Below are 50669 nucleotides of genomic sequence, written 5' to 3' on the forward strand. Positions count from 1 at the left end.
GCGTTTCCGTTAGCGCGAAAGAGGCGTGATTCTATGCACCCGCCCCGGTCTGCGCAACCCCCTTTGTGAAAATATTTTGAAAAAGCCCCCGTGCGCTAACGCGCACGGGGCTTTTGGGGCTCGAGGGACCGAGCGCCGCCCACAATCTCGAGGAAGCCGGCGGTTCTTCGCTCTATATATAAGGCGATGTCACTTGCCGCCGACTGCGGCGTGCAGCCGCTCCATCGGCACTGCATCGGCCATGGCCGTGTAACCCGCGTCACTCGGATGAATGCCGTCGCCACTGTCATACCGGCGCTGCAGCACACTCGGGCGAGCCGGGTCGCGCAGCACCGCGTCGAAGTCCACCACGCCGTCGAAACCGCCGCCGCTCCGGATCCACCGGTTCACCTCGAGTCGGACCGCCTCGCGCCCGGCCGGCAACGCCGCAGGCGTGAGCGTCGCGCCAAAGACCTTCACGCCCTGGTGATGTGCTGCCTCGATCAACCGGCGATAGCCGTCGATCAACGAAGCGGCCGTGACCTGCGTATGCGGGTTGTCGCAATCGAGCCCCGCACGCGGCGGCATCGCCGCAAAGTTGATGTCGTTGATGCCGATCAGCACGATCGCCGCCTTCACCCCTGCACGCGAAAGCGCATCGCGCTCGAACCGTGACGCCAGCGACGTGCCGTAGCATGCCGAATCGCTCAGCAGCCGATTGCCGCTGATCCCGAGATTCACGACGCCGAGCGAATCCGAACCTGCCGCGGCCAGCCGGCGCGCCAGCGCATCCGGCCAACGACGGTTGCGGTTCAGGCTCGAGCGTAGCCCGTCGGTGATCGAGTCCCCGATCGCGGCGACACTCGCCCGCGCGGCGCCCGCCTCGACGGCCAGTTCGGTCACCCACGCATACTGAGTAAAACGCGTGCGGAATGCGCCCGCGCCCGGATCGTTCACATGATCGCCCGGCGCCGATACGTAATTGAGCTGGTTCGACACACGGTGCCACACCGTCATCCGCTGGTTTGCCCCCATCCGCAGACTGATCGCATACGGCTGCCCGGCCGTCACGTCGATCGCCACCGGGTCGCTTTCAAGCTCCTGGCCCGGGGCGAGCGTCACCGACGTCTTGCCACCGAAGCGGACGGAAGCACCCGCCGCGTCGGCAAGCGCCGCGCCGTCACCGGCGCGCGCGAGACTGGCAGCCTCGATCAACAGCGGCGCGCGAGCATAGGCGTTGCTGATACGAATCCGCGCGGCATGCCCTGAAACCGTCGGGTAGACAATCTGCCGAACGGTTCGCCCGGCCACGTCGGGCGCGCGGTAGAGCGGCGGCGGCGCAGTCAGGTCGGGAATCGGCTGCAACGCGGTCGCCCACGCGGCGACCCACCCGGCCGGTGCGGCCGAGACCGCGAGCGGCGACATGAAAACGGACGCGCCCAGCACGGTCGCGACGAAACTGCTTCGAAATGACATCGGCGAAATCCTCATCGGAAAGCAGGCATTGTGCCGCAGAAGCCACCCGTCTCACGCGCCACCGCCCTCCCGACCGGCGATCGCGCCCATCGCCCCACGTTTACCCGAGTCCCGCTGCAAATCCGCAAGAAATTTATTAACCGACCGGTCGGTTGGTTTATACTTCGCACACATTCAACCGGACGAGATCCTCCGCCATGTACACGCAATCCCTCGACATCCCCGGCAACGTCGCACCGCTCGACGCCGCAGCCGAGTCGCCCGAGCAGGCGCGGTTCGACGCGGTCATGGCCGCGGACGGCAAGATCGAACCGCAGGACTGGATGCCCGATGCCTATCGCAAGACGCTGGTCCGCCAGATTTCGCAGCACGCGCACTCGGAAGTCGTCGGCATGCTGCCGGAAGGCAACTGGATCTCGCGCGCACCGAGCCTGAAGCGCAAGGCGATCCTGCTCGCGAAAGTCCAGGACGAAGCCGGTCACGGCCTCTATCTATATAGCGCGGCCGAAACGCTCGGCGTATCGCGCGATTCGCTGATCGACGCGCTGCACGCCGGCAAGGCGAAATACTCGAGCATCTTCAACTACCCGACGCCGACCTGGGCCGACGTCGGCGTGATCGGCTGGCTCGTCGACGGCGCCGCGATCATGAACCAGATCCCGCTGTGCCGCTGCACGTACGGCCCGTATGCGCGCGCGATGATCCGCGTGTGCAAGGAAGAGTCGTTCCACCAGCGCCAGGGCTTCGATGCACTGCTGTCGATGATGAAGGGGACCGACGCGCAGCGCGCGATGGTCCAGCAGGCGGTGAACCGCTGGTGGTGGCCGGTGCTGATGATGTTCGGCCCGAGCGACGCCGATTCGGTCCACAGCAACCAGTCCGCGAAATGGGGCATCAAGCGGATCTCGAACGACGACCTGCGGCAGAAGTTCGTCGACGCGACGGTCGATCAGGCGAAGGTGCTCGGCGTGACGCTGCCCGACCCCGACCTGAAATGGAACGAGGCGCGCGGCCACTACGACTACGGCGCGATCGACTGGGATGAATTCTGGCGCGTCGTCAACGGCGACGGCCCGTGCAACAAGGAACGCCTCGCGACGCGCGTGAAGGCGCACGACGACGGTGCTTGGGTGCGCGAAGCCGCGCTCGCGCACGAAGCAAAGCGCCGCGCCCGCGCCAAGCAGCAAGCCGCCTGAGCGGCAACCATCGAATACAGGATTCAGGAGAGAGTGATGAACAAGGAATGGCCGATCTGGGAAGTGTTCGTACGCAGCAAGCAGGGCCTCGACCACAAGCATTGCGGCAGCCTGCACGCGGCCGACGCGTCGATGGCGCTGCGCATGGCGCGCGACGTCTACACGCGCCGCCAGGAAGGCGTGAGCATCTGGGTGGTGCCGTCGTCGGCGATCACCGCGTCGGATCCGGCCGAGAAGGCCGAGTTGTTCGAACCGGCGGGCGACAAGATCTACCGTCACCCGACGTTCTACACGCTGCCCGACGAAGTCAACCACATGTAACGCCCGCGCCATGACGATCACGCCCGAACACCTCTCCTACGTGCTGCGCCTCGCGGACAACGCGCTGATCCTCGGTCAGCGCAACGCCGAATGGTGCGGCCACGGCCCGATCCTCGAGGAAGACATCGCGCTCACCAACATGAGCCTCGACCTCATCGGCCAGGCCCGCATGCTGTATACGCACGCAGCCGACCTCGACCGCCAACTGAACGGCGCGGCGAAGACGGAAGACGACTACGCGTACTTCCGCACCGAGCGCGAGTTCGCGAACTTCACGCTCGCCGAGCTGCCGCACTACGGCCCGATCGCCGGCACGGCGCACGCCGACAAAGACTATGCGGTGACCATCGTGCGCAATTTCCTCTACGCGACGCTGATGCTGCACGTGTGGACGGCGCTCGAAACGTCGACGGACGCGCAACTCGCCGCGATCGCCGCGAAATCGGTGAAGGAAACCCGCTATCACGTGCAGCATGCCCGCGAATGGCTGCTGCGCCTCGGCGACGGCACCGACGAATCGCATCGCCGCGCGCAGGCCGCGCTCGACTACCTGATTCCGTACACGCGCGAATTCTTCGCCGCCGACGCGGTCGACGACGCGATCGCCGCATCCGGCATCGGCCCGGCAGCGGCCACGCTCGAAGCCGCCTGGCGCGCGGACGTGGACGATGCGCTCGCGGAAGCGACGCTCACCCTGCCCGCGCCCGTGCAGCATGTGACGACCGGCAAGCAGGGCGAGCACTCGGAGCACATGGGCTACCTGCTCGCGGAAATGCAGAGCCTCGCGCGCCAGCACCCCGGCGCGACCTGGTAACCGGCCGACCCAACGGAGCCCGACGATGTCCGTCCAGACTGCCGCCCCCGCCGACGCCGCACCCGCCGCGCACCGCAACGATCCGTTGCTCGCGCGCGCGTGGGACGTGCTCGAAGCCGTGCCCGATCCCGAGATTCCAGTCGTGTCGATCCGTGAGCTCGGCATCCTGCGCGACGTCCGTCGCGCAGACGACGGCCTGCTCGAAGTCGTGATCACGCCGACCTACTCCGGCTGTCCGGCGATGTCGCAGATCGCCGAGGACATCGCCGCGGCGATGCACGCCGCCGACCTGCCGCCGCACCGGATCGAGACGGTGCTCGCGCCCGCATGGACGACCGACTGGATCACGCAGGAAGCGCGCGACAAGCTGCGCGCGTACGGCATCGCGCCGCCCGTCGGCCAGTGCGCCGGCGCCGCGCCGCGGGAAAACGTCGTGCGTTTCGTGCCGCGCCCCGTCGCGGCGCCCGTCTGCCCGCGCTGCGGTTCCGCCCGCACCGAGCGTCTCGCGCAATTCGCGTCCACGGCCTGCAAGGCGTTGTATCGCTGTGTCGACTGCCGCGAACCCTTCGACTACTTCAAACCTTATTGATCATGGCGACCCCGCAATTTCACCCGCTGCGTATCCGCGATGTGCGCCCCGAGACCGCCGACGCCGTTACCGTCTCCTTCGACGTGCCGCCCGAATTGCGCGACGCGTACCGCTTCACGCAGGGCCAGTTCGTCACGCTGAAGACCCACATCGACGGCGAGGAAACGCGCCGCTCGTACTCGATCTGCGTAGGTACGACCGACTACGACCGTGACGGCGAGCTGCGCATCGGCATCAAGCGCGTGCGCGGCGGCCGGTTTTCGAACTTCGCGTTCGATACGCTGAAGCCCGGCCACACCATCGACGTGATGACACCGGACGGCCGCTTCTTCACGCACCTGAACGCCGACCACGGCAAACAGTACGTCGCGTTCTCCGGCGGATCGGGCATCACGCCGGTGCTCGCGATCGTGAAGACGACGCTCGAGCTCGAGCCGCGCAGCACGTTCACGCTGATCTACGGCAACCGCAGCGTCGACGCGATCATGTTCGCCGAGGAACTCGAGGACCTGAAGAACCGCTACATGAACCGCTTCGTCCTGTACCACGTGCTGTCGGACGACCAGCAGGACGTCGAGCTGTTCAACGGCGTGCTCGATCAGGCGAAATGCGCGGAATTCCTTGCCACGCTGACGCCGGCCGACGCGATCGACGAAGCGTTCATCTGCGGCCCGGCGCCGATGATGGACGCGGCCGAAGCCGCGCTGAAGGCAGCCGGCGTGCCGCCGGCGAAGGTACATGTCGAACGCTTCGGCACGCCGCTGCCGCAGGCCGGCGCGCCCGTCGTCGAGATCACCGACCAGACGCCGGCCGCCGATCTCGAAATCGTGCTCGACGGCAAGAAACGCAAGCTGCGCCTGCCGTACGAGGGCGTGAGCCTGCTCGACGTCGGCCTGCGCGCGGGCCTCGCGCTGCCCTATGCGTGCAAGGGCGGCGTGTGCTGTACGTGCCGCGCGAAGGTGGTCGAAGGCGAAGTCCGGATGGAGAAGAACTACACGCTCGAGGAACACGAAGTGAAGGACGGCTTCGTGCTCACGTGCCAGTGCCATCCGATCAGCGACAAGGTCGTCGTGAGCTTCGACGAGCGTTGAGCGGCGTCGCACCGGCGCGGCGCGCCGGTTTCTCGTCGTCACACATCTCGCTTACACTAGGGGCCGCCGGCCGGCTGGACGTCGCAACGTCCGCCCGGCCGGCGGTTTTCTTTTGTTGATGACAGGCCGATGAGTACCATTCACGTGATTCAGGGCGGCACCGCCGCCGCGTCGCTGCGCGAGGCGCTCGCGCAAGCCGGACGCGACGAGCGCGTCGTCGGATTGCTCGACGATCTCGCGGTCGGGCCGCTGAAGGGCGCCGACGAGACGCCCGACACGCGCGCCGCCTTCTGGCAGCGCGTGCTCGGCGACCAGATTCCCGACTGGAATGCGGAGATCGAAGGTGAATTCACCCGCCTCGACCAGCTCGCGATGGATACGGACCAGGTAGTCGTCTGGCACGCACCGAGCGTCGGCGACAAGCTGCTGTTGCGCCGCGTCGCCTATCACCTGCGCAACGCGCCGCAGCGGCTGAACGAGGTGCGGTTGTCGGCCGCGGACCTCGACGCCCCGCAGCGCGCGGCGCTGACCCGCACCGACCAGGCCTGCTCGACCGGGATGTTCTCACCTGCGGCACTCGCTCGCAAACGGCCGGTGGCCGCGCCGATCTCGGTACTGCGCATCGGTCGCCTCGCGCTCGAATGGCAAGAGGCGAAGCACCTGAATGCCGAGCTGCGCTACTGGGTCAGCAACACGATCGAGAGCGGCCATTACGCGGACCTCGACGCGCTGATCGTCGCGCATGCGGAACCCGGCTGGCTGCCCGCGCGACGCGTCGTCGGCGACATCATGGCCAACGCCGACCGCGGCGGGCTGTTCGTCAGCGATTCGATCGCCTGGTGGCGCTGCCGCGAACTCGCGGCTGCCGGCCGGCTCGAGCTGCAGGACGACGCGCCGGCCGCCCTTTCTTCCACGCAGGTGCGCGCGGCAGCCGCGCCTCGCTAACGCTACAACTTTCGCATTCGACCATGGCCCGTACCCGAGCGCCCGACCACGAATCCCAGCGCGAGCAGATCCTCGATCTCGCCGCCGAGAAATTCGCGCAGACGAGCTATCCGAGCACGTCGATGTCCGATCTCGCGACCGCGAGCGGCACGTCGAAGGCACGTCTCTATCACTATTACGAGAGCAAGGAAGCGATCCTGTTCGACCTGCTCGACCGCTACACGAAGCGGTTGATGCTGATCATCGCCGAGGTGGAAGGCGCGAGCCAGCGGCGCGGCCTCAGCGAGCGCGACGCGTTCGCCGAGCTGGTGCGCGCGTTCCTCGCCGAATACGAGACGTCGCACAGCCGCCATGTCGCGCTGCTCAACGACGTGAAGTATCTCGAGGACGCGCAGCGCGAAATCGTGCTCGACCGCCAGCGCGACATCGTCGCGGCATTCGCGCGTCAGCTCGCGCGCGCCTACCCGGACCGGATCTCGAAGGAAAACCAGACGTCGGTCACGATGATGGTGTTCGGGATGATCAACTGGACGTTCACGTGGCTCAAGCCGGGTGGCCGCCTCGGCTACCGCGACTTCGCCGAACAGGTGATCGACCTGATGGAACGCGGGCTGTCGCCCGGCGCGTGATTGCCGCGCAGCAGCATGCGTTGCGCGGCGGGCACACTGCGACAGGCCGCCGCGCATTTCATGTGATGAATTTTAAATCCGTTAAAAATCAAATAGATAGAGAATGAACTAAGCGGATTTAGAATTCCCCCTCAGCACAAATAACGTCAAATACGGGTTTTCCCCAACCCCGCTCAGGTAAAATGCGCTGCATTGCACAAGTTGCTCGTGCAGCTACACACTGAGGAACCCACGATGAACACGCAACTCAACCGCCGTGCCGATGCAGTCGGCCACGCCGGTACTGCGCCGGTTCTCGTCAGGGAACTGGCTTCCAAAGACCGTGAGCAAATGCTCACCCACTTTCTCTCGCTCAACGAAGAGGACCGCCTGCTACGCTTCGGCCAGATGGTGCCCGACCACGTGATCGAGAACTATGTCCGTACGATCGACTTCGGTCGCGACACGGTGTTCGGCGTTTTCGACCATGCGCTCGAGTTGATCGGCGTCGGCCACCTGGCGTATCTGCCCGCCGAAGGCGACAAGCGTACGGCCGAGTTCGGCGTGTCGGTGCTCGAAAGCGCCCGCGGCTGCGGCGTCGGCTCGAAACTGTTCGAGCGCGCTGCGATCCGCAGCCGCAACACCCGCGTGACGATGCTGTACATGCATTGCCTGTCGCGCAACGCGACGATGATGCACATCGCGAAGAAGTCCGGGATGCGCATCGAGTACGCATACGGCGAGGCCGATGCGTACCTGTCGCTGCCACCGGCCGACCACTCGACGATCCTCGCCGAGATGCTGCAGGAGCAGGCCGCGGTATTCGACTACGCGCTCAAGCGCCAGGCGCACCGCACGTCGAAGTTCATCGAATCGCTGATGCCCGCCGCGCTGACGGCATGACATCGGCCGACCGGGCTGCCTTGCGGGGCGCCCGGCTCAGCCTTCTTTCTCCCCTTCTCGCACCGCGCTCTAGCGCACCGACCGGATCGGCAACGCCGTCGTCTCCTTGAAGCACTCGAGCGAGAAGCTCGTCTTCACGTCGATCACCGACGGATGGTGCAGCAAATGCTCCTGCACGAAGCGGGAGAAGTGCGCCATGTCCTCGACCTGCACCCGCAGCAGGTAATCCATGTCGCCCGTCATCGCGTGGCACGCCACCACTTCCGGCCAGGTCTGCACGGCCGCGCGGAACAGTTCCGCGTGGGTCGCGCCCGCGCGCGCCGACGTCTCGTCGGCACGGACCGGCGCCAGGCCGCCGCGCTTCTCGAGCCGCACGCTCACGTATGCGAGCAGGTCGAGCCCCAGCTTCTGCGGATCGAGCAACGCGACGTAGCCGGTGATCACACCGATCTCCTCGAGCCGCCGGATCCGTCGCAGGCACGGGCTCGGCGACAGGTTCACGCGCTCGGCGATCTCCTGGTTCGACAAGCGGCCGTTCTCCTGAAGAATCGCGAGAATCCGCCGGTCGATGGCATCCAATTCGGCTTGCGCCATTTTCTGCCCTCCAATGATGGTTCAGAGACTGGAAATTGCGCCATCGTAGGCATGGACGATTAAGTTCGCAAGTTTACGCTCGCGGCCGCCCGCTACACTTTGTCGCACGTACCGATTCGTTGCGCACGCCGACGCGTGCGCCGCGTTCGACATCGAACCGGGCCGCGCGCGCACGTCGCGCCGGCCGATCGCCCCGCACAGGAGACACGACATGCAGATCCCCCAATGGGACAACCCCGTCGGCACCGACGGCTTCGAATTCATCGAATACACCGCTCCGGATCCGAAAGCGCTCGGACAACTGTTCGAACGGATGGGTTTCACCGCGATCGCGCGCCATCGCCACAAGGACGTGACGGTCTACCGCCAGGGCGACATCAACTTCATCATCAACGCCGAACCCGATTCGTTCGCGCAACGCTTCGCACGCCTGCACGGCCCGTCGATCTGCGCGATCGCGTTCCGCGTGCAGGACGCCGCGAAGGCGTACAAGCACGCGCTCGAACTCGGCGCGTGGGGCTTCGACAACAAGACGGGCCCGATGGAGCTGAACATCCCGGCGATCAAGGGCATCGGCGATTCGCTGATCTACTTCGTCGACCGCTGGCGCGGCAAGAACGGCGCGCAGCCGGGCGCGATCGGTGACATCAGCATCTACGACGTCGACTTCGAGCCGATCGCCGGCGCGAACCCGAACCCGGTCGGCCACGGCCTCACCTACATCGACCACCTGACGCACAACGTGCATCGCGGCCGCATGCAGGAATGGGCCGAGTTCTACGAGCGCCTGTTCAACTTCCGCGAAGTGCGGTATTTCGACATCGAAGGCAAGGTGACCGGCGTGAAGTCGAAGGCGATGACGTCGCCGTGCGGCAAGATCCGGATCCCGATCAACGAGGAAGGCTCGGACACGGCCGGCCAGATTCAGGAATACCTCGACGCGTACCACGGCGAAGGCATCCAGCACATCGCGCTCGGCACGAACGACATCTACGGCGCGGTCGACGGCCTGCGCGGCAAGAGCGTGAAGTTGCTCGACACGATCGACACGTATTACGAGCTGGTCGACCGCCGCGTGCCGAACCACGGCGAATCGCTGGACGAACTGAAGAAGCGCAAGATCCTGATCGACGGTGCCCGCGACGACCTGCTGCTGCAGATCTTCACCGAGAACCAGATCGGCCCGATCTTCTTCGAGATCATCCAGCGCAAGGGCAATCAGGGCTTCGGCGAAGGCAACTTCAAGGCGCTGTTCGAATCGATCGAACTCGACCAGATCCGCCGCGGCGTGGTCCAGGACAAGGCCTGACGCAGCCGGCCGCCCGGCACCCGACAGCCGGGCGCCGCGCGAGCCTCGGCGGCACATGAAAAAAGGGCGGGAATCCTGCGATTCCCGCCCTTTCGTCTTTTGCGTGGTTTCGGCGCGGCCTGGCGCCGCGCGAACAGATCAACGCACGTTCGCCTTCGACACGACGCGCGCGGCTGCCGGCTGCGCGTCGGCAGCCTGCGCCGGCGCGATCTGACGCATCTGCGCGCCGGCTGCCGCCAGTGCGCTCGCGCCTTGCGCGTGCACCGGGCCGGTCATCGCGAAAAACGCGGCGGACACGATCAGGAAACTCTGGATATGACGTGTGTTCATTGCACCTCCTTTAAAACTGCCGGCGCCTCCCCGGTTGCGTCGAAACAGGCCGACGCGGCCGGGCACCTCCGGCAGGCCGACAAGATTAACGGCATTTGTACGAAGATGGGACCGGCTTTACATGCTTTTACATGATGTAACGCATTGCGGCGCGCCGTTTCGTCGATGCGCCGAGGCCAACCGGCCGGTGAGCGACGGGTTTATCCCAGTGCTACCATCGCTTAAAACCGGCCAATATGCCGGCCACTGCCGAGACGTTCACAAGACGTCGACGCAATTGAAGCTTTGGTGATCCCAAACTGGGTGGAGGAGACAGTTCAATGAATGCCCCGCTAGACGCAGGCCAACGCGCGTCGCTTGAAGCCGCGCTGAAGTCCGTCACGCTTGACGACAAATACACGCTCGAACGCGGCCGCGCGTACATGAGCGGCATTCAGGCGCTCGTGCGCCTGCCGATGCTCCAGCAGGAACGCGACCGCGCCGCCGGCCTCAACACGGCCGGCTTCATCTCCGGTTATCGCGGCTCGCCGCTCGGCGGCCTCGATCTCTCGCTCTGGAAGGCCAAGCAGCACCTCGCGGCCCACCAGATCGTCTTTCAGCCCGGTCTCAACGAAGATCTCGCCGCCACCGCCGTGTGGGGCTCGCAGCAGGTGAACCTGTATCCCGGCGCGAAGCACGACGGCGTGTTCGGCATGTGGTACGGCAAGGGCCCGGGCGTCGACCGCACCGGCGACGTCTTCAAGCACGCGAACTCGGCCGGCTCGTCGCAGCACGGCGGCGTGCTCGTGCTGGCCGGCGACGACCACGCGGCGAAATCGTCGACGCTCGCTCACCAGTCCGAACACATCTTCAAGGCCTGCGGGCTGCCGGTGCTGTTTCCGTCCAATGTGCAGGAATATCTCGACTTCGGCCTGCACGGCTGGGCGATGAGCCGCTACTCGGGCCTGTGGGTCGCGCTCAAGTGCGTGACGGACGTGGTCGAATCGTCGGCATCGGTCGACATCGACCCGCATCGCACCGAGATCGTGCTGCCGACCGACTTCATCCTGCCGGAAGGCGGCCTGAACATCCGCTGGCCGGACCCGCCGCTCGTCCAGGAAGCGCGGCTGCTCGACTACAAGTGGTACGCGGCGCTCGCGTACGTGCGCGCGAACAAGCTCGACCGCATCGAGATCGACTCGCCGAATGCGCGCTTCGGGATCATGACGGGCGGCAAGGCGTACCTCGACGTGCGCCAGGCGCTGACGGACCTCGGCCTCGACGACGAAACCTGCGCGCGGATCGGCATCCGCCTGTACAAGGTCGGCTGCGTGTGGCCGCTCGAGGCCCAGGGCGCGCAGGCGTTCGCGCGCGGCCTCGACGAAATCCTCGTCGTCGAGGAAAAGCGCCAGATCCTCGAATACGCGATCAAGGAAGAACTGTACAACTGGCCCGATGCGCAGCGCCCGCGCGTGTTCGGCAAGTTCGACGAGAAGGACGGCGCCGGCGGGGAATGGTCGGTACCGATGGGCAACTGGCTGCTGCCCGCGCACTACGAACTGTCGCCCGCGATCATCGCGAAGGCGATCGCGACGCGCCTCGAGAAGTTCGAGCTGCCGTCCGACGTGCGTGCGCGCATCGCCGCGCGGCTCGCGGTGATCAACGCGAAGGAAATGGCGCTTGCGAAGCCGCACGTGCAGACCGAGCGCAAGCCGTGGTTCTGCTCGGGCTGCCCGCACAACACGTCGACCAACGTGCCGGAAGGCTCGCGCGCGATCGCCGGGATCGGCTGCCACTACATGACGGTCTGGATGGACCGCAACACGAGCACCTTCAGCCAGATGGGCGGCGAAGGCGTGCCGTGGATCGGCCAGGCGCCGTTCACGGACGAGAAGCACGTATTCGCGAACCTCGGCGACGGCACCTATTTCCACTCGGGCCTGCTCGCGGTGCGCGCGGCGATCTCGTCGAAGGCGAACATCACCTACAAGATCCTCTACAACGACGCGGTCGCGATGACGGGCGGCCAGCCGGTCGACGGCGTGCTGACGGTGCCGCAGATCACGCACCAGCTCGCGTCCGAGGGCGCGAAGAAGATCGTGATCGTCACCGATGAACCGGAGAAGTACGACAGCCAGAAGGCGCTCCTAGCACCAGGCGTGACGATCCATCACCGCGACCAGCTCGACGACGTGCAGCGCGAGCTGCGCGAGATCGAAGGCACGACGATCCTGATCTACGACCAGACCTGCGCGACCGAGAAGCGCCGCCGACGCAAGCGCGGCACGTATCCGGATCCGGCGAAGCGCGTCGTGATCAACGACGCTGTGTGCGAAGGCTGCGGCGACTGCTCGGTGCAGTCGAACTGCCTGTCGGTCGAGCCGCTTGAAACCGAATTCGGCACGAAGCGCCAGATCAACCAGTCGAGCTGCAACAAGGACTTCTCGTGCGTGAAGGGCTTCTGCCCGAGCTTCGTCACGGTCGAAGGCGGCCAGCTGAAGAAGCCCAAGGCCGTGTCGGTGGACGGCGGTGCGCTGCCGCCGATTCCGGAGCCGACGCTGCCGGCGATCGACCGTGCCTACGGCGTGCTCGTCACGGGTGTGGGCGGCACGGGCGTCGTCACGATCGGCGCGCTTCTCGGGATGGCCGCGCACCTGGAGAACAAGGGCGTGACCGTGCTCGACATCACGGGCCTCGCGCAGAAGGGCGGCGCCGTGATGAGCCACGTGCAGATCTCGCACGCGCCGACCGACATCCACGCGACGCGGATCGCGATGGGCGAAGCCGACCTCGTGATCGGCTGCGACGCGATCGTCACGGCTGGCGACGAATGCACGTCGCGCATGCGGCACGACACGACGCGCGTGGTCGTCAACAGTGCGCAGACGCCGACCGCCGAGTTCATCAAGAATCCGAACTGGGCGTTCCCGGGCCTGTCCGCGGAAAACGACATCCGCGCGGCGGCGGGTGAAGCCGTCGACTTCATCGACGCGAACCGCTTCGCGGTCGCGCTGCTCGGCGACGCGATCTACACGAACCCGTTCGTGCTCGGCTACGCATGGCAGAAGGGCTGGCTGCCGCTCACGCTTGCGTCGCTCGTCCGTGCGATCGAGCTGAATGCGGTATCGGTCGAGAAGAACCGTGCGGCATTCGACTGGGGCCGCCGCGCCGCCCACGACCTCGCGCGCGTGAAGCAGGCCGCGGCCGGCGACGCACGCCCGGCGCAAGGCGCCACGGTGATCGCGTTGCACACGAAGAAGGCGGTCGACGCCCTGATCGCGAAGCGCGTGGAATTCCTCACCGCGTACCAGAACGCCGCATACGCAGCACGCTATGCAGCCTTCGTCGACAAGGTGCGGGCAGCCGAGCGTGCGCTGGCAGACGGCGACACGATGCAGGAGCAACTGACCGAAGCGGTCGCGCGCAACCTGTTCAAGCTGATGGCGTACAAGGACGAATACGAGGTCGCGCGGCTGCAGTCCGATCCGGCGTTCCTCGCGCGCCTGTCGTCGCAGTTCGAAGGCGACTGGAAACTGAAGTTCCATCTCGCGCCGCCGCTGTTCGCGAAGACGGACGCGCACGGCCATCTCGTGAAGAAGGCGTACGGCCCGTGGATGCTGTCGGCGTTCCGGTTGCTCGCGAAGGCAAAGTTCCTGCGCGGCACGGGCCTCGACCCGTTCGGCCGCACCGAGGAGCGCCGCACCGAGCGCGCACTGATCGGCGAGTACGAAGCGTTGATCGACGAAGTGCTGGCCAGGCTGAACGCGGCCAACCACCCGCTCGCGCTCGAGCTGGCGGCGCTGCCGGACGGCATTCGCGGCTACGGCCACGTGAAGGAGAACAACCTGCGCGCGGTACGCCAGAAGTGGAACACGTTGCTCGCGAAGTGGCGTTCGCCGTCGGGCGGGCAGTCGCGCCAGCAGGTCGCGTAACGGCGCGAGGCGGGCGTTCACGGTAGGGACGTCCGCCTCCGCGCGGTGGGCGGTTCACAAAAAAAACGCCACGGAACGCAGGTTCCGTGGCGTTTTTCATTGCGCCGCGCGCGATGCGCGGCACACGCGGGCGCGAACTTACTTCGTGTTCGCGTTCGCGGCGGCCACTGCCGTCATGTTGATGATCCGGCGCACGGTCGCGGCCGGCGTCAGGATGTGGACCGGCTTCGCCGCGCCGAGCAGGAGCGGGCCGACCGTCACGCCTTCGCCGCCGACCATCTTCAGCAGGTTGTACGCGATGTTCGCCGCTTCGACGTTCGGCATGATCAGCAGGTTCGCTTCGCCCGACAGCGTCGTGCCCGGGAATGCGGCCTTGCGGACCGCTTCCGACAGCGCCGCGTCGCCGTGCATTTCGCCGTCGACCTCGAGGTTCGGCGCACGTTCGCTGATCAACTTGCGGGCTTCGGCCATGCGGCGCGACGACGCCGACGGCGCGCTGCCGAAGTTCGAGTTCGACAGCAGCGCGGCCTTCGGCACGATGCCGAAGCGCTCGATCTCGGCGGCCGCCTGGATCGTCATGTCGGCGAGCTGTTCGGCGCTCGGCAGTTCGTTTACGTACGTGTCGCACAGGAACAGGTTGCGGCCCGGCAGCATCAGCAGGTTCATCGCCGCAAAGTGCTCGGCGCCCTTCGCGCGGCCCAGCACCTGCTCGATGAACTTCAGGTGCGTGTGGTACGTATCGATCATCCCGCAGATCATCCCGTCCGCGTCGCCCAGATGCACGAGCATTGCGCCGATCAGCGTGTTGAACTTGCGCATCGCGGCCTTCGCGACTTCCGGCGTGACGCCGTCGCGCGCGCCGATCTCGTGGTAGGCCTGCCAGTAGCGGTGGTAACGCGTGTCGTCTTCCGGATTCACGATCTCGAAATCGACGCCGGCCTTGAGCTTCGAGCCGATCTTCTGCAAGCGCATCTCGATGACCGACGGACGGCCGACGATGATCGGCTTCGCGATCTTTTCCTGCAGCACGAACTGCGCGGCGCGCAGCACGCGCTCGTCCTCGCCCTCGGCGAACACGATGCGCGCCTGCTTCTTCTTCGCGGTCGCGAACACCGGACGCATCACCATGCCGGTGCGGTAGACGGTCGCGCCGAGCTGCTCGCGGTATGCGTCCATGTCCTGGATCGGACGCGTGGCGACGCCCGAATCCATCGCGGCTTGCGCGACGGCCGGCGCGATCTTGATGATCAGGCGCGGATCGAACGGCTTCGGAATCAGGTATTCCGGCCCGAACTCGAGCGAGTGGCCTTCATACGCCTTCGCGACTTCCTCGCTCTGGTCGGTCTCCTCGGCAAGCTCGGCGATCGCGCGCACGCACGCGAGCTTCATTTCTTCCGTGATCGTCGTCGCGCCGACGTCGAGCGCGCCGCGGAAGATGAACGGGAAGCACAGCACGTTGTTGACCTGGTTCGGATAGTCCGAACGGCCGGTCGCGACGATCGCGTCCGGGCGCACGGCCTTCGCGTCTTCCGGGCGGATTTCCGGTTCCGGGTTCGCAAGCGCCAGGATCAGCGGGCGGTCGCCCATCGTCTTGACCATGTCCTGCTTCAGCACGCCCGCGCTCGAGCAGCCGAGGAACACGTCAGCGCCGACGATCGCGTCGGCGAGCGTGCGCGCGTCGGTCGCCGCCGCATAGCGCTGCTTCGACGGGTCGAGGTTGCCGCGCCCTTCGTAGATCACGCCCTTCGAGTCGGCGACGAGGATGTTCGCCTTCGTGAGACCCAGGTTCACCAGCAGGTCCAGACACGCGATCGCCGCCGCGCCCGCGCCCGAGCACACGAGCTTCACTTCGGACAACTTCTTGCCGACTACCTTCAGGCCGTTCAGGATCGCGGCCGACGCGATGATCGCGGTGCCATGCTGGTCGTCGTGGAAGACGGGAATCTTCATGCGCTCGCGCAGCTTCTGCTCGATGTAGAAGCATTCCGGCGCCTTGATGTCCTCGAGGTTGATGCCGCCGAGCGTCGGCTCGAGCATCGCGATCGCCTCGACGAGCTTGTCGGGGTCGGATTCCGACAGTTCGATGTCGAACACGTCGATGCCCGCGAACTTCTTGAACAGGCAGCCCTTGCCTTCCATCACCGGCTTCGCGGCCAGCGGGCCGATGTTGCCGAGGCCCAGCACGGCCGTGCCGTTCGTGATGACGCCGACGAGGTTGCCGCGCGACGTGTACTTCTGCGCGTCGAGCGGATCGGCGTGGATCGCCTCGCACGCGGCGGCGACGCCCGGCGAATACGCGAGCGACAGATCGAGCTGGTTCGACAGCGGCTTGGTCGGGGTGACCGAAATCTTGCCGGGTTTCGGGTTCAGGTGATAAGCGAGAGCGGCCTGCTTCAGTTGTTCGTCCATGATTGACCTGCGAGAGACATGCGAAATTTTTGACGGTTCAGTACACAGCACCTTGGGCCGCGTCTACTTGAATCGAAGGGGTGGTCGACTGCGAGACGGCACGCAGCGCGCCGGGTCGGCACGCCATCGAACCTTGGCGGGTGGCAAGAGGAAAGTACAAAGTACTGAACGATTTCTAAGGGTCGCCTAGTGTACACCCCGCGCATGACGCATGTTGGTGCAACGCCGCATCCTTTGCGTCAGCGCGCAAGCGGTCAGGCCCTGTTTGTTTCGCCGGTGGTGAGCCAAGCGGCGAACCCGCGCGAATTCCGCCGAAAACCGGCCTGAATCGGGTAAAATAGCCGGCTACGCGCGCAGCGATGCGATTGGCCCTCCGATCGCGCCCCGGCCCCTCGGGCAGGTTCCCCTTGCTGCGCCATGGGGCCCGCGCCCGCTCTTCGCTCATCACCCAAGGAATGCCCATGACAGGCTACGATCGTCAGTCGATCTCGGATACGACCGCCAAAATCCTGCTCGAAGTACAGGCAGTGCACTTCAATGCAGAAAAACCGTTCATCTTCACGTCCGGCTGGGCAAGCCCCGTCTACATCGACTGCCGCAAGCTGATCTCGTATCCGCGCGTGCGCCGTGCGCTGATGGAAATGGCGGAAACGACGATCATGCGCGACGTCGGCTTCGAGCAGATCGACTCGGTGGCGGGCGGCGAGACGGCCGGCATCCCGTTCGCGGCATGGCTTGCGGACCGGATGATGGTGCCGATGCAGTACGTTCGCAAGAAGCCGAAGGGTTTCGGCCGCAACGCGCAGATCGAAGGCCATCTGGAAGAAGGCTCGCGCGTCCTGCTCGTGGAAGACCTGACGACCGACAGCCGCAGCAAGATCAACTTCGTCAACGCGCTGCGCACCGCGGGCGCGACGGTGAATCACTGCTTCGTGCTGTTCCACTACAACATCTTCAAGGAAAGCGTGTCGGTCCTGAAGGACATCGACGTCGACCTGCACGCGCTGGCGACCTGGTGGGACGTGCTGCGCGTCGCGAAGGCCTCGGGCTACTTCGAGACCAAGACGCTCGACGAAGTCGAGAAGTTCCTGCACGCGCCGGCCGAATGGTCGGCCGCGCACGGCGGCGCGACGGCGCCGAAGGAGTAATGCCGGGCCGGCACGCCGCCGGCACCCTGGCCGAACAAGCCGCTCGCCTGATCGCGAGCGGCTTTTTTTTCGTCCACCGATCCACATCGGCGCCGGCCCGCATCGCGCATCGAACCCTAATGCTAGACTTGATCCATCGTCGCCATCAGCTGCGCGGGCAACGCACAACGCCAACAATGCCGGGAGCATCGGTCCGGCCCACGTGACGGGAGAAGCGCCATATGCGTGTGGATCGCCGGATCACTTCGCCTGCGTCCCCGGGTCGTCCTTCGCCGTTCATCGCCGCCCTTGCCTGCGCCGCCGCGTGCGTCGCGTTCGCCGTCCTGCCCGCGCGGGCGGAAGGCCCGTTCACCGTGTCGAGCAACGACCTGACGGCCGGCGGCCGCGTCGGCGCCGCGAACGTGTTCGACCGAGGCGACTGCAAGGGCGCCAATCGGTCGCCGCAACTGAGCTGGCGCAACCCGCCCCCCGGCACGCAGGGCTACGCGATCACGATCTTCGATCCCGATGCGCCGGGGCACGGCTGGTGGCACTGGGCCGTCGCCGGCATCCCGGCAAGCGTCACGAGCCTGCCGGCCGACGCGAGCGCGTCGGGCCTCCTGCGCCGCATCGGCGCGAGCGAGGCGCGCAACGACTTCGGGATCGACGGCTACGGCGGCCCGTGCCCGCCCCCCGGCAAGCCGCACCGCTACGTCATCACCGTCTATGCGCTGAAGGGCACGGACCTGCGCGTCGCGCAAGGGCGCCCCGCACCGATGTTCGAGCACGAGATCGGCACGCTGACGATCGGCACCGCGCGGCTCACGGTCACTTACGGCCAGTGAGCGCTCACGCGCCGCCGCCTGCCCCGTTGCGCGTGTCCCCGGCCTCCCTCGCCCGCGCCCGCGAATTTCCCCGCCTCGCCTGCGTGCTTTTCTCCCGTCATTTCGACTTGCTAGACTCGGCGTCACCGGTCGCGGCATCCCGCCGCGCATCCGTCGCGCCGCCCGACCGCGGCGCGTGACGCGGCAGGCCGCGACGCCCGCCGTTTCGTCCCCTTCCGGAGAACGCTTCATGTCGAACATCGTCATCGTCTATCACAGCGGCTACGGTCACACACAGAAACTGGCCGACGCCGTCCACGCAGGCGCGCAGGACGCCGGCGCCACCGCACGCCTGATCGCCGTCGGCGAACTCGACGAAGCGGGCTGGGCCGCGCTCGACGCGGCGGACGCGATCGTCTTCGGCGCGCCGACCTACATGGGCGGCCCGTCCGCGCAGTTCAAGCAGTTCGCCGATGCCACGTCGAAACCGTGGTTCACGCAGAAATGGAAGGACAAGATCGCCGCGGGCTTCACGAACTCCGCGACGATGAACGGCGACAAGTTCTCGACCATTCAGTATTTCGTCACACTGGCGATGCAGCATGGGATGGTGTGGGTCGGCACGGGCATGATGCCGGCCAACTCGAAGGCGGCCACCCGCAACGACATCAACTACGTCGGCGGCTTCACGGGCCTGCTCGCGCAGTCGCCGGCGGACGCGACGCCCGACGAGGGCCCGCTGCCGGGCGATCTCGAGACCGCGAAGGCGTTCGGCCGGCGCGTCGCCGAGGCGACCGCCCGCTGGCTGGCCGGCGGCCGCTGAACGCGGCGGCACGCACGCCCGGTCGCGCCGCCGGTGACGCGGCAATGCCGCGCAGGCGCGCGCGAGCGGTACAAGACGGCCCGCGGGCCGTCTTTTTTTCGCCCCGTGCGGTGCAGGCCCGCCGGATGAGGTCTTAAAATGGCGGTTTCAGGGCGCCGCGGCTCCCGTTTCATTCAGCGAGAACGAAATGAGCACCAAAGTTTTTGTCGACGGCCAGGAAGGTACGACCGGCCTCAAGATCTTCGAATACCTGTCGGCGCGCAAAGACATCGAGATCCTGCGCATCGATGAAGCGAAGCGCAAGGACGTCGACGAGCGCCGCCGCCTGATCAACGCATCGGACGTCACGTTCCTGTGCCTGCCGGACGTCGCGTCGCGCGAATCGGCATCGCTGGTCGAGAACCCGAACACGACGCTGATCGACGCGAGCACCGCGTTCCGCACGAACGCCGACTGGGCGTACGGCCTGCCGGAACTGACGCGCGCGCAGCGCGAGAAGATTCGCACGTCGAAGCGCATCGCCGTGCCGGGCTGCCACGCATCGGCGTTCGTGCTCGCGATGCGTCCGCTCGTGGATGCCGGCATCGTCGCGCCGACCTTCGCCGCGCACAGCTACTCGATCACCGGCTACAGCGGCGGCGGCAAGTCGATGATCGCCGAATACGAAAACGCGGCGCCGGGCGGCAAGCTCGCGAGCCCGCGTCCGTACGCGCTCGCGCTTGCGCACAAGCACCTGCCGGAAATGGCCGCGCACACGGGCCTCGCGCACGCACCGATCTTCACGCCGATCGTCGGCCCGTTCCTGAAGGGCCTTGCCGTGACGACCTACTTCTCGCCCGAACAGCTCGCGAAGCGCGCGACGCCGCAGGACGTGCAGCGCGTGTTCGCCGAGTACTACGCGGACGAACCGTTCGTGCGCGTCGCGCCGTTCAACGCGGATGCGAACCTCGACAGCGGCTTCTTCGACGTGCAGGCGAACAACGACACGAACCGCGTCGACCTGTTCGTGTTCGGCAACGAAGAGCGCTTCGTCACGGTCGCGCGCCTCGACAACCTGGGCAAGGGCGCATCGGGCGCCGCGATCCAGTGCATGAACCTCAACATCGGCGCCGCCGAGGATGCAGGCCTCAAACGCTGATTGCGCTTGCATGCGATGCAAAGCCGGCCGCTGGCCGGCTTTTTATTTTCCCGTATCAGGCAATCAATAAAATCCGGTTCGCGCATTTACAAATATTTACAAGCTTTCCATTGCGCGATTACCGATGAATTAATTACCCCAATTTTCTCCAGTCAATCCCGAATAGGGATAAACCGGATACCGCCGCTTTAAACGCTGCCGTTATACGCGTGAGGGCCTCGAGAGCCCTCCGTGCGTGGCAGCCACCCCACTTCGGCAGCACTCTAGCACCCTTCACGCGTTTTAATTCTTACTGAAAACCCGATCCTGCAAGGATTCATCGCGCGCACGCTGTTTCAATCGTCTTTTTTAGACGAGTTCATCAATTGACAGCAAAAATCCAGACAGCGACATTAGCTCGCACAATTAAACGATTGGAGACAGCGGCATGTCGCACGCCTTATCGAAGGGGGTGGCAACGGCCTTTGCCATCGCCCCTTTCCTGATTGCCTGTGGTGGAGGGGACGGCGGCGCGCCCGCGCCGATCGAGGCACCCCAATGTTCCGGATCGAGTTGCGGCACGCAAGGGCCGCCGCCGTCGCAGCCCATAAACGGCGCGCTGTGCCCGGCCGACGCCGACATCGTCAAGAGCACGTACCTCGGCGGCGCCGGTAGCGGCGAGATCGTCAGCGTCAACATCGACGCGGTCGCGATGACCTACACGCTCAAGTGGCTCGAGTCGCCGATTCCGCTCGCGACCGGCACGGTCACGCCGAGCCGCGCCGGCACCACGATCACCGGCAAGGTCGTCCACCCGCCGACCGGCACGCTGCCGACCGCGGAACAGACGCGCTGCGCGTTCGTGCTCACGCCGGGTTCGGGCACGGCACCGAACGGCTCGACCTACTCGACGGCCGCCGACTTCAACCAGGCGAACCCGCCGATGCTGCTGGTCGGCATGGGCGTGGCCGGCGGCGGCATCCCCGGCGCGACGGTTCAGTACGACGGGCTGACGATCATCCCGGGCGTGATCCAGAACGTCGGCCAGGTGCCGAACCGCCACTTCGACTTCTATCCGTTCCTCGGCTTCGCGAACACGACGACCGACCTCACGAAGCTGCCGGGCACGTACAACGCGCTGATCTACCACCTCGTGCCGTCGAGCAACTACGCGACGAAGGGCACGAATTCGAGCGAGACGTTCGACGCGAATGGCGCATGCACGTCGACGAATGCCGGCGGCTGCCAGACGACCGGCGATCCATGGACAGTGAACGCGACCGGCGGCTACCTCAACAGCGCGAAGGCGCCGCAGATCCTGCCGCAAACGCAGCTGCCGCTGATCGGCGCAACCGGCAAGTCGGCCACCGCGCACATGGTGATCGGCCAGCTCAACGGCGCGACCGTGCCGGTGGTCGTGCGCACGGGCAACGTGAACCTCGGCACGCCGCCGCTGCATGCCGACGCGCAGGTCGACGACGAATCGGGCATCGCGGTGCTCGGCGCGGCGAGCGCGATCCAGTCGGGCGCGATCGACGGCGGCTACGCGGGCGCCGATTCGAACTTCAAGTACACGGCCGCACTGATCCGCGGCAGCAACGCGTCGTTCATCAACCCGACCACGCAGGCAGAGGAAGACGCCTTCACGCTCGACTACGGCCAGGGAACGCCGGGCCTGCTCAACACGACGACGACGCCGGCAAGCGGCGCGACCTATCCGTCCGCATCGGGCGTGGTGATCGCGACGGGCGGCCTGTACGCGGCGCTCATCCAGGGCACGGTGAACGGCGGCGTCACGTCGACGTCGGCGAACTCGAGCACGTCGTCGACACCGTACTTCGGCGTGGGCGCACAGATCAGCAAGTAACGATCGGGGACGCGGCGGCGCTCGATACGCCGCCGCGGGATGCAGGGAAGGCACGAAACGACGGCGCCCGGCACGGCGCAGGCAGCACGAGCACAAGCAACAGAAGCGGTCGACAGGGAGCCGGCCGCCTGACAAGACAAATCTGGAGGAGCAACATGAAGCGCAACCTCGTTCTGGCGGCGGCCCTTGCCGCCCCCCTTCTTTCCGCGTGCGGTGGCGGCAGCGACAATCCGCCTCCGCTCGTCGAAGACCGGCTCTGCCCCGCGACGCTCGACTACAGCACCGTGTTTACCGGCGGCGCGGGCAGCGGCGAACTGGCCAAGGTCCAGCTCGATACGACCAAGATGACCTGGCAGGTCACCTATGTCGAATCGGCGGTTCCGCAAAAGACCGGCACCGTCACGCCGACCCGCGCGGGCACCGTCGACAGCGGCACGCTCACGCAGGAAACGCTGCTGCCGACCAACAAGCTGAACCAGTGCGCGTTCCGGCTGAATGGCGCGAGCCTCGATGCGTCGCGCCCGGCGCGCATCTTCGTCGGCTTCGGCGTGGCGGGCGGCACGATTCCAGGCAAGGAGATCCAGTTCGACGGCGTGCTCGGCCAGGCCGCGGTGCCCGACACGAAATTCCCGTACTACCCGTTCATCGGCTTCTCGTCGATCGAAACCGACATCACGAAGGTCGCGGGCACGTACAGCCACATCGGCTTCGGCGAAGTGCCGTCGCAGCAATTCGCGCCGGCGTCGATCGACGCCAAGGTGACGATCAACGCGGACGGCACGTGGACCAAGTGCGACACGACCGGCCAGTTCGCCGGCGGCGCGTGCATGCAGCAGGGCACGAACTTCGTGCAGTCGGCCGACGGCAGCGGCGCGTTCCAGAGCAACAACTACCAGAGCCAGCTGAAGCCGACGCTGTCGGCGACGCCGCAGGGCAAGGGCTTCATGATCGTCGGCAAGCTGCGCAACCAGCTGGTGCCGATCCTCGTGCGCACGGGCGTCGCGAACCCGAACCCGACGCCCGACAGCAACGGCGTGCCGGGCCTGACCGCCGACGACGAATCGAGCATCTCGATCCTCTCGCCTCAGACCGCGATCGCGGCCGGCTCGCAGAACGGCGAATACATCGGCGTCGACAGCCAGTTCGACTACCGGACCACCGCGCTGATCAACAACCAGGCCACGCTGCTCGATCCGTTCCAGCCGTCGCAGGCATCGCTCGCGACCGCGCTCGACCTGGACTACACGCAGAAGGTGCCGGGCACGGTCACGACGATCCACACGGGTTCGGGCAGCACGTCGCCGACCGGCAAGTTCATCTTCACGGGTGGCGTGTTCGGTTTCCTCGACAACGCGGGTTCGACGCCGTATTTCACGATCGGCGCGTTCGTCCAGTAAGCGGAGGCAAGCCGTGATGAAGAAGACCCTTCTTTGCGCGGCGGCCGGCGCCGCCGCGCTGGCGCCGCTCGCGGCGCACGCGCAGAGCGCCGGCAGCAACGTCGTCACGCTGGGCTGGTTCCACGTGATGCCGCAGCAAAGCAGCACGCCGATGACGACCAACGTCGCGCCGACGCCGATCAATACGCCGCTGCGGCTGCCGCCGTCGTTCACGTCGCCGGGCACCGGGCTGCGTACGAGCGGTGCCGATACGGTCGGCCTGACGGTCAGCCACTTCCTGACCGACCACATCGCGGTCACGTCGGTGGCAGGCGTGCCGCCGGTGTTCAAGGTGTCGGGCCAGGGCACGATCAAGCCGCCCGGCCCGGCCGGCGCGCTCGGCACGCAGAACATCGGGCTGGCGTCGGTGAACCCGATCGTGAAGAGCGTGCGGCAGTGGAGCCCGGCCGTGCTGCTGCAGTACTACTTCGGACAGGCGACCGCGAAGTTCCGGCCGTTCCTCGGCCTCGGCGTGTCGTACAACTGGTTCAGCGACCTGCAACTCAACACGAACTTCATCAAGCAGACGCAGGACAACCTCGGCGCGATTCTCGCGGCGGGCGCGGGCAAGCCGGGTACGACATCGGTGGAGGCGAAGGCGTCGTCGTCGTGGCAGCCGGTGTTCAACGCGGGTCTGCAGTACAACATGACGGAGCATTTCGGGCTGATCGCGTCGGTGACGTACATCCCGCTGAAGACGACGTCGACGGTGACGATCAAGGCGGCCGACGGCACGGTGCTCGCCGAGTCGAAATCGGACCTGAAGGCCGACCCGATCATCAGCTATGTCGGGATGACCTACAAGTTCTGACGCCGACAACGGAGGACGGACAGAGGACGAATGGATGGCCCGCGCAAAAAACGCGGGCAAAAAAAAGCCCGCCTAAGAGGCGGGCTGAATCCATATCAGAGGAGACATGGAGGAGACAGGTGTAACTATAGCGAATTGATTTCCGCATTGCAACATTTCCGTAGAGAAAATCAGGATTTTCCCTCGAATGCGCACTCTAGCGCGCTAGTTCGCATCCGACCCCTTCTCGTTCTCCCGGTCGAGCACCGCTCCCAGCGCATCGCGCAGCAGCGCGACCGGCCGTGTCAGGCGGCCCGGCAGCGCACCGTGCACGATCCACACGTTGATCCGCGTCTCCAGCCCCGCCGTTTCCACCACCCTCAGTGCATCGCGATGCGCACTGCGCGCCAGCGCAGTCGGCGACGCGATCCCGATGCCCGCACCGCGCGCGACGAGCGACAACTGCAACTCCGAACCGAACGCCTCGACCGCGACGTCGAACGGCAGCCCGGCCGCGCCGAGCGCACGGCTCAGCGCCGAACGCATCCCGCAGCCGTCCTGGCTCAGCACCCACGGAAAACCCGACAGCACGTCGAGCGACAGCGGGCCGTCCGGCAGCGGGAAGTCGCGCGCGGCGACGAGCACGGTCGGCTGCGTGCCGAGCAGCGTGGCCGTCAGCGTGTCGGGTAGCGCCGCGCTGGTCGGCACCATGACCGTCGCGACATCGAGCGTGCCGCGTTCGATGCCCTGCACCAGCGCCGGCGACCAGCCTGCCGTCACGCGCAGCGTCAGTCGCGGAAACGTGTCGCGCAGCTGGTCGATCGGCCGCTCGAGCGCCAGCTCGGACAGGAACGGCGGCACGCCGATGCGCAGTTCGCCGGACGGCTCGCTGTCGGGTGCGCCAGCCGCCATCAATTCGTCGACCGCACCTAGCACGTTGCGCGCGAGCGCATAGACGTCGCGCCCGGCGGCCGTGGGCTTCAGCGGCTTGCTCTGCCGCTCGAGCAGCGGCATGCCCAGCAGCGTCTCGAGGTTCTGCACGCGTCGCGTGAGGCCCGGTTGCGTCAGATGGAGCTTCGCGGCGGCGGCGACCATCGACCCGCTGTCGACCACCGCGACGAACGCCTGGAGATCACGCGTATTCAAAGCAAACTCGCATAATCATGTTAGACATATTTCAATTGTCGCATAAACATCAGGCACCTACGATGGGACTTCCTTCGCTCAAGACCCGAGGCCTTCGATGAACTGCCCTGCCGATTCCTGCCCGCCCGCCGTTCACCCCGCGCGCGGCGCACCGCCCGCGCTCAGTGCAGGCATGACGCTCTTCTTCGCCGCGACGGTCGGCGTGATCGTGATGGACCTGTTCGCCGCGCAGCCGCTGACCGGCCCGATCAGCGCTGACCTGCAGCTGCCGCCCGGCCTCACGGGCCTCGTCGCGATGCTGCCGCAGCTCGGGTACGCAGCGGGCCTCGTGCTGCTGGTGCCGCTCGTCGACCTGCTCGAGAACCGCCGTCTGATCGTGGCGACGCTCGTCTCGTGCGCGAGCGCGCTCGCGCTGCCGGCGTTCACGCGGTCCGGCAACGTCTTCCTGCTCGCGACGCTGGTCGCGGGCGCCGCGTCGAGCGTGATCCAGATGCTGGTGCCGATGGCCGCGTCGATGGCGCCCGAAGCGCAGCGCGGGCGGGCAGTCGGCAACGTGATGAGCGGATTGATGCTCGGCATCCTGCTGTCGCGGCCACTCGCCAGCCTGATCGCGGGCACGGCCGGCTGGCGCGCGTTCTACGCGCTGGCCGCGCTCGCGAACGCGGCGATCGCGGCGGTGCTCGCGCGGCGCCTGCCGCCGCGCGTGCCGCCGGTGACGGCCGGCTATCGCGCGCTGCTCGCGTCGATGGGCCGCCTGCTGGCCGACGAACCGGTGCTGCGCCGACATGCGCTGTCGGCCGCGCTCGCGATGGCCACGTTCAGCGCGTTCTGGACCGCCGTGGGGCTGCGGCTCGCGCAGCCGCCGTTCGGCCTCGACCTGCACGGAATCGCGCTGTTCGCGTTCGCCGGCGCAAGCGGTGCGATCGTCACGCCGTTGGCCGGCCGCGCCGGCGATCGCGGCCACGGCCCGGCCGCGCAGCGCATCGCGCACGTGACGATGCTCGCCGCGCTCACCGTGCTCGGCATCGCCGGCGCCGGCTGGTTCGGCTTCGATGCGCACGCCCACCGCGGGCTCGCGCTGGCGCTGCTGGCCAGCGGCGCGGCGCTGCTCGACGCGGGCGTGATCGTCGACCAGACGATCGGCCGCCGGGAAATCAACCTGCTGAATCCGGCCGCGCGCGGGCGTCTGAACGGGCTGTTCGTCGGGTTGTTCTTCGTCGGCGGGGCGCTCGGCGCGGCGCTCGCGGGCAGCGCATGGGCGTGGGGCGGGTGGAGCGCCGTGTGCGGCGTCGGCTTCGCGTTCGCAGGCGCGGCCGCGGTGTTCGGCTTGTCGGCGAGCCGCCGGGCCGGCGCCGCCGCATGGCCGCGCGCTTGACGCGGGCCCGGACAGGAAAACGCCCCGCCCTCTGACGAGGTGCGGGGCGTCCGGCGGACCGCGCGGGCTTAATTCAGTGACGGACCAGCGCCATCATCGCACCGAAGCCGACGAAGATGCCGCCCGTCAGCCGGTTGAAGACCTTCGCGACGCTCTGGCTCTTCAGCGTCGCGCCGATGCGCGTGCCGAACGACGCGTAGACGAGATACCAGCTGACCTCGATCACCGCGAACGTGACGACGAGGATGCCGAACTGCGGCAGCGTCGGCTCGGATGCGTTGATGAACTGCGGCAGCAGCGCGGCCGCGAACAGGATCGCCTTCGGGTTGCTGCCCGCGACCAGGAAGCCGTTGCGGAACAACGCCCAGCGCGATGCCGACGCGACCTGACGCGACACGGTTTCGACGTCGGCGGCAGGCTGCTCGTCGTCGACGCGCGCGCGCCACGCCTTCACGCCGAGGTAGATCAGGTAGGCCGCGCCCGCAAAGCGCAACGTGTTGAACATCGCCGGCCAGGCCTCGAGCACGGCACCGAGGCCCGCCGCCGACACCGACAGCATCAGCACCAGCGCGGTGAGACAGCCGGCCATCGTCCACGCCGAACGCCGCAGCCCGTGCCGCGCGCCGTGCGTCATCACGAGCAGCATGTTCGGACCCGGAATCGCCGACACGACGAACACCGTCGCCACGAAAAGCCACCACGTATGCAGGTTCATGACCACCCCGACCGAAAGAGAAACGAAATGTCGATTATGCCGCGCACGCGGCGTGTCTGTCCCGCGCCGGCTCAGCGGCCCGCGCGGCGCAGCGCGACTTCGCCGAGCACCGCGAAGTCCTGTTCGCCGCCGCCGTGCGCGAGCGCATCGAGCAGGCTGTCGCGCACGACGCTCGCCACCGGCAGCGGGACCGACGCGGCGTCGCCGGCCTGCAGTGCGAGCCGCACGTCCTTCAGCCCGAGGCGCGCCTTGAAACGCGCGGGCTCGTAGCTGCGCTCGGCGATCATCCCGCCATAGCCTTCGTAGACCGGCCCCGGAAACACGCTGTTCGTGATGACGTCGAGGAAGTCGCGCATCGCGACGCCGTGCGCGCCGAGCAGCGCGGACGCCTCGCCGAGCGTCTCGATCGCCGACGCGAGCGTGAAATTCGCGGCGATCTTCGCGACGTTCGCGTGCTGCGGCAGCGAGCCGAAGCGCCAGGTCTTCTGGCCGATCGCGTCGAACAGCGGCTGCACGCGGTCGATTGCCTCGGCCGGGCCGCCGGCCATGATCGTCAGGCGCGCGGCGGCCGCGACGTCCGGACGCCCCATCACGGGCGCGGCGACGTAGGCGAGGCCGCGCGACGCATGCGCGTGCGCGAGCGACTCGGCGAGCGCAACCGACACCGTGGCCATGTTCACGTGGATCAGGCCGCGCGGCGCCTGCGCGAGCAGCGCGTCGTCGAATACTTCGCGCGCCGCGGCATCGTCGGCGAGCATCGAGAAAACGGCATCGCCGCGAAACGCGTCGGCAGGCGTCGCGACGATCTGTGCGCCGAGCGCGGCGAGCGGCTCGGCGCGCTCGCGCGACCGGTTCCAGACCCGCACGTCATGCCCCGCCTTCAGCAGGTTCGTCGCGATCGCCTGCCCCATTTCGCCCAGCCCGATAAATCCGAGATCCATTTCCCCGCTCCTTCGCTCGTGAAGCGTGGAGTTAAACACAGATGGCGGTGACCTGCAGCCCCGGCGACCGGCTGCACGCGGTGCGATACTGCCCGGATGGCGACCGCGATCTTCCGCTTCCACGGTGAACTGAACGCATTTCTCGCGCGCACCCAGCGCGAGCGCGCGTTCGCGCACGCGTTTTCCCGCGACGCGACGGTCAAACATGCGATCGAGGCGCTCGGCGTGCCGCATACGGAAATCGGCCGGCTCTGCGTGAACGGCGCACCGTCCGCCCTCGACCGGCCGCTCGGCGACGGCGACCGCGTCGACATCCATCCGGAGCGCGCGCAGCCGTCGGCCGCATCCCAGCAGCCGCAACCGGACCGCTGGCGCTTCGTCGCCGACGCGCACCTCGGCGGCCTTGCGCAGCTGCTGCGCCTCGCCGGCTTCGACACCTGCTACGACAACCACTACCGCGACGACGAACTCGTCGCGCTCGCCTCGCGCGAAGGCCGGATCGTGCTGACGCGCGACCGCGAGCTGCTGAAGCGCCGCGCGGTCGCACGCGGCTGCTACCTGCACGCGCAGCAGCCGGACGCGCAGTTGCGCGAGCTGTTCGCGCGGCTCGACCTCGCGCCGCACATGTGGCCGTTCCGGCTGTGCCTGCGCTGCAACGCGCCGCTGCACGCGCTCGATGCGGCGGACGCCGCGCCGCGCGTGCCGGCCGGCGTCCGGCAGCGGCACCGGCGCTTTGCCGCGTGCGACGTGTGCCAGCGGGTGTTCTGGGAAGGATCGCACTGGCGCCGGATGCGCGCGGTGGTCGACGCGATGCGCGCGCCGCCGTCCGGTGCCCTCGACGTTCCGGACGCGGCGGACGCCTGAAAAAACAAAACCCCGCATGCCGAAGCGTGCGGGGTTTCGCGACGGATGGCTGGCAGCGCCAGCGCCGGGGACGCGCGCTTAGTTCGCTGCGCCCGCGTCGTTCGTGCCGGCGGCCGAAGCGGCTGCGGCCTTCGCCTTGCCCTTTGCCGAACCGTGCTGCTTCAGCTGGTGCTTCGGCTTGCTGTGATCCTTCTTGGCCGGTGCCGATGCTGCGGCCGACGTGTCGGCTGCCGGCGCCGACGCCTGTGCGAATGCCGAAACCGATGCGAGAGCGAATGCTGCGGTCATGATCGAAGCGAGCGTCTTCTTCATTGTTCTTCCTTTAGCGGAGAAAAAGTCAAACGTACCGGTAAGTGATGCGAGGCATCCGCATCGGAACATCAGTCGCGCCGGATCGCCGGTCGCCGCCGGGCGGGCCGGCTGATGCCTTTCCGCCTCGACAAATACTGATGCACTGGCTCCATAACGCATCGCCCGCGCGACGAGTTGACATGCGGCTCGCATCCTTCGGGTTTCCCCGGGGGGAGCCGGTTTCGGGCCCGCGCGACGCGCTGCGGGACGTGCATCAATCGTCCGACAAACCGTCTCTCGCGCCCGCCGCGGCGACGCTATACTGGCCTCCTTCCGTCCCAACCGGACGCGGCCGGTCACAGACCGCCGCCGTCGCGAGGCGCCCAAATTGCCCGATCACAATCTGGACAAACTGAAAATCGACCGGCGTCCCGTCGCAACCGCGCCACGCCGGCGCCGATGGGTCCGCTATGCGGTCGCCGCCGCGCTCGTCATCGTCGCGATCGTTGCCGTGCTGGCGCTCACCGGCCGCCCGACGGTCGACACGACCGCCGTCACGTCCGCCTACCCGTACCAGAACGACACCCAGCTCAACGCGACCGGCTACGTCGTGCCGCAGCGCAAGGCCGCGGTCGCGTCGAAAGGCCAGGGGCGCGTCGAATGGCTCGGCGTGCTCGAAGGCACGCGCGTGAAAAAGGACGAGATCATCGCGCGGCTCGAAAGCCGCGACGTGGAAGCGTCGCTGGCGCAGGCACGCGCACAGGCGCAAGTCTCCCGCGCCAACCTCGGCGTCGCTCAGGCGGAGCTGAAGGACGCGGAGATCGCGCTGCGCCGCACCGCCGTGCTCGCGCCGAAGGGCGCGGTGCCGGCCGCACAGCTCGACATCGACACGGCCCGCGTGAACAAGGCGCGCGCATCGCTCAACAGCGACGAGGCCGCGATCGCGTCCGCCGAGGCCAATGCGCAGGCCGCGCAGGTCGCGGTCGATCAGACGGTGATCCGCGCGCCATTCGACGGCATCGTGCTGGCAAAGCACGCGAACGTCGGCGACAACATCACGCCGTTCTCGTCCGCGTCGGACAGCAAGGGCGCGGTCGTGACGATTGCCGACATGGAGACGCTCGAGGTCGAGGCCGACGTCGCCGAATCGAACATCGCGAAGATCCGCGCGGAGCAGCCGTGCGAGATCCAGCTCGACGCGCTGCCCGACATGCGCTTCGCGGGTCGCGTGTCGCGCATCGTGCCGACCGTCGACCGCTCGAAGGCGACGGTGCTCGTGAAGGTGCGTTTCGTCGACCGCGACGAGCGCGTGCTGCCCGACATGAGCGCGAAGATCGCGTTCCTGTCGAAGCCCGCTTCGCCGCAGGACCGGCAGCCGGTGACGGCCGTGCAGGCGAGCGCGGTGGTCGAGCGCGACGGCCGGCAGGTCGTGTTCGTCGTGAAGGACGACACCGTGCATGCAGCGGCGGTGACCAAGGGCGCGCGGATCGGCGAACTCGTCGCGATCCGCGGCGTGAAGCCCGGCGACACGGTCGTGCTCGCGCCGGGCGCGAAGCTGAAGGACGGCGCGAAAGTGACCGTCGCGAAGAAGTAGCGTGGTGCGCGTGAACGACGCCTCGCCACCGCTCGTCGAGATCAGCCACGTCGCGAAGTCGTACCGGCGCGGCCACCAGATCGTGCCGGTGCTGACCGACATCACGCTCGACATCGGCGAAGGCGACTTCGTCGCGCTGATGGGGCCGTCGGGTTCCGGCAAGAGCACGCTGCTCAATCTCGTCGCCGGCATCGACCGGCCCGACAGCGGCGAGCTGCGCGTGGGCGGCCTCGACATCTCGCGGCTCGAGGAAGCGCAACTGGCCGAATGGCGCGCGGCGAACGTCGGCTTCATCTTCCAGTTCTACAACCTGATGCCCGTGCTCACCGCGTTCGAGAACGTCGAGCTGCCGCTGATGCTCACGCACCTGTCGCGCCGCGAACGGCGCGAGCACGTCGAGATGGTGCTCGACATGGTGAATCTCGGCGACCGGAAGACCCATTACCCGTCCGAGCTGTCGGGCGGCCAGCAGCAGCGCGTCGCGATCGCGCGCGCGTTGATCACCGATCCGGTGCTGATCGTCGCCGACGAGCCGACCGGCGACCTCGACCGCGCATCGGCCACCGACGTGCTCGCGATGCTGCAGCGGATGAACGCCGAGCTCGGCAAGACGATCATCATGGTGACCCACGATGCGCACGCGGCCGCCGCCGCGCGCTCGGTCGTGCATCTGGAAAAAGGGGAGCTGATCGATGGGCACGCCGTCTGACGGACGGGAGCGCGCGCGATGTACGTGCTGAAGCTGATCGCGCGCAATGCGCTGCGGCACCGGCTGCGCACGCTGCTGACCGTGCTCGGGCTGACCATCGCGGTGCTGGCGTTCGGGCTGCTGCACACCGTCGTCGACGCGTGGTACGCAGGCGCGGCCGCCGCGTCCAGCGGCCGGCTCGTCACGCGCAACGCGATCTCGCTCGTGTTCCCGCTGCCGGTCAGCTACGAGAACCGGATCCGCGGCGTCGACGGCGTGACGGCCGTGGTCCGCTCGAACTGGTTCGGCGGCATCTACCGCGACCCCAAGAACTTCTTCGCGAGCTTCGCGGTGTCGGAGAACTATCTCGACCTGTATCCGGAATTCATCCTGCCGGCGCAGCAGCGCGCCGACTACGACCGCGACCGCCGCGGCTGCCTCGTCGGGCGCCAGCTCGCGACGCAGTTCGGCTTCAAGGTCGGCGACGTGATTCCGCTGAAAGGCACGATCTATCCGGGCACGTGGGACTTCGTCGTGCGCGGCATTCTCGACGGCCGCGACGATTCGACGATCACGCGCCAGCTGGTGTTCCACTGGGATTACCTGAACGAGACGGTGCGCAAGCGAACGCCGAAGCAAGCCGATCAGGTCGGCGTGTTCGTGCTCGGGGTCGCGAACCCGGACGACGGCGCAGCGATCGCGCGAAACGTCGACGCGGTGTTCAAGAACTCGCTCGCCGAAACGCTGACCGAGACCGAGCAGGCGTTCCAGCTCGGCTTCGTCGCGATGTCGAACCAGATCATCGCGGCGATCCGCGTCGTGTCGTACGTGGTGATCCTGATCATCATGGCCGTAATGGCGAACGCGATGGCGATGAGCGCGCGCGAACGCACCGCCGAATACGCGACGCTGAAGGCGCTCGGCTTCGGCCCCGGCTTTCTCGCGCTGATCGTGTTCGGCGAATCGGTCGTGATCGCGGTGGTCGGCGGCGGGCTCGCGATGCTCGCGACACCGCCGGCCGCGAGCCTCTTCAAGCAGGCCGCGGGCGGCATCTTCCCGGTATTCAAGGTGTCGGCCGAAACGATGGCGCTGCAGGCCGCATGCTCGGTCGCGGTCGGCCTCGCGGCCGCGCTCGTGCCGGCGTGGCAGGCGGCGCGCGTGCGCGTGGTCGAAGGCCTGCGGGCGATCGGATAGGCGCATGGCCATTCCACTCACCTACATCGCGCGCAACCTGTGGACCCGCCGGCTCACCACCGCGCTCACCGCGGGCGGGATGGCACTGGTGATCTTCGTGTTCGCGACGGTGCAGATGCTCGACGCGGGGCTCACACAGACGCTCGTGTCGACCGGCGAACCGGACAACGCGGTGGTGATCCGCAAGGGCGCCGAAACCGAGATTCAGAGTGCGATCGACCACCAGCAGGCCAACGCGCTCGAGATGCACCCGGCTGTCGCGCTCGGCCCCGACGGTCGGCCGCTCGTGTCGAAGGAAGCGGTCGTGCTGATTTCGCTGGTAAAGACGTCGTCCGGCAAGCCGTCGAACGTCGTGATCCGCGGCGTGTCGCCGGCCGGCCTCGCGCTGCGCCCGCACGTGAAGCTCGTCGCCGGCCGCATGTTCACGCCCGGCTCGTCGGAGATCATCGTCGGCAGCGCGATCGCGAAGGGGTTCAGCGGCACGCAGCTCGGCGACAGCCTGCATTTCGCGCAGCGCGACTGGACCATCGTCGGCATCTTCGACGCGGGCGGCAGCGGCTTCGACTCGGAGATCTGGGGCGACGTCGACCAGCTGATGCAGTCGTTCCGGCGCACCAGCTACTCGTCGATGGTGCTGCGCATCCCGAGCGCCGACGGCTTCGCGCGCTTCAAGGCCGACATCGACGTCGACCCGCGCCTGACGGATGAAGCGAAACGCGAGCAGACGTTTTACGGCGACCAGTCGAAGGCGTTGTCGACCTTCATCAACATCCTGGGCATCACGCTGTCGACGATCTTCTCGATCGCCGCGATGATCGGCGCGATGATCACGATGTATGCGTCGGTCGCGAACCGCACCGCGGAAATCGGCACGCTGCGCGCACTCGGCTTCAAGCGCATGAACGTGCTCGCCGCGTTCCTGCTGGAGGCGCTGCTGCTCGGCTTCGTCGGTGGCGTCGCGGGGCTCGCATCCGCATCGCTGATGGAGTTCGCGTCGTTCTCGACGACCAACTTCCAGACCTTCTCCGACCTGTCGTTCCGCTTCGTGCTGACGCCCGCGATCGTCGTGAAGACGCTGCTGTTCTCGCTCGTGATGGGGCTCGTCGGCGGCTTCCTGCCGGCGATGCGCGCCGCGCGGCTGAACATCGTCGACGCGTTGCGCGCGCAGTGACGCGCGCGGCCCCTCACGCCCGACGCTCGCGCGGCACCCACGCGCCGTGGAACCCGGCCGGCACGCGGCGCGGCAGGTGCACCGTCGCGACCGGCGCCGCGTCGATCGCGCGCGCATCGAGGATCACGACATCGCTCGTATCCGTCGCCGCGCGGTAGACCACCACCAGCAGCCAGCCGTCGTCCTCGTCGGTGCCGCCCGGGCGCGGCACGAACACCGGCTCACCGTTCTGGTCGCCGGCCGGCACCGCGTAGCGGGTCGTCGTGCCGCGCACGTGGTCGAAACGCATCACGCCGCGCATCTCAGTGTTGTTCGGCTGCTCGACCGCATACAGGTAGCGGTAGCGGCGCCCCGTCCGGCTTTCGTTGATGCGCGGCAGCTCGATGCCGCCGTCGGCCAGGGGCCCTTCGTCGATCAGCCCGTTCGCGGTATCGATCACGTAACGCCACAGCTCGCCGACCGGGTTGTCGGCGAAGCGGCCCGTGCGCGCGTCGAGCCGCAGGAACCACGGATAGCGCACCGCGTCGAGCACGATGCACGACGCATCGCAGTCGTACGCATTCACGACGTGCTGGATGAAGCACGGCTCGATGCCGAACCAGCGCACGTCGCCGCCGTGGCGCGGCATCACGCCGATCCGCGCGTCGCGGTCGTCGTGCCAGCGCAGCGGCATCCGGTGCCCCTGCTTCAGCATCGCGAAGTCGTAGCCGACGTTCAGGTCGAGCAGCAGGCTGCGGGTTTCGGTGATCGCGAGGTCGTGCATCATCGACGGCGCACGCACGTCGACGGCAAGGTCGACGCGCTGCACGCCCTGCGCATCCGCGACACCGTAGCGCAGCCACGGCGCGCGCCAGTCCGCGCGAAACAGGATCAGTTCGCCCGTCACCGGATCGACTTTCGGATGCGCCGTCATCGCGCCGCCGAACGCCGTGTGCCGCGCGGGCGCACCGAGCGTATCGAGCGCGGCCGTGATCGCGAGCGGCGCGCCGCCTTCCGCCAGCGCGAGCAATTCGCCGGCGTGCTGCAGCACGTTCACGTTCGGATTCGTGTCGGGCAGGTGCGGCGCCTGCTCCGGCGCGTGCACATCGGCCCAGCGGCGCGTGCGCGCCCAGCGGTTCCGGTAGCCGGCCGCGCGGCCGCGTTCGAACGCGATCGCGTGCAGCATCGCCGCTTCCGGCCACCACGACAGCACGTCGTTGCCCTCGAAACGGCCGCCCGGCGGATTCGGGCCGTTGCGCAGCAGCGTGCCGTCGAGTTCGGGCGGGATCGTGCCGGTCACGCGCAGGTCGACGAGGTCGACTTCGTCGGCGACCGGCGCGATCGCGCCGCGGTTCAGATCGAACGTCGTCATCGCGTCGTCTGCTCCGTCAGCAGTCTTCGGTCGACGGCGGCAAATCGCCGCGCGCCAGCGCGAGCGCATGGTCGCGCACGTCGTCCGGCCAGCCCGCAATCAGTTCGGTCATTCGCTCGAGGTCGTTCGCATACAGCGCACGCGCGGCCTCCTCGAATCCGGGCAGGTCGCCCGCGATCGCGGACATGAAGTGGTATGCGCGCGTCTGCGCGTCGCGGCGCCGGTCGGCCGCCGCGTGCGTGCGCCGCGCGTCCTCGACCAGCTTGCGCAGCGCGACGGACGCGCCGCCCGGCTGCGCGGCGAGCCAGTCCCAGTGACGCGGCAGCAACGTGACCTCACGCGAGACGACGCCGAGCTTCGGACGGCCGCGGCCGCGTTGTTCGGCCGCGCCGGCGGGCTCGGCGGGCGCGGATGCCTCGCCCGGCACTGGCGCGTAACGCGCACGGATATCGTCCGCCGTGCCGCGCAGGTCTAGGTCGATCGAGCGGCCGGTCGCGTCGTCGAAGATCACGATGGTGCCGGACATCGCATTGCCGGCCGCCTGACGGACCGCCACCGCCACCGTCGCGAGCGGGCCCGACGCGACGCGCCGGTGGCCATCGAACGCCGTGTAGGAAGGGAGAAGCATGGAGAGAGTCATCGTGGTTGCCCGTGGGCAGGAATCGGAATGACGCAATTTTTATCCGGGTATAAATTGTTGTCAATATCATCCGGGTAAAAAAGAGACATGCCGATGCCACGGATCGATCCAATTCCTGAATCGATCAAGTCAGCAATTGGCATGAAAGCGCAATTTTCGCCATGACAGAATGATCCGGACGCCCGGCCTCCGGGCATCGGCGTCCGGCCCCCGGCCGGCAAGACCACCACGAAAAAACGCGCGCACCGACGCGCAGCCGCACGACGGCACCTTCCGCCCTTCGGAGGAGACAGTCATGAATCCGCTTCACGCATTGCCGGCGTCCGCGTCGGCAACGGCCCGGCGCACCCGCGTGCGCTGGCTCGTGCTGACCGTGCTGTTCGCGGTCACGACGATCAACTACGCGGATCGCGCCGCGATCGCGATCGCGGGCCCGGCGCTCGCCCGCACGATGCACCTGAGCCATGTGCAGATGGGCTTCATCTTCTCGGCGTTCGGCTGGTCGTACGTGATCGCGCAACTGCCGGGCGGCTGGCTGCTCGACCGCTTCGGCTCGCGCATCGTCTATGCGTTCAGCATCTTCTTCTGGTCGCTGTTCACGCTGCTTCAGGGCGGCATCGGCTTCGTCGGCGGCGCGGCCGCGTTCGCGCTGCTGTTCGGATTGCGCTTCCTGGTCGGCGCGGCCGAGGCGCCGTCGTTCCCGGCCAACAGCCGGATCGTGTCCACGTGGTTTCCGGCCGCGGAGCGCGGCACCGCGTCGGCGATCTTCAACGCCGCTCAGTACGCGGCGACCGTCGTGTTCGCGCCGCTGATGGGCTGGCTCGTGCACGCGTACGGCTGGCAGTCGGTGTTCGCGGTGATGGGCGTGCTCGGCTTCGCGTTCGTGCTGGTGTGGAACCGCACGATGTACGACCCGAAGGTGCACCCGCGCATCAACGGCGCGGAGCTCGACTACCTCACCGAAGGCGGTGCGCTCGTCAACATCGACCAGGCGACCGGCGCGCGCGACGGCGGCCCGTCGATGCGTCACGTGAAGGCGCTGCTGAGGAACCGGATGCTCGTCGGCGTGTACGTCGCGCAGTATTGCATCAACGCACTCACCTACTTCTTCATCACGTGGTTTCCCGTCTATCTCGTGCAGGCGCGCGGGATGTCGATCCTCAACGCGGGGCTCGTCGCGTCCATCCCGGCCGTGTGCGGGTTCCTTGGCGGGATTCTCGGCGGCATCGTGTCCGACGCGCTGCTCAAGCAGGGGCAGTCACTGTCGGTCGCGCGCAAGGTGCCGATCGTGATCGGCATGCTGCTGTCGATGTCGATGATCGTCTGCAACTACACCGATTCGCACGTGCTCGTGGTGCTGTTCATGGCGCTGTCGTTCTTCGGCAAAGGGCTCGGCGCGCTCGGCTGGGCCGTCAACGCCGATACCGCGCCGCGCCAGATCGCCGGCCTGAGCGGCGCGCTGCTCAATACGTGCGGCAATCTTTCCAGCATTACGACGCCGATCGCGATCGGCTACATCGTCGACCGCAGCGGCTCGTTCAACGGCGCGCTCGTGTACGTCGTCGCGCACGCGCTCGTCGCCGTGATCTGCTACCTGTTCGTCGTCGGCGAAATTCGCCGCGTCGAGCTTCAATGATGAACGGCGTGGGCTGCGCCAGTGCGCCCAGCGGCCCGCACGCCACCGGAACCAGGAGCGAACCGATGTCCGAACCCAGCCGTGCCGGCACCCCGCGCGTCACGCGCATGCAAGTGATTCCCGTCGCTGGCCGCGACAGCATGCTGTTGAACCTGTGCGGCGCGCACGCGCCGTATTTCACGCGCAACCTCGTGATCCTCGACGACAGCAGCGGCCACACGGGTGTCGGCGAAGTACCCGGCGGCGAAGGCATCCGACAGGCGCTCGAACGGATGACCGATCTCGTGGTCGGCCAGTCGATCGGGCGTTACCAGGCGACGCTCAACGCGGTGCGCGCGGCGCTGTCCGGCACCGCTGCGGGTGCGGGACGCACGATCCGGCACGAGGTGACGTCGGCCGGCGAGGCGGCCGTGCTGCGCCAGCCGCACGAAATCAACCTGCGGCTCGACAACGTGATCACCGCGATCGAGGCCGCGCTGCTGGACCTGCTCGGCCAGCATCTCGACGTGCCCGTCGCCGCGCTGCTCGGCGAAGGCCAGCAGCGCGACGCAGTGCCGATGCTCGCGTACCTGTTCTACATCGGCGAGCGGCGCCGCACCGACCTGCCGTATCGCGACGAGATGCACGCGGCCGATCCGTGGTTCCGTCTGCGCAACGAAGCCGCGCTCACGCCGGCCGCGATCGCGCGGCAGGCCGAGGCCGCGGTCGAGCGCTACGGCTTCGTCGATTTCAAGCTGAAGGGCGGTGTGATGGCCGGCGCGGACGAGATGGAAGCGATCGCGGCGATCAAGGCGCGCTTTCCCGACGCGCGCGCGACGCTCGACCCGAACGGCGCGTGGTCACTCGACGAAGCCGTCGCGCTGTGCCGCGGGCAAGGTCATCTGCTCGCGTATGCGGAGGACCCGTGCGGGCCGGAAGCCGGCTACTCGGGCCGCGAGGTGATGGCCGAATTCCGGCGCGCCACCGGCATCCCGACCGCGACCAACATGATCGCGACGGACTGGCGGCAGATGGATCACGCGGTGCGGCTGCAGGCGGTCGACATTCCGCTCGCCGATCCGCACTTCTGGACGATGCAGGGTTCAGTGCGGCTCGCGCAGCTGTGCCGCGACTGGGGGCTCACGTGGGGTTCGCACTCGAACAACCACTTCGACGTTTCGCTGGCGATGTTCACGCACGCGGCCGCGGCGGCGCCCGGCACGATCACCGCGATCGACACGCACTGGATCTGGCAGGAAGGCGACGCGCGGCTCACGCGCGAGCCGCTCGAGATCGTCGGCGGCCAGGTGGCCGTGCCCGAGCGGCCGGGGCTCGGGATCGAACTCGACATGGCGCAGGTCGAGGCTGCCCATGCGCTGTACGTGCAAGTCGGCGGCACGGCGCGCGACGATGCGATGGCGATGCGGTATCTGGTGCCGGGGTGGACGTACGATCCGAAGCGGCCGAGTTTTGGGCGCGGGTGACGGCGGGGGGGCGGACATGCGAAAAAACAAAAAGGGTTCGGCCTTGCGTGAGACAGGGAGCAAATCCTTGCACGCGCGAGGAAGCTTATCTTTGCACTCCGACCGCGGAAATCAAAGGCCTCAGCAAACAACGAAGCCCGAACAGATGGAAGCAATTCTCTGCACTTTGTCCTAGCTGTCCTGGCAGCACTGATTTCGTTGCACTTTGTACACGTGGCGTGGCGGTAGTGATGGCCCGCTTCTAATGCAAATTCTCAGTCGGTGCAGGTATGGCTGTGTGGAAGGATAATCAGTCGACACGCACTGCTGATGTGCGCACTGGCCGCGCAGGCTAACCGCCATGGACCCATGGTATCGCTCGCGCTTCAGCGACCTGATCCGTCCTTTATGAAAATTATGCGTGGTCCACCATACCAATATGGGTATGCATGAGTTGACGTTTCTTGATCGATAGGGCCCCAATATTCGCTTCACGCTTAACCACTCTGGATTTTTTCAATTCCTGATAAATCAAATGAGGACTCTCACCGTACAATCTCGCGGATAGTAAAAAATAACCACTGAGAGGCGGTATGGGCACGCGCGACACAATCGGTGTAATGGGCGGCGGATTATCGCAGCAAGATCGTCTTCTAAAACTGGACACGCCGGCAGGTCAGAATGTCCTGCTGCCCCATCGCGTTACCGGGCGTTCGCGGATCGGCCGCGATTATCTCTTTCTGCTCGATTGCGTCTCAGCGTCCAGCGACGTTCAGCTCAAAACGCTGATTTCCCAGGCCGTGACCCTCTGGATTCAGCAGGCCGATGGTTCTTATCACCCACATCACGGCTACGTGCACACGGCTCGCCGGCTAGGAACAGACGGCGGCCTTACAAGCTACCAGCTCGGTTTTTCCTCGTGGATGCACTTCTTGAAGTTCCGTCGCGACCAGCGGCACTGGCAGGACAAGACCGCGGAAGAAGTCATTGCAGATGTATTCAATGAACACCCGCAAGCGAAAGGCATGTACCGCTTTGCGCTGTCGAAACCATTGCCGACCCGCTCCTATTGCCGGCAGGACGAGGCCGACTGGAACTTCGTGCACCGGCTCCTGGAATCGGAAGGTCTGTACGGTGTCTGGCAGCAAGCCGCCGATGGCAAATCGCATACGCTGGTGATCACCGATCGCCTCGACACGCTCGAACCGCTGTCGCCGGCCACCGTTGAGTTCTATCGTGCGGGCATCCATAGCGAGGCCGATGCAGTGACCCAATGGGCGGGGACCCGGACGCTGCAATCCGTATTGTTGTCAACGCGCACCTTCGACTACAAAAATCCTTCGACACCCTTCAATCCGAAAGCGACGTCGGTGCCAACAATGGCAAACCAGGGAGCGTTGCCGGCGCAAGCAGAAGTATATGAATACACCGGCGGCTACACGTATCCGGAACAGGAACGGGGCGACCATCTGTCGAAGATCCGGATGGAGGAATGGGAGTCGCAGGCCAAGCGCTTTCATGGCATCGGCGGTCTGCGTGCCATCGATGCGGGGCGGCGTTTCACGCTGACCGGACATCCGGAACATGATCAGGATGCCGCGAACCAGAACGAATTCGCGAGCATCGAGGTGGAGTGGGCCATCGAGAACAACCTACCGCTCTCCGGACATGAAACGAATTTTCCCCACAGCCTGAGTCATGCGCTGGCGCAGGCTCGTGCCGACGATCCCGGCCAGACGTTCGGCGTGAGCCACGCCGATGGATCGACGGGGTTTTACCGGATCGCCATCGAGGCGCAGCGCACGACAGTGCCCTACCGCAGCCCGTTCGAACATCGCAAGCCCGAAGCGAAGCTGGAATCGGCGATCGTCGCAGGACCGAAAGGCCAGGAATGCTATACCGATGAACTGAACCGGGTGAAGGTACTGTTCATATGGGATCGGCTCAACGAAGGTGACGAGCGCGCCTCGTGCTGGGTACGCATCGCGCAGTCCGATACCGGCGAGGGCTATGGCGGCGTCCACATGCCGCGCGCGGGCGAGGAGCTCCTGATCGGCCATATCGGCAACGACATCGACCGCCCGATTGCCCTTCACCGCGTGTACAACGGCGCGGCGAAACCGCAGTGGCATTCGAACGGGCTGCTGTCCGGCTATCAGTCACGGGAGTATGGCGGCGGTGGCGGCTACAACCAGCACGTCATGGACGATTCGACCGGTCAGACGCGGATGCGGGTGATGAGCAGCCACGGCATGAGCAGCCTGCATCTCGGTTACCAGATCGTCCAGGACGGCAATACCCGGGGCGCCTATGTGGGTAGCGGCTTTACGCTCCGTACCGACAATGCCGGCGCGATTCATGCGGGCGAGGGGCTGTACTTCAGTACCCATTCAACCAGCTTCGACGGTCAGCCGCTCGACACCAGCCAGCCACGCGAGATTCTGGCGCGCGCCGATCTACTGGTCGAGTCGCTGTCCTCCGCCAGCGCGACGGCCAAGGGCGAGGATCTGAAGCCGGGGCGCGAAGCCCTCGCCGCGTTCGCGAAGGCCACCCAGCACAGCAAGGCGGGCGTTTCCAAGGGCGGCAGCACGGCCGGAGGTGGGACCGGCAACGCGAACGCTTTCGCGAAGCCTGTGATGCTCGGGTCGAGTCAGGAAAGCATGGGCCTGACCACGCGCGCGTCGGCACAGCTAGTGGCCGACGAGCACCTGAATCTGGTGAGCGGCAAGGACACCTACTGGGCGGTCGGCAAATCGTTGGTGGCTGGCGTCGCTGAAAAAATCAGCATCTTCGTCCAGCGCGCTGGCATGAAACTGATCGCCGGAAAAGGCGCGGTCGACATCCAGGCGCTCAGCGACCAGCTGCGCCTGCTTTCCGAACTCGGCCTCACACTCAAGAGCAACAACGGCAGCATCGTGATCGACGCCAAGACCGAGCTGATGCTCAAGTGCGGTGGTTCGTACATCCGGATTACCGCCGACGGGATCGAGGACGGCACCCGAGGTGCGCGTACCGTCAAGTCGGCGTCGTTCAGCCGGCAGGGGCCCAGTTCGGTGGCCGAGCACATGAACAGCCTCCCCAAACCGGCGTTCAACGACAAGTACATCTTGCGCGACCGCATCACGGGCGATCCGCTCAAGAACCATCCGTACGAGATCGTTCGTGGCGATGGCACACGCCTGAGCGGCGTCACCGACGAGCTGGGCCATACGACCGAACAGAAGAACAACGATATCGAAACCGTGATGATCCGTGCGCTGCGACCGAGCGCCAGCAAAGCCTAGGCGGCACACACAACTCTATCAGCGAGCATCCATGAGCGAAAATCAGCCTGACAGTCCCGGTACCCCGGGCCAGGGTTCCGGCGACGACGAGGCCGAACACGAAGTCGTCCGTCTTTCATCGCATACCGATGAAGGGGGCGACTCGTATGCCCATGCCACCCTGACGCCGGCCGACGATACGCGCGCCAAGGAGACGTTGCATGACCTGCGCCCTATCATCCCGGTGATCTTCATCCCCGGCGTCATGGGTTCGCCCATCGTCACCAAGGACACCGGCGACGAGGCCTTCTTTGCGCCGAACATGGACACGGTTGGTTCGATGCTCGGCGGATTTTTGTCGGTCCTCTTCGGGTGGTTTCAAAGCGCATCGTCGCGCGAGATCCGTTTCGATCCTCTCAAGGTGTCGGTGACGCCGCTCGGACCGATCAACGTGGGCGATGGCAAGACGATCACCGAAGAGGAGGCGCGGCGGCGCGGCTGGGGTTCGGTCTACCGAACCAGTTACCAGCCCGTGCTGCTGTGGCTTGAGCAACAATTAAATAACCCCATGCTGTGCGGCGAGTTGCAAGGTGCTTGGTGCGCGCCCGATCCGAAGGGCAAAACGTGGGCACTGCATCCGGTGCTGGACACCGCGCCGACGCAATACGGGGCGTACGGAAAAGGCGAGGCGATCACGTCGGAGTCCCCTGAGTTCAAGCGGTTCGTCAAGTTCCGCTACCGTGTCTACGCAATCGGCTACAACTGGCTGCAGTCGAATTACGATTCGGGGAGCGATGTGGTCAAGGGTGTCGATTGTCCCGATCCGCAGACCAAGGGGAAAACGCGGCTCATGGGCATTACCGAGATTTGCAAGGAGAACGACACGGGCAAGGCCATCATCGTGACGCATTCGATGGGTGGTCTGGTGGCTCGCTTTGCCGTGTTGAGCCATGGCGCGGAAGACTCGATCCACGGCGTGTTTCACGGCGCACAGCCGGCCACCGGAGCGCCGCTGGCGGCCAAGCGTTACAAGACAGGGGGCGGCCCCGAAGGCGGCATGAACGGATTTATCAACGGCAGCCTGCTCGGACGCGATGCGAATGAATTCATCGCGGTGATGGCGAACGCACCGGGACCGATGGAGCTGACACCGATGCCGGACTACAACAACGGCAGGGCATGGTGGATTTTCGCTCGACCTGACGGAACGGTGCTCATGCAGTTCCCGAAGCATGGCGACGCGCTCAGTGAACTGTATCTCAATGCCGATTGGTACGGATTGCTGCCGAAGGCAGCTCAGCTCGATCCGGGCAAAGTGGTGAGAAAGCGACTCGGCAGGGACGGGACCGGCGACAGCGCGCTGGTCGACAATTACATCGCCACGATGACGCTAGTGGTCACACGGCAAAGCCAGTTGAAGAATAAGTACCATGGCAACACGTATGTGGCGTATGGCAACGGAGGCTTGGATACGCGATCTCCTACGTCCGGCTCGACGACCGAGGCTACCGACAAGGACAAGCCCACCGTCGAGCAAGGAGAGCTGACGAAGAACTTGCTGGCTTGGGGCAACGCCATCTGGACCGGCGACGTACCGGCCGATGTGCATGAATCCGAGCTCCGCGCTGCCCAGTTGCTAGACGATTCGGGCAAGGGCCAACTCCGCGTGCTGCTGAAAGAGCGCAACCTGAGCGTCACGTTCACGATGCAGAAGACCAACAAGATCCCCGACGTGAGCGCTACGACCGACTGGGATCGCGTGGCGGGCAAGACCGGCATCATTCGCGGTGACGGCACCGTGCCGGCATGGTCGGCGGACGCGCAGGCGCGTGGCCTGAAGCCGGGCGTGCCGGGCGATCCGGCCAACGGCGTGCAGATGGCGTTCGTGCAGGCCGGGTATGAGCACATGAAGAGTTACGCGCATCCCTGGACCCGCTGGGCGCTCCTCTACAGTGTGGTGCAGATCGTGAAGGACATCGACGTGCCGGGAGAGGCGTGATGGCGCGCATCGTTCGCATACTTCTTTTGCTGGCGGGTCTGTGTGCCTGCTCTCTCGCGTTTTCCGTGGAACCAATGATGAACAATCCTCTGCTGTCCAAAGTACGTCCGTGGTGCGTCGGTCGCCTCGTGTTCGATCGCCCCGTTTCGAGCGAGATCTCGAACGAAAGCTACTTGTACCGCGGACAAAAACTCGTCACGACGCACGACGTGTCGGTGGAGACCTACGATGCCAAAGTCGCGGCGCGCGAGAAGGAACTGCGCACCAAACAGCGGGTGAATCCCGTCAATCTGGATGAGAAAACGGGGCGCGCATGGCTGGAAATGGCGTTTTCTCCGGTGCAGCACTCGCGGGTTTTCCTCTTCAACGGTGCGGTGGTGAAAGGAGTAGCCCTACCGTTCGATACGGAAGGTTATCTGTTCGCGAACCGTACGCTCGTCCAAACAACCGGCAGGATCGGGGCGGATGCGATGAGCCGAGCCGAAAGCATCTATAACGACACCTACCGCCGCATCAAGGTGCGCGATAACTGGACCGTGCCGACGGAATCGGGTTTCTGCTTCGACGGCGGGATTATCACCGGACGGTCGACCTACACGGAAGAAGTGAGCCAGTCATTCGCGCTGATGCCGGGCCGGCCGGCACTGCTGGTGATCAAGTTGCGCGACGCGGTGGAAGAAGATCAAGCCCAACCGCTCATCAGCAGCCTGCCCGAGTTGCGTGCGAAACTCGATCGCATGCCCGGCAGCTATCGTATCCTGCGGCAGGGTAAGCGAACGGTGGCCGGCATGGACGCCGAGGAAGTGCTGTTCGCGCTGAAGGACGGCGACGTCACGGTGTATCGCTTCTACCTGCTCGCGCCGGGGAATCCCGCGACGGTGGCGCAGCCGCATACCTCGGTCGAACTGCTGCTGGGCGCACCCGCACGTAGCGATCTGCCACCGGACCGGTCCACCGCTCCGGTCGACGAGGCAGGGGCGCTGCAGACGTGGGACACGCTGGTCAACAGCCTGCGCGCGCGACCGGGCGCAGTCTGACCGGAGCCGAACGATGCGCCGCTACGATATTGTGAAAGGTGACCTGACGACGGTCGGCGGGATCGTGCAGGGCGGCGACGCGCACGATCTGCTCGGTGGCCGCGAGCAGGCGTATGAGACCGATCCAGTCTGGTGTCCTGTCTGCAAGACCATGGGACATATCCAGTGCGAAGGTCCGCGCGTCTCCACGACCGGACCCGATGGGCGGCAGGCGGCGCTGAGCGATGATCTGTGTGTCTGCTTGTGTACGCCGCCGCCACGCCTGGTGCCGTCCCAGCAGACGTCGTATGTGGATGCGTAGCGTCGGCGGCGAGTTGCCGATGTCGACAGCGAATGTCGTTCTTTTCAGCTAGGGAGTCGTGTGATCATCAGAAAATGGATGGGAATGGTGCTGCTGGCGTGGACGTTGGCTCTCTCGGGTTGCCAGTCGTTCCGGGACTGCGTGCAGGCGCTGGGCGGCGGCTGCCACTGATGCAGGTCTCGGCTCCGGCGGATAGGAGCCGCGCCTGCCCTCTTGAGGTACTTCTGATGCTTCCGGCGGCGATGTCCATGGCCAGCCCGGGCAACACTGCGGCCGGCACTGGCGATCTGCGCCAGTTTGAAATCCAGCCCGTACCCTGCATGATGCCAGCCTTGCTCAGGCCAGCAGGGATGCATGGCCGAGGGTCGTTGACTTCGACCAACGGCCGCGATCACATCAACGATTAGTCACGGACATAGGTGCGAAAGGGACTTCGATCGATCGCGCAATTTCGACGACACATTCGCCTAAGCTCGATTCGTGCGCGAGCACAGCCAGGCTACGGATTCTCGTTCCCAAACAGCAAAGCCGGCGCAAGGCCGGCTTTGTTGTTGAAACATAAGATCGCACTTTGTCAGAGAAGCATATCTTTGCACTCGAGGCAAAATCAACTTTCCTGTCTCACATGCGACCGAACCCTTTGAATTCCGTTGGTGGAGCGGAGGGCCACTGAACTGTGGCGAAAACACCAAAAGAATAGGCTGTGTTTTACTCCACGGCATTTCAGCTTGCCCGGATTTTTGCCCCGAAGCCGATGTGGCTGCAAATCCGGCCTAAAAGTCCGACCGCAGAAACTGCAACAGCGCTGCCGAGGAGCACCGCCACTTCACCCGTTATCGTCAAATCTGCCCGAGTCCACTGCCCGATTTTGACTGGAAGCAGGCCAGATTGGCGCGGGCGTCCCACAGCGCATGATGCTGATGGCCATGCTCGGCAAAGAACGTCTCCAGTCCTGCTGAGTTCAGCCTAGTCCAGATGTTCTCCTGCTGCCACCTTTTCGGAAGGCGCCCAATCCGACTTTCGAGTATTCGCAGGTCCGCGTCGTTGTCGTAGCAGAGGATGGGGCGCTCGCGAACCGGGATGCGCAGCAGCCAGGCCATCGCCTCCGTGCGAAGCTGCGCAAGTGGCATCGCTCGACCCGCCGGTCTGCCGAGTTGCGGCAGGACAGTTTCCCGCACAAATTCGCTGCATCGGGATGGGTCGAAGTCGCTGCATTCGCCGTAGAACTCGGCTCCGTTTTCGGCGACGAGCGCAAGGCTGATTAGCTCACGGTCCCGCAGGTTGGTGAACTCGGTGTCGATGAATACGCGCATAGGTACGTTGCTCGAGGTTGGCCGCGCCAGGCAGAACATCTGTGACCACCGTTCACCTGGCGGGAACTTGCCCGCTTGCAGATAATTCCCGAATCCTAACGTGCTTCGTACTCGCACGAGACAAATCCCTATCTGACGCCAGTGAACGGGCGCCCGATGCTTTCATGCTCAGGCAACACATTTCAATAACTGCACAGCATTGGAGCTACGCGAGGAGCGTCCCGTAAAAACACGCAATCATCCTCGTAGCCCGCACGTATACTCCGTGCAGTCGTGTGACTGCTTACCCGGAAACGTGACACCGTGGAAGACCAACTCCTCACCCCCAGGATGCTCGCAGTGATGCTCTGCCTCCCCGAGCAAACCATCTACAACCGGCACGCGGAAGGCGGCGACTTGCCCCGAGACACCAAGATTGGGCGGCTCCTTCGCTTTAAAGTATCGGACTTCGAAGCCTGGCTGGTCAGCAAGTCCACACGCGTTGGCCAGCCGCTTGTCCCTGCCGTAGCACCGGCCGAGCAGGTTGCCGCGCGCCAACTCCCCTGAACTGTAGGTTCAAGTCCCACAAAGAATCGCCCCGGCGGCAACCGGGGCGGGGGGCGCCGAAGCGCACCTATGCTCACTCACGCGGGAGTATAGACGCGCGGAATATCCATGAATCCGCCGCATATCAGCACGCGGAGGAAATATTTTTTGCATTGAGGGCAGCTATCTGGCTGAAGCGGCACACACCCGAGGTGTGCCATGTCTCTCGTTTCACCGACGGCTGCCCGCCGTCCCTGTCTCACCGCAGCATCCGCGCTCCGCTTTGCTGAACTTGTCAGAAAGATTGAAAGAAGTGCGACGCCGTCCGCCAAAAAGCGAAAAAACAAGGCTCGAAAGACGCTGCTGTCTGTCATCAAGGCGCTGCGCCGTCAGGCCAGGACGACGGGCTTGTGGGCTGTCGCGCTGACGCTGACGTTCGCAGACGACGGGGAGCTCTCCCCAGGACATCTCAGTGATTTCCTGGAGCGCGTGCGCAAGGCTCTCAAGCGTCGCGGCTATGCGCTGCCCTACGCCTGGGTGCTGGAGCGTGGCGGCCGGCTTCACTACCACCTGACGCTCTGGCTCCCCCGGGGCTTCGAACTGGACAAAGCCAAGCTCGCGCAATGGTGGCCCTGGGGCGCCACCTGGACCGCCGCATGCAGGCACGTCAAGCGGTGGGCCTGCTACATGGCCAAGTTCAACTGTGTGGCGCGCCTCCCGAAAGGCGCTCGCCTGTTCGGTTACGGGGGACTGGATGAAAGCGGCAAGGCGGCGGCGCAGCACGCGGCCCTGCCCCGGTGGCTGCAGGCTCTGGTGCCTCGCGGCACCCGTGTTTGCCGCGTGCCCGGCGGTGGATGGGCGAACACCGACACCGGTGAGATTCACAGGTCGCCGTACCGCTGGACGCCGCGCGGCTGGGCGATGTGCGAAGCGGAGGCGTCGCCGCCACCTGCCATCGGAGAACCGTGCAGCACGACGTGAGACGCATCCGTCGCGACGCCAGCCGGTCCGCCTTGGCCATTCGGCCGAGCGGGCGATTGCATCGGCAACCAGGGCGGTACGCCGCCGATTTGTTGCAAAAACACCCTCTGTATATCGTGAAATTTCACTTTGTCAAGCACTCCAAACAGTTTATTTGACGAGCTGAATCCCGCCTGTTAGGGTGCCCTTTCCAAGGTTCCGAGACCACCACCATGAGCACGCAGGTTGTTCCCGATGACTTCCCAAGAGAGCGTGGCATAGGCGCTGTACCGGGCGTCCACCCGCGCCTTCTTATCCTTTCAGTCGCGGAATGCTGGGTCTACGGAGGAGTAAAAGATGGTTTCCGACAATCACATCGACCTGGACATTGCCCTCCGCAAAATTCACGAGCTGGCGATGGCGGACGGCGATTTGGGCTATGCATACTGGTACGAAGTCGGACGGCTTCTACAACGAGCCGCTAACATGCAAGCTGAAATCGATTTGCTTTGCAAAGAGCTGGAACGATGCCGCGCAACGCACGCCAGACCTAGCAGAGCCGTCAAGCAGCGTCAGCGGAGCGAGAGCGAGGCGAGATGACGCAGCGACTTCAGGATGTTGTGGGCAAGTTATACAAGCCGCTGGCGAATGGCGCGCGCCAGGTATTCGCACTGTCGCGTGGTGACGCCGAGAAACTGCCGCAGCTCCCCTCGATTGCCGTCATCTCGGTCACCGCACCAGAGCGCCCGCCTGCCAGCCTCGACGGCTTCGCCCATGTGTTGCGCCTGAGCTTCGCGGACGTCGATTTCCTGAACCCGAGTCTTTCGAAGAAGACACGAGACAAGCTCGCCCACGCGTTCACCCTGGAACAGGCTCAGTCGATTCGCTCCTTCGTCGAGGCCCTGCCGATAGAAATCGTATCGGTGGTCGTCCACTGCGAAGGCGGCTATTCACGGTCATGCGCCATCGCCCTGGCGCTCCATCGGCTATATGGCTACCGGGCGGAAATCGAACACCTCTCGCAAGCCAATCCGTCAATCGTTCGCATGATGATGGGAAATGACCGCGCACGTCACAACCCATCGTAACTCTTCTTCCAGCCCCATGAGTAAAGTCATTTCTATCGAGTTCGACACCAAGGGGTTGTCGCCGAATGCACTGAAAGTGCTGAAGGCGGCGATAACAATCGCCCTGCGCGCCGTCGGGGTTCAAAGAAACCATGTGGCACAAGCCGACTTCTATGAGTTGGCGGGTTTGCCCGCCACAATCGGCATGCCGCAACTGATTCGCCTGTTCACCGAGGCACGCAACGTTACCGGCTTTGGCGAGATAAAAGACGCGGGGAGCGACGACGATGATGGATTGCTGGGTAGCTGGCCCGTGTTCAACAGCATATTCGTCACCGGCACACATATATCGTTCGGGATAACTGACCCCATGTACCAACCGGAAGTGCACTCCTTGCTGCTAGGGGATACTCCGGCCCCGGTAGCCACGAAAGCGGGCATCAGGTCCCGGTGCGAAAGCAGGTTCTCTCAAGCCCTAGAAGAATTGCGCAGGTCACAGCATGGTTCCTCCACATCGGATAGTTGACGTGCGAAGCCGCCCTTCTCCTTCAACCGCAGGCGAAACATGACGATTGAAGAGGCGGCCAGATTTCTTTTTGTCAGCCGCACACACGTGCGGCTGACCTGCCCCCGGTTTTAGTCCGAACTGCAGTTAGAGTCCGAGGTTAAAAACTGCTGCTTTGCATCGTGCGCCCGA

The 50669-nt window shown here is 66.0% G+C and carries 45 protein-coding genes; 34 read left to right on the forward strand and 11 right to left on the reverse strand.

Going from position 1 to position 50669, the window contains the following annotated elements; translation table 11 throughout:
• Positions 1-189: 189 nt before the first annotated feature.
• Positions 190-1455, reverse strand: coding sequence for an SGNH/GDSL hydrolase family protein (locus DIE08_RS32185; RefSeq protein ID WP_124905725.1), 1266 nt, complete (start codon positions 1453-1455; stop codon positions 190-192).
• 197 nt (positions 1456-1652) lie between these two features.
• Between DIE08_RS32185 and paaA the strand changes: the two genes are divergently transcribed.
• The 8 genes from paaA to DIE08_RS32225 all read left to right on the forward strand — a co-directional run bounded on the left by paaA (position 1653) and on the right by DIE08_RS32225 (position 7922).
• The gene (gene paaA, locus DIE08_RS32190) at positions 1653-2651 is read left to right on the forward strand and encodes a 1,2-phenylacetyl-CoA epoxidase subunit PaaA (protein ID WP_059608506.1); all 999 of its coding nucleotides are present in this window, start codon (positions 1653-1655) and stop codon (positions 2649-2651) included.
• A 36-nt stretch (positions 2652-2687) separates the two neighbouring features.
• A complete protein-coding gene (gene paaB / locus DIE08_RS32195; RefSeq protein WP_006752453.1) occupies positions 2688-2972 on the forward strand; it encodes a 1,2-phenylacetyl-CoA epoxidase subunit PaaB in 285 nt (94 codons plus the stop codon).
• Positions 2973-2982: 10 nt separating this feature from the next.
• On the forward strand, positions 2983-3786 hold the full coding sequence (gene paaC / locus DIE08_RS32200) for a 1,2-phenylacetyl-CoA epoxidase subunit PaaC (RefSeq protein WP_124905727.1): 804 nt from the start codon (positions 2983-2985) through the stop codon (positions 3784-3786).
• Between the two features lie 25 nt (positions 3787-3811).
• The gene (gene paaD / locus DIE08_RS32205) at positions 3812-4375 is read left to right on the forward strand and encodes a 1,2-phenylacetyl-CoA epoxidase subunit PaaD (RefSeq protein WP_059608508.1); all 564 of its coding nucleotides are present in this window, start codon (positions 3812-3814) and stop codon (positions 4373-4375) included.
• A 2-nt stretch (positions 4376-4377) separates the two neighbouring features.
• Entirely contained in the window at positions 4378-5466 is a 1089-nt protein-coding gene (gene paaE, locus DIE08_RS32210) for a 1,2-phenylacetyl-CoA epoxidase subunit PaaE (protein ID WP_124628526.1), read from the forward strand.
• Between the two features lie 129 nt (positions 5467-5595).
• Positions 5596-6411: a DUF1835 domain-containing protein gene (locus DIE08_RS32215; RefSeq protein ID WP_059608510.1), complete on the forward strand. Its 816-nt coding sequence runs from the start codon at positions 5596-5598 to the stop codon at positions 6409-6411.
• A 23-nt stretch (positions 6412-6434) separates the two neighbouring features.
• On the forward strand, positions 6435-7040 hold the full coding sequence (locus tag DIE08_RS32220; RefSeq protein WP_006757885.1) for a TetR/AcrR family transcriptional regulator: 606 nt from the start codon (positions 6435-6437) through the stop codon (positions 7038-7040).
• Positions 7041-7274: 234 nt separating this feature from the next.
• Entirely contained in the window at positions 7275-7922 is a 648-nt protein-coding gene (locus DIE08_RS32225; RefSeq protein WP_124628528.1) for a GNAT family N-acetyltransferase, read from the forward strand.
• Positions 7923-7991: 69 nt separating this feature from the next.
• On the opposite strand, the gene DIE08_RS32230 is transcribed toward DIE08_RS32225, so the two are convergent.
• Positions 7992-8516, reverse strand: coding sequence for an Lrp/AsnC family transcriptional regulator (locus DIE08_RS32230; protein ID WP_011655746.1), 525 nt, complete (start codon positions 8514-8516; stop codon positions 7992-7994).
• A gap of 211 nt (positions 8517-8727) precedes the next feature.
• Here DIE08_RS32230 and hppD point away from each other — a divergent pair, with 211 nt between their 5' ends.
• On the forward strand, positions 8728-9825 hold the full coding sequence (gene hppD, locus DIE08_RS32235; RefSeq protein WP_124905729.1) for a 4-hydroxyphenylpyruvate dioxygenase: 1098 nt from the start codon (positions 8728-8730) through the stop codon (positions 9823-9825).
• 138 nt (positions 9826-9963) lie between these two features.
• Here hppD and DIE08_RS32240 read toward each other — a convergent pair whose 3' ends face one another.
• Entirely contained in the window at positions 9964-10155 is a 192-nt protein-coding gene (locus DIE08_RS32240; RefSeq protein ID WP_124905731.1) for a hypothetical protein, read from the reverse strand.
• 320 nt (positions 10156-10475) lie between these two features.
• Between DIE08_RS32240 and DIE08_RS32245 the strand changes: the two genes are divergently transcribed.
• The gene (locus tag DIE08_RS32245; protein ID WP_124905733.1) at positions 10476-14066 is read left to right on the forward strand and encodes an indolepyruvate ferredoxin oxidoreductase family protein; all 3591 of its coding nucleotides are present in this window, start codon (positions 10476-10478) and stop codon (positions 14064-14066) included.
• A gap of 138 nt (positions 14067-14204) precedes the next feature.
• Here DIE08_RS32245 and DIE08_RS32250 read toward each other — a convergent pair whose 3' ends face one another.
• Positions 14205-16475, reverse strand: a complete 2271-nt coding sequence (locus tag DIE08_RS32250; RefSeq protein WP_124628535.1) for an NADP-dependent malic enzyme — start codon at positions 16473-16475, stop codon at positions 14205-14207.
• Positions 16476-16936: 461 nt separating this feature from the next.
• Between DIE08_RS32250 and DIE08_RS32255 the strand changes: the two genes are divergently transcribed.
• The 7 genes from DIE08_RS32255 to DIE08_RS32285 all read left to right on the forward strand — a co-directional run bounded on the left by DIE08_RS32255 (position 16937) and on the right by DIE08_RS32285 (position 24480).
• Positions 16937-17623 carry an orotate phosphoribosyltransferase gene (locus tag DIE08_RS32255; protein ID WP_006752465.1) on the forward strand — a complete coding sequence of 229 codons (687 nt, stop codon included), beginning with the start codon at positions 16937-16939 and terminating at the stop codon, positions 17621-17623.
• A 221-nt stretch (positions 17624-17844) separates the two neighbouring features.
• Positions 17845-18447, forward strand: coding sequence for a YbhB/YbcL family Raf kinase inhibitor-like protein (locus DIE08_RS32260; protein WP_059608516.1), 603 nt, complete (start codon positions 17845-17847; stop codon positions 18445-18447).
• Positions 18448-18676: 229 nt separating this feature from the next.
• Entirely contained in the window at positions 18677-19249 is a 573-nt protein-coding gene (locus DIE08_RS32265; protein ID WP_124905735.1) for a flavodoxin family protein, read from the forward strand.
• Positions 19250-19436: 187 nt separating this feature from the next.
• Positions 19437-20387: an N-acetyl-gamma-glutamyl-phosphate reductase gene (gene argC / locus DIE08_RS32270; RefSeq protein WP_124905737.1), complete on the forward strand. Its 951-nt coding sequence runs from the start codon at positions 19437-19439 to the stop codon at positions 20385-20387.
• Between the two features lie 427 nt (positions 20388-20814).
• On the forward strand, positions 20815-22233 hold the full coding sequence (locus tag DIE08_RS32275) for a DUF2957 domain-containing protein (RefSeq protein WP_124905739.1): 1419 nt from the start codon (positions 20815-20817) through the stop codon (positions 22231-22233).
• Positions 22234-22388: 155 nt separating this feature from the next.
• Positions 22389-23630: a DUF2957 domain-containing protein gene (locus DIE08_RS32280; RefSeq protein WP_124905741.1), complete on the forward strand. Its 1242-nt coding sequence runs from the start codon at positions 22389-22391 to the stop codon at positions 23628-23630.
• 16 nt (positions 23631-23646) lie between these two features.
• Positions 23647-24480 carry an OmpW family protein gene (locus tag DIE08_RS32285; protein WP_059608521.1) on the forward strand — a complete coding sequence of 278 codons (834 nt, stop codon included), beginning with the start codon at positions 23647-23649 and terminating at the stop codon, positions 24478-24480.
• Positions 24481-24684: 204 nt separating this feature from the next.
• Here the strand turns inward: DIE08_RS32285 and DIE08_RS32290 are convergent, their stop codons facing one another.
• Positions 24685-25605, reverse strand: coding sequence for a LysR family transcriptional regulator (locus DIE08_RS32290; RefSeq protein ID WP_124905743.1), 921 nt, complete (start codon positions 25603-25605; stop codon positions 24685-24687).
• A gap of 97 nt (positions 25606-25702) precedes the next feature.
• Here DIE08_RS32290 and DIE08_RS32295 point away from each other — a divergent pair, with 97 nt between their 5' ends.
• Positions 25703-26980, forward strand: a complete 1278-nt coding sequence (locus DIE08_RS32295) for an MFS transporter (protein WP_124905745.1) — start codon at positions 25703-25705, stop codon at positions 26978-26980.
• A gap of 73 nt (positions 26981-27053) precedes the next feature.
• Here DIE08_RS32295 and DIE08_RS32300 read toward each other — a convergent pair whose 3' ends face one another.
• Together DIE08_RS32300 and DIE08_RS32305 are read right to left on the reverse strand one after the other, a co-directional pair.
• The gene (locus DIE08_RS32300; protein ID WP_124905747.1) at positions 27054-27695 is read right to left on the reverse strand and encodes a LysE family translocator; all 642 of its coding nucleotides are present in this window, start codon (positions 27693-27695) and stop codon (positions 27054-27056) included.
• A 71-nt stretch (positions 27696-27766) separates the two neighbouring features.
• Positions 27767-28636, reverse strand: a complete 870-nt coding sequence (locus tag DIE08_RS32305) for an NAD(P)-dependent oxidoreductase (RefSeq protein ID WP_059607766.1) — start codon at positions 28634-28636, stop codon at positions 27767-27769.
• Between the two features lie 96 nt (positions 28637-28732).
• Here DIE08_RS32305 and DIE08_RS32310 point away from each other — a divergent pair, with 96 nt between their 5' ends.
• Entirely contained in the window at positions 28733-29500 is a 768-nt protein-coding gene (locus tag DIE08_RS32310; RefSeq protein ID WP_124905749.1) for a Mut7-C RNAse domain-containing protein, read from the forward strand.
• Positions 29501-29578: 78 nt separating this feature from the next.
• On the opposite strand, the gene DIE08_RS32315 is transcribed toward DIE08_RS32310, so the two are convergent.
• Positions 29579-29812, reverse strand: a complete 234-nt coding sequence (locus DIE08_RS32315; RefSeq protein ID WP_124905751.1) for a hypothetical protein — start codon at positions 29810-29812, stop codon at positions 29579-29581.
• 367 nt (positions 29813-30179) lie between these two features.
• Between DIE08_RS32315 and DIE08_RS32320 the strand changes: the two genes are divergently transcribed.
• The 4 genes from DIE08_RS32320 to DIE08_RS32335 are packed head-to-tail and all read left to right on the forward strand — an operon-like array spanning position 30180 to position 34438.
• Positions 30180-31385 (forward strand): efflux RND transporter periplasmic adaptor subunit, encoded by a 1206-nt coding sequence (locus DIE08_RS32320; RefSeq protein ID WP_124905753.1) that lies wholly within the window; start codon positions 30180-30182, stop codon positions 31383-31385.
• A 10-nt stretch (positions 31386-31395) separates the two neighbouring features.
• The gene (locus tag DIE08_RS32325; RefSeq protein WP_124905755.1) at positions 31396-32094 is read left to right on the forward strand and encodes an ABC transporter ATP-binding protein; all 699 of its coding nucleotides are present in this window, start codon (positions 31396-31398) and stop codon (positions 32092-32094) included.
• An 18-nt stretch (positions 32095-32112) separates the two neighbouring features.
• A complete protein-coding gene (locus DIE08_RS32330; protein ID WP_059607762.1) occupies positions 32113-33267 on the forward strand; it encodes an ABC transporter permease in 1155 nt (384 codons plus the stop codon).
• Positions 33268-33271: 4 nt separating this feature from the next.
• Complete coding sequence (locus tag DIE08_RS32335; protein WP_124905757.1) at positions 33272-34438, forward strand: ABC transporter permease; 1167 nt, start codon at positions 33272-33274, stop codon at positions 34436-34438.
• Positions 34439-34451: 13 nt separating this feature from the next.
• Here the strand turns inward: DIE08_RS32335 and DIE08_RS32340 are convergent, their stop codons facing one another.
• Entirely contained in the window at positions 34452-35789 is a 1338-nt protein-coding gene (locus DIE08_RS32340; RefSeq protein WP_124905759.1) for a carotenoid oxygenase family protein, read from the reverse strand.
• Positions 35790-35805: 16 nt separating this feature from the next.
• Positions 35806-36429, reverse strand: a complete 624-nt coding sequence (locus DIE08_RS32345; RefSeq protein WP_059607759.1) for a DUF2239 family protein — start codon at positions 36427-36429, stop codon at positions 35806-35808.
• A 295-nt stretch (positions 36430-36724) separates the two neighbouring features.
• On the opposite strand from DIE08_RS32345, the gene DIE08_RS32355 reads away from it, so the two are divergent.
• The 6 genes from DIE08_RS32355 (at position 36725) to DIE08_RS32380 (ending at position 46107) form a co-directional block, all read left to right on the forward strand.
• Positions 36725-38065: an MFS transporter gene (locus tag DIE08_RS32355; RefSeq protein ID WP_124905761.1), complete on the forward strand. Its 1341-nt coding sequence runs from the start codon at positions 36725-36727 to the stop codon at positions 38063-38065.
• Between the two features lie 65 nt (positions 38066-38130).
• Positions 38131-39528, forward strand: a complete 1398-nt coding sequence (locus tag DIE08_RS32360; RefSeq protein ID WP_124905763.1) for an enolase C-terminal domain-like protein — start codon at positions 38131-38133, stop codon at positions 39526-39528.
• Positions 39529-40100: 572 nt separating this feature from the next.
• Positions 40101-42791, forward strand: coding sequence for a type VI secretion system Vgr family protein (locus DIE08_RS32365; protein WP_124905765.1), 2691 nt, complete (start codon positions 40101-40103; stop codon positions 42789-42791).
• Between the two features lie 31 nt (positions 42792-42822).
• A complete protein-coding gene (locus DIE08_RS32370; protein WP_124905767.1) occupies positions 42823-44769 on the forward strand; it encodes a triacylglycerol lipase in 1947 nt (648 codons plus the stop codon).
• Positions 44770-44846: 77 nt separating this feature from the next.
• Positions 44847-45806, forward strand: a complete 960-nt coding sequence (locus DIE08_RS32375; protein WP_185715933.1) for a T6SS immunity protein Tli4 family protein — start codon at positions 44847-44849, stop codon at positions 45804-45806.
• 13 nt (positions 45807-45819) lie between these two features.
• Positions 45820-46107 carry a PAAR domain-containing protein gene (locus tag DIE08_RS32380; protein WP_089471967.1) on the forward strand — a complete coding sequence of 96 codons (288 nt, stop codon included), beginning with the start codon at positions 45820-45822 and terminating at the stop codon, positions 46105-46107.
• An 839-nt stretch (positions 46108-46946) separates the two neighbouring features.
• Here the strand turns inward: DIE08_RS32380 and DIE08_RS32385 are convergent.
• The gene (locus tag DIE08_RS32385; protein WP_260436610.1) at positions 46947-47420 is read right to left on the reverse strand and encodes a 3'-5' exoribonuclease; all 474 of its coding nucleotides are present in this window, start codon (positions 47418-47420) and stop codon (positions 46947-46949) included.
• Positions 47421-47723: 303 nt separating this feature from the next.
• On the opposite strand from DIE08_RS32385, the gene DIE08_RS32390 reads away from it, so the two are divergent.
• The 5 genes from DIE08_RS32390 to DIE08_RS32410 all read left to right on the forward strand — a co-directional run bounded on the left by DIE08_RS32390 (position 47724) and on the right by DIE08_RS32410 (position 50498).
• Positions 47724-47966, forward strand: coding sequence for an AlpA family transcriptional regulator (locus DIE08_RS32390; protein ID WP_221622516.1), 243 nt, complete (start codon positions 47724-47726; stop codon positions 47964-47966).
• 198 nt (positions 47967-48164) lie between these two features.
• Positions 48165-48926, forward strand: coding sequence for a hypothetical protein (locus DIE08_RS32395; protein WP_185715934.1), 762 nt, complete (start codon positions 48165-48167; stop codon positions 48924-48926).
• Between the two features lie 336 nt (positions 48927-49262).
• Entirely contained in the window at positions 49263-49505 is a 243-nt protein-coding gene (locus tag DIE08_RS32400) for a hypothetical protein (protein ID WP_124905773.1), read from the forward strand.
• Positions 49502-49993, forward strand: coding sequence for a hypothetical protein (locus DIE08_RS32405; RefSeq protein WP_124905775.1), 492 nt, complete (start codon positions 49502-49504; stop codon positions 49991-49993). The genes DIE08_RS32400 and DIE08_RS32405 overlap by 4 nt, the downstream gene beginning before the upstream one ends.
• 16 nt (positions 49994-50009) lie before the next feature.
• The gene (locus DIE08_RS32410) at positions 50010-50498 is read left to right on the forward strand and encodes a hypothetical protein (RefSeq protein ID WP_124905777.1); all 489 of its coding nucleotides are present in this window, start codon (positions 50010-50012) and stop codon (positions 50496-50498) included.
• Positions 50499-50669 lie beyond the last annotated feature (171 nt).

The sequence above is a fragment of the Burkholderia sp. Bp9004 genome (assembly GCF_003858025.1).
In the GTDB taxonomy this organism is placed as follows: Bacteria; Pseudomonadota; Gammaproteobacteria; order Burkholderiales; family Burkholderiaceae; genus Burkholderia; species Burkholderia diffusa.

What these genes read in the sequence shown, in the direction of transcription:
- DIE08_RS32185 (WP_124905725.1), bottom strand. Translation starts at nt 1,455, where the DNA reads ATGTCATTTCGAAGCAGTTTCGTCGCGACCGTGCTGGGCGCGTCCGTT.
- paaA (WP_059608506.1), top strand. Translation starts at nt 1,653, where the DNA reads ATGTACACGCAATCCCTCGACATCCCCGGCAACGTCGCACCGCTCGAC.
- paaB (WP_006752453.1), top strand. Translation starts at nt 2,688, where the DNA reads ATGAACAAGGAATGGCCGATCTGGGAAGTGTTCGTACGCAGCAAGCAG.
- paaC (WP_124905727.1), top strand. Translation starts at nt 2,983, where the DNA reads ATGACGATCACGCCCGAACACCTCTCCTACGTGCTGCGCCTCGCGGAC.
- paaD (WP_059608508.1), top strand. Translation starts at nt 3,812, where the DNA reads ATGTCCGTCCAGACTGCCGCCCCCGCCGACGCCGCACCCGCCGCGCAC.
- paaE (WP_124628526.1), top strand. Translation starts at nt 4,378, where the DNA reads ATGGCGACCCCGCAATTTCACCCGCTGCGTATCCGCGATGTGCGCCCC.
- DIE08_RS32215 (WP_059608510.1), top strand. Translation starts at nt 5,596, where the DNA reads ATGAGTACCATTCACGTGATTCAGGGCGGCACCGCCGCCGCGTCGCTG.
- DIE08_RS32220 (WP_006757885.1), top strand. Translation starts at nt 6,435, where the DNA reads ATGGCCCGTACCCGAGCGCCCGACCACGAATCCCAGCGCGAGCAGATC.
- DIE08_RS32225 (WP_124628528.1), top strand. Translation starts at nt 7,275, where the DNA reads ATGAACACGCAACTCAACCGCCGTGCCGATGCAGTCGGCCACGCCGGT.
- DIE08_RS32230 (WP_011655746.1), bottom strand. Translation starts at nt 8,516, where the DNA reads ATGGCGCAAGCCGAATTGGATGCCATCGACCGGCGGATTCTCGCGATT.
- hppD (WP_124905729.1), top strand. Translation starts at nt 8,728, where the DNA reads ATGCAGATCCCCCAATGGGACAACCCCGTCGGCACCGACGGCTTCGAA.
- DIE08_RS32240 (WP_124905731.1), bottom strand. Translation starts at nt 10,155, where the DNA reads ATGAACACACGTCATATCCAGAGTTTCCTGATCGTGTCCGCCGCGTTT.
- DIE08_RS32245 (WP_124905733.1), top strand. Translation starts at nt 10,476, where the DNA reads ATGAATGCCCCGCTAGACGCAGGCCAACGCGCGTCGCTTGAAGCCGCG.
- DIE08_RS32250 (WP_124628535.1), bottom strand. Translation starts at nt 16,475, where the DNA reads ATGGACGAACAACTGAAGCAGGCCGCTCTCGCTTATCACCTGAACCCG.
- DIE08_RS32255 (WP_006752465.1), top strand. Translation starts at nt 16,937, where the DNA reads ATGACAGGCTACGATCGTCAGTCGATCTCGGATACGACCGCCAAAATC.
- DIE08_RS32260 (WP_059608516.1), top strand. Translation starts at nt 17,845, where the DNA reads ATGCGTGTGGATCGCCGGATCACTTCGCCTGCGTCCCCGGGTCGTCCT.
- DIE08_RS32265 (WP_124905735.1), top strand. Translation starts at nt 18,677, where the DNA reads ATGTCGAACATCGTCATCGTCTATCACAGCGGCTACGGTCACACACAG.
- argC (WP_124905737.1), top strand. Translation starts at nt 19,437, where the DNA reads ATGAGCACCAAAGTTTTTGTCGACGGCCAGGAAGGTACGACCGGCCTC.
- DIE08_RS32275 (WP_124905739.1), top strand. Translation starts at nt 20,815, where the DNA reads ATGTCGCACGCCTTATCGAAGGGGGTGGCAACGGCCTTTGCCATCGCC.
- DIE08_RS32280 (WP_124905741.1), top strand. Translation starts at nt 22,389, where the DNA reads ATGAAGCGCAACCTCGTTCTGGCGGCGGCCCTTGCCGCCCCCCTTCTT.
- DIE08_RS32285 (WP_059608521.1), top strand. Translation starts at nt 23,647, where the DNA reads ATGAAGAAGACCCTTCTTTGCGCGGCGGCCGGCGCCGCCGCGCTGGCG.
- DIE08_RS32295 (WP_124905745.1), top strand. Translation starts at nt 25,703, where the DNA reads ATGAACTGCCCTGCCGATTCCTGCCCGCCCGCCGTTCACCCCGCGCGC.
- DIE08_RS32300 (WP_124905747.1), bottom strand. Translation starts at nt 27,695, where the DNA reads ATGAACCTGCATACGTGGTGGCTTTTCGTGGCGACGGTGTTCGTCGTG.
- DIE08_RS32305 (WP_059607766.1), bottom strand. Translation starts at nt 28,636, where the DNA reads ATGGATCTCGGATTTATCGGGCTGGGCGAAATGGGGCAGGCGATCGCG.
- DIE08_RS32310 (WP_124905749.1), top strand. Translation starts at nt 28,733, where the DNA reads ATGGCGACCGCGATCTTCCGCTTCCACGGTGAACTGAACGCATTTCTC.
- DIE08_RS32315 (WP_124905751.1), bottom strand. Translation starts at nt 29,812, where the DNA reads ATGAAGAAGACGCTCGCTTCGATCATGACCGCAGCATTCGCTCTCGCA.
- DIE08_RS32330 (WP_059607762.1), top strand. Translation starts at nt 32,113, where the DNA reads ATGTACGTGCTGAAGCTGATCGCGCGCAATGCGCTGCGGCACCGGCTG.
- DIE08_RS32335 (WP_124905757.1), top strand. Translation starts at nt 33,272, where the DNA reads ATGGCCATTCCACTCACCTACATCGCGCGCAACCTGTGGACCCGCCGG.
- DIE08_RS32340 (WP_124905759.1), bottom strand. Translation starts at nt 35,789, where the DNA reads ATGACGACGTTCGATCTGAACCGCGGCGCGATCGCGCCGGTCGCCGAC.
- DIE08_RS32345 (WP_059607759.1), bottom strand. Translation starts at nt 36,429, where the DNA reads ATGACTCTCTCCATGCTTCTCCCTTCCTACACGGCGTTCGATGGCCAC.
- DIE08_RS32355 (WP_124905761.1), top strand. Translation starts at nt 36,725, where the DNA reads ATGAATCCGCTTCACGCATTGCCGGCGTCCGCGTCGGCAACGGCCCGG.
- DIE08_RS32360 (WP_124905763.1), top strand. Translation starts at nt 38,131, where the DNA reads ATGTCCGAACCCAGCCGTGCCGGCACCCCGCGCGTCACGCGCATGCAA.
- DIE08_RS32365 (WP_124905765.1), top strand. Translation starts at nt 40,101, where the DNA reads ATGGGCACGCGCGACACAATCGGTGTAATGGGCGGCGGATTATCGCAG.
- DIE08_RS32370 (WP_124905767.1), top strand. Translation starts at nt 42,823, where the DNA reads ATGAGCGAAAATCAGCCTGACAGTCCCGGTACCCCGGGCCAGGGTTCC.
- DIE08_RS32375 (WP_185715933.1), top strand. Translation starts at nt 44,847, where the DNA reads ATGAACAATCCTCTGCTGTCCAAAGTACGTCCGTGGTGCGTCGGTCGC.
- DIE08_RS32380 (WP_089471967.1), top strand. Translation starts at nt 45,820, where the DNA reads ATGCGCCGCTACGATATTGTGAAAGGTGACCTGACGACGGTCGGCGGG.
- DIE08_RS32385 (WP_260436610.1), bottom strand. Translation starts at nt 47,420, where the DNA reads ATGCGCGTATTCATCGACACCGAGTTCACCAACCTGCGGGACCGTGAG.
- DIE08_RS32395 (WP_185715934.1), top strand. Translation starts at nt 48,165, where the DNA reads ATGTCTCTCGTTTCACCGACGGCTGCCCGCCGTCCCTGTCTCACCGCA.
- DIE08_RS32400 (WP_124905773.1), top strand. Translation starts at nt 49,263, where the DNA reads ATGGTTTCCGACAATCACATCGACCTGGACATTGCCCTCCGCAAAATT.
- DIE08_RS32405 (WP_124905775.1), top strand. Translation starts at nt 49,502, where the DNA reads ATGACGCAGCGACTTCAGGATGTTGTGGGCAAGTTATACAAGCCGCTG.
- DIE08_RS32410 (WP_124905777.1), top strand. Translation starts at nt 50,010, where the DNA reads ATGAGTAAAGTCATTTCTATCGAGTTCGACACCAAGGGGTTGTCGCCG.